The 56,811-nt window shown below is 74.4% G+C and carries 49 protein-coding genes and 5 pseudogenes (1 of these 54 only partly in view); 18 read left to right on the forward strand and 36 right to left on the reverse strand.

The genetic code is table 11. The features are described from left to right. Positions 1–177 precede the first annotated feature (177 nt). The 3 genes and pseudogenes from ACGFIZ_RS09910 to ACGFIZ_RS09920 form a co-directional block, all read left to right on the forward strand. Positions 178–414 (forward strand): annotated as a pseudogene (locus tag ACGFIZ_RS09910) (cation transporter); the annotation flags it as partial. A gap of 34 nt (positions 415–448) precedes the next feature. Then, positions 449–673, forward strand: a pseudogene (locus ACGFIZ_RS09915) (hypothetical protein); the annotation flags it as partial. A 45-nt stretch (positions 674–718) separates the two neighbouring features. Beyond that, positions 719–1,162, forward strand: coding sequence for a DUF6223 family protein (locus ACGFIZ_RS09920; RefSeq protein ID WP_393417655.1), 444 nt, complete (start codon positions 719–721; stop codon positions 1,160–1,162). Between the two features lie 55 nt (positions 1,163–1,217). On the opposite strand, the gene ACGFIZ_RS09925 is transcribed toward ACGFIZ_RS09920, so the two are convergent. Further along, positions 1,218–1,880, reverse strand: coding sequence for a response regulator (locus ACGFIZ_RS09925; protein WP_393417657.1), 663 nt, complete (start codon positions 1,878–1,880; stop codon positions 1,218–1,220). Continuing rightward, positions 1,877–3,022 (reverse strand): sensor histidine kinase, encoded by a 1,146-nt coding sequence (locus tag ACGFIZ_RS09930; RefSeq protein ID WP_393417659.1) that lies wholly within the window; start codon positions 3,020–3,022, stop codon positions 1,877–1,879. The genes ACGFIZ_RS09925 and ACGFIZ_RS09930 overlap by 4 nt, the downstream gene beginning before the upstream one ends. Positions 3,023–3,133: 111 nt before the next feature. Here ACGFIZ_RS09930 and ACGFIZ_RS09935 point away from each other — a divergent pair, with 111 nt between their 5' ends. Genes ACGFIZ_RS09935 through ACGFIZ_RS09945 form a run of 3 tightly spaced genes read left to right on the forward strand, consistent with a single transcriptional unit; the run spans position 3,134 to position 6,347 of the window. Further along, positions 3,134–4,096 carry a carbohydrate ABC transporter permease gene (locus ACGFIZ_RS09935; RefSeq protein ID WP_393417661.1) on the forward strand — a complete coding sequence of 321 codons (963 nt, stop codon included), beginning with the start codon at positions 3,134–3,136 and terminating at the stop codon, positions 4,094–4,096. After that, on the forward strand, positions 4,093–4,923 hold the full coding sequence (locus ACGFIZ_RS09940; RefSeq protein ID WP_393417663.1) for a carbohydrate ABC transporter permease: 831 nt from the start codon (positions 4,093–4,095) through the stop codon (positions 4,921–4,923). Before ACGFIZ_RS09935 ends, ACGFIZ_RS09940 begins: the two co-directional genes overlap by 4 nt. A 20-nt stretch (positions 4,924–4,943) precedes the next feature. Beyond that, on the forward strand, positions 4,944–6,347 hold the full coding sequence (locus ACGFIZ_RS09945; RefSeq protein ID WP_393417665.1) for an ABC transporter substrate-binding protein: 1,404 nt from the start codon (positions 4,944–4,946) through the stop codon (positions 6,345–6,347). Positions 6,348–6,529: 182 nt separating this feature from the next. Here the strand turns inward: ACGFIZ_RS09945 and ACGFIZ_RS09950 are convergent, their stop codons facing one another. From ACGFIZ_RS09950 to ACGFIZ_RS09985, 8 genes are read right to left on the reverse strand one after another with little or no spacing between them, the layout of a single operon-like run. Continuing rightward, a complete protein-coding gene (locus ACGFIZ_RS09950; protein WP_393417667.1) occupies positions 6,530–7,603 on the reverse strand; it encodes a pyridoxal-phosphate-dependent aminotransferase family protein in 1,074 nt (357 codons plus the stop codon). A 13-nt stretch (positions 7,604–7,616) separates the two neighbouring features. After that, complete coding sequence (locus ACGFIZ_RS09955; protein ID WP_393417669.1) at positions 7,617–8,651, reverse strand: DMT family transporter; 1,035 nt, start codon at positions 8,649–8,651, stop codon at positions 7,617–7,619. Beyond that, positions 8,648–9,457, reverse strand: a complete 810-nt coding sequence (locus ACGFIZ_RS09960; RefSeq protein ID WP_393417671.1) for an SDR family NAD(P)-dependent oxidoreductase — start codon at positions 9,455–9,457, stop codon at positions 8,648–8,650. The genes ACGFIZ_RS09955 and ACGFIZ_RS09960 overlap by 4 nt, the downstream gene beginning before the upstream one ends. Then, the gene (locus tag ACGFIZ_RS09965; RefSeq protein WP_393417673.1) at positions 9,454–9,792 is read right to left on the reverse strand and encodes a hypothetical protein; all 339 of its coding nucleotides are present in this window, start codon (positions 9,790–9,792) and stop codon (positions 9,454–9,456) included. The genes ACGFIZ_RS09960 and ACGFIZ_RS09965 overlap by 4 nt, the downstream gene beginning before the upstream one ends. After that, on the reverse strand, positions 9,789–10,364 hold the full coding sequence (locus ACGFIZ_RS09970) for a hypothetical protein (protein WP_393417675.1): 576 nt from the start codon (positions 10,362–10,364) through the stop codon (positions 9,789–9,791). Before ACGFIZ_RS09970 ends, ACGFIZ_RS09965 begins: the two co-directional genes overlap by 4 nt. After that, positions 10,361–10,816, reverse strand: a complete 456-nt coding sequence (locus ACGFIZ_RS09975; protein WP_393417677.1) for a hypothetical protein — start codon at positions 10,814–10,816, stop codon at positions 10,361–10,363. Before ACGFIZ_RS09975 ends, ACGFIZ_RS09970 begins: the two co-directional genes overlap by 4 nt. Before the next feature lie 20 nt (positions 10,817–10,836). Continuing rightward, positions 10,837–12,489 (reverse strand): phytoene desaturase family protein, encoded by a 1,653-nt coding sequence (locus ACGFIZ_RS09980; protein WP_393417679.1) that lies wholly within the window; start codon positions 12,487–12,489, stop codon positions 10,837–10,839. A 19-nt stretch (positions 12,490–12,508) separates the two neighbouring features. Continuing rightward, a complete protein-coding gene (locus ACGFIZ_RS09985; protein ID WP_393417978.1) occupies positions 12,509–13,456 on the reverse strand; it encodes a sulfotransferase family protein in 948 nt (315 codons plus the stop codon). 560 nt (positions 13,457–14,016) lie between these two features. On the opposite strand from ACGFIZ_RS09985, the gene ACGFIZ_RS09990 reads away from it, so the two are divergent. Then, positions 14,017–14,271 (forward strand): hypothetical protein, encoded by a 255-nt coding sequence (locus ACGFIZ_RS09990; protein ID WP_393417681.1) that lies wholly within the window; start codon positions 14,017–14,019, stop codon positions 14,269–14,271. Beyond that, entirely contained in the window at positions 14,246–14,512 is a 267-nt protein-coding gene (locus tag ACGFIZ_RS09995; protein WP_393417683.1) for a hypothetical protein, read from the forward strand. The genes ACGFIZ_RS09990 and ACGFIZ_RS09995 overlap by 26 nt, the downstream gene beginning before the upstream one ends. A gap of 132 nt (positions 14,513–14,644) precedes the next feature. Here the strand turns inward: ACGFIZ_RS09995 and ACGFIZ_RS10000 are convergent, their stop codons facing one another. Continuing rightward, the gene (locus ACGFIZ_RS10000) at positions 14,645–15,442 is read right to left on the reverse strand and encodes an HAD family hydrolase (protein ID WP_393417685.1); all 798 of its coding nucleotides are present in this window, start codon (positions 15,440–15,442) and stop codon (positions 14,645–14,647) included. 1,243 nt (positions 15,443–16,685) lie between these two features. Between ACGFIZ_RS10000 and ACGFIZ_RS10005 the strand changes: the two are divergent. From ACGFIZ_RS10005 to ACGFIZ_RS10020, 4 genes and pseudogenes are all read left to right on the forward strand, one after another. Beyond that, a pseudogene (locus tag ACGFIZ_RS10005) lies at positions 16,686–16,769 on the forward strand (hypothetical protein); the annotation flags it as partial. A 118-nt stretch (positions 16,770–16,887) separates the two neighbouring features. Then, positions 16,888–17,454: pseudogene (locus ACGFIZ_RS10010) on the forward strand (LuxR C-terminal-related transcriptional regulator); the annotation flags it as partial. An 83-nt stretch (positions 17,455–17,537) separates the two neighbouring features. Next, positions 17,538–17,780 (forward strand): annotated as a pseudogene (locus tag ACGFIZ_RS10015) (M23 family metallopeptidase); the annotation flags it as partial. Positions 17,781–17,902: 122 nt separating this feature from the next. After that, complete coding sequence (locus tag ACGFIZ_RS10020) at positions 17,903–19,162, forward strand: hypothetical protein (protein WP_393417687.1); 1,260 nt, start codon at positions 17,903–17,905, stop codon at positions 19,160–19,162. A 1-nt stretch (position 19,163) separates the two neighbouring features. On the opposite strand, the gene ACGFIZ_RS10025 is transcribed toward ACGFIZ_RS10020, so the two are convergent. The 3 genes from ACGFIZ_RS10025 to ACGFIZ_RS10035 are packed head-to-tail and all read right to left on the reverse strand — an operon-like array spanning position 19,164 to position 22,085. Beyond that, a complete protein-coding gene (locus ACGFIZ_RS10025) occupies positions 19,164–19,733 on the reverse strand; it encodes a DUF3105 domain-containing protein (RefSeq protein ID WP_393417689.1) in 570 nt (189 codons plus the stop codon). Between the two features lie 37 nt (positions 19,734–19,770). Continuing rightward, positions 19,771–20,985 carry a PqqD family protein gene (locus tag ACGFIZ_RS10030; RefSeq protein ID WP_393417691.1) on the reverse strand — a complete coding sequence of 405 codons (1,215 nt, stop codon included), beginning with the start codon at positions 20,983–20,985 and terminating at the stop codon, positions 19,771–19,773. Beyond that, positions 20,982–22,085: a HesA/MoeB/ThiF family protein gene (locus ACGFIZ_RS10035; RefSeq protein WP_393417693.1), complete on the reverse strand. Its 1,104-nt coding sequence runs from the start codon at positions 22,083–22,085 to the stop codon at positions 20,982–20,984. The genes ACGFIZ_RS10030 and ACGFIZ_RS10035 overlap by 4 nt, the downstream gene beginning before the upstream one ends. 704 nt (positions 22,086–22,789) lie before the next feature. On the opposite strand from ACGFIZ_RS10035, the gene ACGFIZ_RS10040 reads away from it, so the two are divergent. Next, positions 22,790–25,705 (forward strand): BTAD domain-containing putative transcriptional regulator, encoded by a 2,916-nt coding sequence (locus tag ACGFIZ_RS10040; RefSeq protein WP_393417695.1) that lies wholly within the window; start codon positions 22,790–22,792, stop codon positions 25,703–25,705. Here the strand turns inward: ACGFIZ_RS10040 and ACGFIZ_RS10045 are convergent. From ACGFIZ_RS10045 to ACGFIZ_RS10120, 16 genes are all read right to left on the reverse strand, one after another. Then, a complete protein-coding gene (locus ACGFIZ_RS10045; RefSeq protein ID WP_393417697.1) occupies positions 25,620–26,681 on the reverse strand; it encodes a discoidin domain-containing protein in 1,062 nt (353 codons plus the stop codon). The genes ACGFIZ_RS10040 and ACGFIZ_RS10045 overlap by 86 nt on opposite strands. Further along, complete coding sequence (locus ACGFIZ_RS10050) at positions 26,678–27,202, reverse strand: phage tail protein (RefSeq protein WP_393417699.1); 525 nt, start codon at positions 27,200–27,202, stop codon at positions 26,678–26,680. Before ACGFIZ_RS10050 ends, ACGFIZ_RS10045 begins: the two co-directional genes overlap by 4 nt. Before the next feature lie 31 nt (positions 27,203–27,233). Continuing rightward, a complete protein-coding gene (locus tag ACGFIZ_RS10055; RefSeq protein WP_393417701.1) occupies positions 27,234–29,189 on the reverse strand; it encodes a putative baseplate assembly protein in 1,956 nt (651 codons plus the stop codon). After that, positions 29,189–29,599 (reverse strand): GPW/gp25 family protein, encoded by a 411-nt coding sequence (locus tag ACGFIZ_RS10060; RefSeq protein WP_347671216.1) that lies wholly within the window; start codon positions 29,597–29,599, stop codon positions 29,189–29,191. The genes ACGFIZ_RS10055 and ACGFIZ_RS10060 overlap by 1 nt, the downstream gene beginning before the upstream one ends. A gap of 5 nt (positions 29,600–29,604) precedes the next feature. Then, positions 29,605–29,886, reverse strand: a complete 282-nt coding sequence (locus tag ACGFIZ_RS10065; RefSeq protein WP_347671217.1) for a PAAR domain-containing protein — start codon at positions 29,884–29,886, stop codon at positions 29,605–29,607. Positions 29,887–29,899: 13 nt separating this feature from the next. Beyond that, a complete protein-coding gene (locus tag ACGFIZ_RS10070) occupies positions 29,900–31,735 on the reverse strand; it encodes a VgrG-related protein (protein ID WP_393417703.1) in 1,836 nt (611 codons plus the stop codon). Continuing rightward, the gene (locus ACGFIZ_RS10075; RefSeq protein ID WP_393417705.1) at positions 31,725–32,501 is read right to left on the reverse strand and encodes a LysM peptidoglycan-binding domain-containing protein; all 777 of its coding nucleotides are present in this window, start codon (positions 32,499–32,501) and stop codon (positions 31,725–31,727) included. Before ACGFIZ_RS10075 ends, ACGFIZ_RS10070 begins: the two co-directional genes overlap by 11 nt. A gap of 4 nt (positions 32,502–32,505) precedes the next feature. Continuing rightward, positions 32,506–32,943, reverse strand: coding sequence for a phage tail protein (locus ACGFIZ_RS10080; RefSeq protein WP_393417707.1), 438 nt, complete (start codon positions 32,941–32,943; stop codon positions 32,506–32,508). Positions 32,944–32,980: 37 nt separating this feature from the next. Next, the gene (locus ACGFIZ_RS10085; RefSeq protein WP_393417708.1) at positions 32,981–35,470 is read right to left on the reverse strand and encodes a hypothetical protein; all 2,490 of its coding nucleotides are present in this window, start codon (positions 35,468–35,470) and stop codon (positions 32,981–32,983) included. Positions 35,471–35,474: 4 nt separating this feature from the next. Then, a complete protein-coding gene (locus tag ACGFIZ_RS10090; protein WP_089006791.1) occupies positions 35,475–35,633 on the reverse strand; it encodes a DUF6760 family protein in 159 nt (52 codons plus the stop codon). Continuing rightward, a complete protein-coding gene (locus tag ACGFIZ_RS10095; protein WP_393417711.1) occupies positions 35,630–36,079 on the reverse strand; it encodes a hypothetical protein in 450 nt (149 codons plus the stop codon). Before ACGFIZ_RS10095 ends, ACGFIZ_RS10090 begins: the two co-directional genes overlap by 4 nt. A 4-nt stretch (positions 36,080–36,083) precedes the next feature. Beyond that, complete coding sequence (locus tag ACGFIZ_RS10100) at positions 36,084–36,527, reverse strand: phage tail protein (protein WP_393417713.1); 444 nt, start codon at positions 36,525–36,527, stop codon at positions 36,084–36,086. Positions 36,528–36,551: 24 nt separating this feature from the next. Next, positions 36,552–38,087 carry a phage tail sheath family protein gene (locus tag ACGFIZ_RS10105; protein ID WP_393417715.1) on the reverse strand — a complete coding sequence of 512 codons (1,536 nt, stop codon included), beginning with the start codon at positions 38,085–38,087 and terminating at the stop codon, positions 36,552–36,554. A gap of 206 nt (positions 38,088–38,293) precedes the next feature. Beyond that, a complete protein-coding gene (locus ACGFIZ_RS10110; RefSeq protein WP_393417717.1) occupies positions 38,294–38,698 on the reverse strand; it encodes a hypothetical protein in 405 nt (134 codons plus the stop codon). Between the two features lie 2 nt (positions 38,699–38,700). Further along, on the reverse strand, positions 38,701–42,243 hold the full coding sequence (locus tag ACGFIZ_RS10115; protein ID WP_393417719.1) for a hypothetical protein: 3,543 nt from the start codon (positions 42,241–42,243) through the stop codon (positions 38,701–38,703). A gap of 28 nt (positions 42,244–42,271) precedes the next feature. Continuing rightward, positions 42,272–43,039: a DUF4157 domain-containing protein gene (locus ACGFIZ_RS10120; protein WP_393417721.1), complete on the reverse strand. Its 768-nt coding sequence runs from the start codon at positions 43,037–43,039 to the stop codon at positions 42,272–42,274. A 219-nt stretch (positions 43,040–43,258) separates the two neighbouring features. Between ACGFIZ_RS10120 and ACGFIZ_RS10125 the strand changes: the two genes are divergently transcribed. Next, on the forward strand, positions 43,259–44,059 hold the full coding sequence (locus ACGFIZ_RS10125) for a hypothetical protein (RefSeq protein WP_393417723.1): 801 nt from the start codon (positions 43,259–43,261) through the stop codon (positions 44,057–44,059). 9 nt (positions 44,060–44,068) lie between these two features. On the opposite strand, the gene ACGFIZ_RS10130 is transcribed toward ACGFIZ_RS10125, so the two are convergent. From ACGFIZ_RS10130 to ACGFIZ_RS10145, 4 genes are all read right to left on the reverse strand, one after another. Continuing rightward, positions 44,069–46,171, reverse strand: coding sequence for an ATP-binding protein (locus ACGFIZ_RS10130; RefSeq protein ID WP_393417725.1), 2,103 nt, complete (start codon positions 46,169–46,171; stop codon positions 44,069–44,071). Between the two features lie 3 nt (positions 46,172–46,174). Continuing rightward, entirely contained in the window at positions 46,175–46,801 is a 627-nt protein-coding gene (locus tag ACGFIZ_RS10135) for a DUF4255 domain-containing protein (protein ID WP_393417727.1), read from the reverse strand. Between the two features lie 4 nt (positions 46,802–46,805). Then, a complete protein-coding gene (locus ACGFIZ_RS10140; RefSeq protein ID WP_393417729.1) occupies positions 46,806–50,519 on the reverse strand; it encodes a VWA domain-containing protein in 3,714 nt (1,237 codons plus the stop codon). 95 nt (positions 50,520–50,614) lie between these two features. Beyond that, the gene (locus ACGFIZ_RS10145; RefSeq protein WP_393417731.1) at positions 50,615–51,238 is read right to left on the reverse strand and encodes a LuxR C-terminal-related transcriptional regulator; all 624 of its coding nucleotides are present in this window, start codon (positions 51,236–51,238) and stop codon (positions 50,615–50,617) included. 158 nt (positions 51,239–51,396) lie between these two features. Between ACGFIZ_RS10145 and ACGFIZ_RS10150 the strand changes: the two genes are divergently transcribed. The 3 genes from ACGFIZ_RS10150 to ACGFIZ_RS10160 all read left to right on the forward strand — a co-directional run bounded on the left by ACGFIZ_RS10150 (position 51,397) and on the right by ACGFIZ_RS10160 (position 53,760). After that, positions 51,397–52,707 (forward strand): hypothetical protein, encoded by a 1,311-nt coding sequence (locus ACGFIZ_RS10150; protein WP_393417733.1) that lies wholly within the window; start codon positions 51,397–51,399, stop codon positions 52,705–52,707. 441 nt (positions 52,708–53,148) lie between these two features. Beyond that, positions 53,149–53,487, forward strand: a complete 339-nt coding sequence (locus ACGFIZ_RS10155; protein ID WP_393417735.1) for a hypothetical protein — start codon at positions 53,149–53,151, stop codon at positions 53,485–53,487. Between the two features lie 72 nt (positions 53,488–53,559). Beyond that, the gene (locus ACGFIZ_RS10160; protein WP_393417993.1) at positions 53,560–53,760 is read left to right on the forward strand and encodes a hypothetical protein; all 201 of its coding nucleotides are present in this window, start codon (positions 53,560–53,562) and stop codon (positions 53,758–53,760) included. A 364-nt stretch (positions 53,761–54,124) separates the two neighbouring features. On the opposite strand, the gene ACGFIZ_RS10165 is transcribed toward ACGFIZ_RS10160, so the two are convergent. After that, entirely contained in the window at positions 54,125–54,583 is a 459-nt protein-coding gene (locus tag ACGFIZ_RS10165; protein WP_393417737.1) for a cold-shock protein, read from the reverse strand. Between the two features lie 171 nt (positions 54,584–54,754). Between ACGFIZ_RS10165 and ACGFIZ_RS10170 the strand changes: the two genes are divergently transcribed. Next, positions 54,755–55,417 (forward strand): 4'-phosphopantetheinyl transferase, encoded by a 663-nt coding sequence (locus ACGFIZ_RS10170; RefSeq protein WP_393417739.1) that lies wholly within the window; start codon positions 54,755–54,757, stop codon positions 55,415–55,417. Between the two features lie 14 nt (positions 55,418–55,431). Here the strand turns inward: ACGFIZ_RS10170 and ACGFIZ_RS10175 are convergent, their stop codons facing one another. Continuing rightward, on the reverse strand, positions 55,432–56,811 hold the 3' portion of the coding sequence (locus tag ACGFIZ_RS10175; protein WP_393417741.1) for an acyl-CoA synthetase. It continues 30 nt past the right edge of the window; only the last 1,380 of its 1,410 coding nucleotides appear in the window; the start codon falls outside the window, past its right edge; its stop codon occupies positions 55,432–55,434.

Here is a 56,811-nt window from a genome sequence, read left to right on the forward strand (position 1 = left end):
GTGCAGGCACCTCGACCACGCCGATACCAACGCGGCCCTGAACATTCTCAACGCGGCCGGGCTTGGTCGTGTACGGACGTGGAGCCCGGCACCTGCGGGCTGCGAAGCGTCAACCACCCGGCGCGCCGCATGAGCACCGCCAGGAACCTGCCCCCTTCAGAGGGCAGAGGAAGTCAACTGTCCGCCGTGCTGCTCATCGGACTCGGCCTCAACAGCCTGTTCGGCTGGTCCTGGGCCGACCCGGTGGCCGCGCTGGTGATCGCCGGGGTCGCGATCAAGGAAGGGCGAGAGGCCTGGCGGGGCGACGCGTGCTGCGCGGTCCCCGTCGACGCCGGCCGCCCACCGACCGTCCAGAGCGCCGACGCCTGCGCCTGCGGGCCCGGCTGCTCCTGCTGCCTGAACGAGGCGAAGTAATCTTCCAACCCATGCCCAACCGGTACGCGCCGCGTTCGACGCCGAGTTGCGCGTCGCCCGCACGGCGACGGATCCCGCCACCGCGTGGCGAGCGGCCGAACGGGCACACATCCTGTCGCAGCCCTGGCCGGGGCCGCGGCGAAATAGGAGCCCCACGGTCCGGCCGTCGCCGGTTGTCGAGCGGAGGGACAACCTTGGTGGTACGACGGGCCGAGCGCGCGCAACCCCGGTGGTAGGGCCATCGGCAACTCCGGCATGACGACCGGTGACCACCCGCGTACATACGCTGCCGCAGGTACTCGTCATGCGAGCGAAGGGGTCCTCGATGTACGTCCGTCACCTGCTTGCCGCCGCCGCGGCCGCCCCGCTCGGGGCGCTCGGATCTGCCGCACCGGCGGCCGCGCACGTCTCGGCCCAGCCGATCGCCGCCAGTGTCTACACCATGAGCGCCGGGCGGCTCGGGGCCATCGTCGCCGGCCTGCTGGGGCTGACCGGCGTGGTCGTCGGCGGGCTGGCTCTGGCCCGCCCCGCCGGTCGTGTCGGCACGGGCTCCGGGCGGCTCCGGGCCACCGTGGCCGTGGCGGCGGGGCTGGCCGGCATGGCCCTCGGTGGGCTGGTCGTGGCCACCTCCGACGGTGGCATCGGCACCGGCAACGGGCGAGGCGGAGGCTACGTGGCCCTCGTGGTGGGGCTGATCGCCGTCGTCCTCGGTGGGCTGGCCCGGGTTCGCTCCCGCCGCACCGCCTGACCGGCCGGCTGCCGGCACTGTCGAGCCCGCCTCTCCTGACGGCACACGGGGGCCGTCAGGAGCGGGCGAGCCAGCCGGGAACGGTCAGGCCCGACTCGTACGCGAGGATCACCAGCTGGGCCCGGTCCCGTACCCGGGTCTTCGTCATGATCCGGCTGACGTGCGTCTTCGCGGTGGCCGGGCTCAGCACCAGCCGCGCCGCGATCTCGTCGTTGGACAGGCCTGCGGCGACCAGCGCCATCACCTCCCGCTCCCGCTCGGTGAGCGCGTTCAGCCGCGGTCCCGGGTCCGGGTGCGTGACCCGGGCGGTGAACTCGGAGATCAGCCGGCGGGTGATCGACGGCGCGATCAGCGCGTCACCGCGGGCCACCACCCGTACCCCGTGGATCAGCTCCGCCGGCTCGGTGTCCTTGACCAGGAAGCCGCTCGCGCCCGCCCGCAGGGCGCCGTAGACGTAGTCGTCCAGGTCGAACGTGGTCAGGATGATCACGCGGACGTCGGAGCTCGCGGTGATCTCCCGGGTGGCGGCCAGGCCGTCCAGTCCGGGCATCCGGATGTCCATGAGGGCGACGTCCGGTCGCAGCTGCCGCGCGAGCCGCACCGCGTCGGCGCCGTCGGCGGCCTCGCCGACGACCTCGATGCCGTCCTCGCCGTGCAGGATGGACCGGAACCCGGCGCGTACCAGGGTCTGGTCGTCGGCCAGCAGCACCCGGATCACGCCGGTGCTCCCGCCGGCGCCGACGCGGGCCGCAACGGCAGGCGGGCGCACACCCGGAAGCCGCCGTCCGGGCCGGGGCCCGTGCTCAGGGAACCGCTCAGCGCCCGGACCCGCTCGCCCATGCCGAGGATCCCGTTGCCGGGCGGGCCCGGAGCACCGGCGCCGTCGTCCTCGACCTCCACCAGCACGTCGCCGTGGTCGGGCCGGATCCGGATCACCGCGCTGGTCGCGCCCGCGTGCCGGGTCACGTTGGTGAGCGCCTCCTGGACGATCCGGTACGCCGCCAGGTCGACCTCCGGCGGCAGCGGCCGGGTCTCGGTCAGCTCGGTGTGGATCTCCAAACCGGACCGCCCCGCCGTCGTGACCAGCTCGTAGAGGCGGTTCAGACCGGGCGTGGGGGCGGCCGGGGCCGCGCTCTCCTGCCGCAGCAGGCCCAGCGTGGTACGCAACTCCTGCAGTGTCTCCTTGCTCGTCTGCTTGATCGCGGTGAGCGCCTGCGTGGACCGGTCGGGGTCCGGGCGGTGCAGCGCGGCGCTGGCCTGCACGTTGATCAGCGACAGGTGGTGGCCGAGCGCGTCGTGCAGCTCGCGGGCGATGCGCAGCCGCTCCTCGGTGGCCCGGCGCCGGGCCTCCTCCTCCGCGCGCTGCTCCGCGGCGAGCACCCGGGCCTGCGCCTCGGCGAGGTAGGCCCGGCGGTTGCGGGTCACGCCGACGACGACGGCGACGAGCCAACCGGCGTGCAGCAGCGTCGCCCCGTTCCCGCCGTCGGCTGACCTGTGGTAGCTGTCCGCGACGGCGAAGGCGACCACCGAGGCGAGACCGAGCCCCATGGCGACGGCGAGGTGCCCCTCGTCGACGACGGTGTAGAGCGCCACGACGAACACCAGCATGATCGGCCCGGGCCGGTGCAGCAGCGCTCCGTAGGCGCCGACGGCGGCCAGCGCCACCACGCCCACCGCTGCCGGATAACGGCGGCGCAGGTACAGCGCACCGGAGGAGACCAGCACGGCCAGCAGCGCCGTCCATTCGGCGGCGGTGTCGACGCCACGCGCCTGCACCACGAGGCCGACGAGGGCGACCAGGCCGACCCCGAGCACCAGGGCCGTGTTCGCGGCCCGGCCGTGCCATCGTGACCTCGACATACGCCGAAGCGTAATCCACGACCGGGCGGAGAAGGTTCCGCGCGGGTGCCGGGCGAGGACGGCGTACGTTCGGGGATTTCTATCTTTCGATGCCATTGGTAGTGTGCTGCGGTGCCCCCTCGCACCGTCAGCGCGCCACCGGACGACCGCGTCCTGGCCACCGGATCCCCGCGCTCCACCGTCCGACGACGGCAGCCCGCACGCTTCGGCGAGACCGGTCTCGGGTGGCTGTTGCTGCTGCCCTCCGTGGCGGTGTTCGCCCTGTTCGTGTTCTGGCCGCTCGGGCGGACCCTCTACCTGTCCGTGCACGGGAACGACATCTTCGGCGCGTCGTCCGTGTACGTCGGCGCCGAGCACTACCGGGACATGCTGTCCGCGGAGTTCGGCAAGGTGCTCGCCACGACCGCCCTGTTCACGCTCTTCTCGGTGGTGCCGGCCATCCTGGGCGCGCTCTTCGTGGTGCTGCTGCTGGAGGCGCGCATCCGGGGCGTACGGGTGCTGCGCACCGCGTTCGCGCTGCCGTTCGCGTTCTCGGTGGCGACCGCGTCGGTCATCTTCGCCGTCATCTACAACCCGGCCATCGGGGTCGCGAACGGCCTGCTCGGCTCCCTCGGGTTCGACCGGGTCGACTGGCTCACCGACCCGTCGATCGCACTGCCCGCCATCAGCGTCGCGACGGTCTGGATGAACTTCGGTTACAACATCCTCGTGCTCTCCGCCGGAGTGGCCGCCATCTCGCCCGAGGTGGTCGAGGCCGCGCGGCTGGACGGCGCCACCGGGTGGCAGCTCGCGTCGCGGATCACGGTGCCGCTGCTCTCCCCGCAGCTGTTCTTCCTCGTCGTGGTCTCCACGATCCACGCGCTGCAGAGCTTCGGGCAGATCCACATCCTGACCAAGGGCGGGCCGGACCAGGCCACCACGACCCTGGTCTACTCGATCTACGAGAAGGCGTTCGCCTTCGGTTCCTCGGACTTCGGCGCGGCCAGCGCCCAGGCCGTCGTGCTGCTGGTCATCATGCTCGCCTGCACGGCCGTCCAATTCGGCATCCTCGAACGGCGGGTGCACTACCGGTGAAGAAGTTCCGCCTCGGCCAGGCCGCCGTCTACGTGGTACTGGGTCTGGCCGCGATCCCCGTCCTGTTCCCGGTCTACTACGGCTTCGTCGGCGCCGTCATGGGCCCCGGCGACCTGGCGACCTACCCGCCCGCGCTGGTGCCGGGCGAGCTGCACTGGCAGAACGTCACCGACGTGTTCCGCTCGGTGCCGCTCGACCGCTTCTACGCCAACTCCGCCGTCCAGGCCGGCGTCATCACCGTGGCCCAGATCGTCACCAGCATCCTCGCCGCGTACGCCTTCGCGTTCCTTCGCCTGCCCGCGAAGGCCGCGACGTTCGGGCTGTTCCTCGCCACCCTCATGGTGCCGTGGGAAGCGATCATCATCCCCAACTATCTGGCCATCTCCGGTTGGGGACTGGCGCGGGGCGGCCTGACGTACCTCGGCCTCGTCCTGCCGTTCCTCGCCTCGGCGTTCGGCACGTTCCTGCTGCGCCAGGCGTTCCTGCAGTTCCCGACGGAGCTGCGCGACGCCGCGGTGATCGACGGCTGCGGTCACTGGCGCCTGCTGTGGCGGGTGATCGTGCCGCTGTCCAAGCCCTCGATCGCCGCGGTCGGGGTCTACGTCTTCCTCTCCGCCTGGAACCAGTACTTCTGGCCCCTGATCCTGATCCGGGACACCGAGTACCAGACCCTCCAGATCGGCATCTCGCAGCTCAACGACGCCGAGGCGGCGCAGCCGGGTCTCGTCCTCGCCGGCGTCGCGCTCTCCCTGCTCCCCACGCTGGCCGTTGTGATCTTCGGTCAGCGGTACATCGTCCGCGGCCTGACCGCTGGCGCGCTCCGCTGAACCTCCCAGAAGGAGAACCAATGACACGACTTCGGCTGCGCCGGACCATCACGGCGTTCGTCGCCCTCGCCGCCGCCGCCGCCCTGACGGCGTGCGGCGACTCCGACTCCGGCACCGACAGCGGAAAGGATGCGCTGGAGGCGGCCGGCGCCGAGGTGCTGGACGGGGGCAAGACCACCATCGAGTTCTGGCACGCGATGAAGGGGGCGAACGCCACCGCGGTCGATGCGCTCGTCGCCGACTTCAACGCGCAGAGCGGCGGCAAGGTCGAGGTCAAGGCCGTCTTCCAGGGCAACTACGACGAGACGATCGCCAAGTACAAGGCCTCCGTCCAGCAGAAGAGCACCCCGGCGCTGATCCAGATCTACGACATCGGCAGCCGCTTCATGGTCGACTCGAAGCAGGTCGTGCCGATGCACAAGTTCATCGAGAAGGACGGCTTCAACGCGGCCGACATCGAGCCGAACATCGCCAGCTACTACTCGATCGACGGCAAGCTGTGGTCGATGCCGTTCAACACCTCGACGCCCCTGCTCTACCTCAACAAGGAGGCATTCGAGCGCGCGGGCCTCGACCCGACGAAGCCGCCGAAGGACCTCACCGAGATCGGCGAACTGGCGAAGAAGCTGACGGTCAAGGACGCCAGCGGCAAGACCGTCCAGTACGGCTTCGGCGCGGCGATCTACGGCTGGCTGCTGGAGCAGCTGCTCGCCACCGACGGCAAGGAGTACTGCGACAACGGCAACGGGCGCAAGGGCCTGGCGACGAAGGTGCAGTTCGACCAGGAGACCGCCGTGGGCGTCGCGCAGTGGTGGACGGACCTGATGAAGGGCGGCTACGCGACGAACACGGGCCGCAAGACCGACGACGCCCAGGCGGCCTTCAAGGCCGGTACGGTCGCGATGCACCTGGAGTCCACCAGCGTGCTGCGCGGGTACGTCGACGCCGCGAAGGGCAGGTTCACCGTCCTCACCGCCCCGTACCCGAAGGTGAGCAGCTCGTCCACGGGCGGCCCGATCATCGGTGGCGCGTCCCTGTGGATCAACGGTGTCGGCCACAGCGCCAAGGAGAAGCGGGCCGCCTGGGAGTTCGTGAAGTTCGCCTCCAGCCCGGTCGAGCAGGCCAAGTGGCACACCGGCACCGGGTACGTGCCGATCAACGCGAAGGCCCTCGACGAGCAGATCGACAAGGACTGGATGGCGCAGTTCCCCCAGTTCCGTACCGCCGTGGACCAGCTGCACGCGCTGCCGCCGTCGGTCGCGTCGGCCGGCTGCCTGCTGGGCGTGATGCCGCAGGCCCGCAAGGCGTCCGAGGACGGCCTGGAGGCGGCGATCGTCGGTAGCAAGCCGGCCGACCAGGCCATGAAGGACGCCGCCGCGAGCGTGCAGGGCGCCATCGACAGCTACAACAAGTCGGTCGGCTGATCACCGCGTCAGCGGCGAACGAGAAGGGCCGGCTCCGTCGGGGCTGGCCCTTCTCCGGCGGGGAAGTCGGCGATGATCGCAGCCACGCCGAGCGCCGTCGGAGCGCGACGCCGGCCGCCCAGGTGGTCCACCCGGCCAGGGGCGAACCGCGGTCGATGCGTTGCCCCTCGCGGTGCTGGCCCTCACTGACAGTCAGCGGCGGCGAGCAGCAGCCGGTCGACCATCCGCTCCGTCGCGTTCCGACCGACCAGGCCGACCCGTACGGCGCGGCCCTCGGTCGGCCCGAGACCGCGGGCGACCATGATCCCGGCGCGGTGCAGCACCCGGTCGGCGAGACCGTCGGGGTCCGCCGCCCACGCGACCACCACCAGGTTGGCCTCGTGCCCGTCGGCGGGCACCGGCCGGTGGCCCAGCCGGGCCAGGCCCTCCCGGCACCGGCGCGCCAGCGCCGCGCGGCGCCGCACCCGCTCGGGCAGGCCGGTCCGCAGGGCCTCCCGTACCCGGGTCAAAAGCGCGATCAGGGCCGTCGTCGGCATGGTGACCGGGTGTGGTTCCACGGGGTCGTGGACCCGGTGCTCCTCCCACCGCCGCAGGTCGAAGTACCACGAGCGGCAGGCGTCGGGCCGGGCGGCGATCCGGGCCCGGCCACGGGCGCTCGGGGCCAGGATGCCGATGCCGGGCGGCCCGTCCAGGCCCTTCTGCGAGGCGGTGACGACCAGGTCGGCGCCGAGGTCGTCCACGTTGAGGGCCTCCCCGCCGGCGGAGGCGATGCCGTCGACCACCACGGCCACGTCCGGCCCGGCCAGCGCGGCCAGCGCGGCCACCGGGTGCCGTACCCCGGTGGACGTCTCCACATGGACGCAGAGCAGTCCGTGCGCGCCGCGGGACAGCGCGTCGGCGACCGGGTCCAGCGGCACCGGATCCCCGACCGGGACCGGCACCCGCACGACGTCGAGCCGGTGCGCCCGGGCCATGTCCACCAGCCGCGCCCCGAAGTATCCGGTGTCCGGCACCACCACCCGCTGGCCCGGCTCGAAGAGGTTGAACAGCGCCGCGTCGAGCGCGGCGCTGCCGGTGCCGGGCAGCAGGTACGGGCCGGTGCAGCCCAGCAGCGCACCGACCGCGTCGACCAGGTCGGCGTGGATGCGCGGCCAGTCGCCCCCGTAGTGCGCGAGCAGGGGGGAGCCCAGGATCTCCAGCGCGTCGTCGTGCAGCGCGCCGGGGCCGGGGATCATCAGTTCCGGCGGGTCGGTCATTCCCGTTCCGCCGTCACCGGTCGGCGGCCGACCGGGGCGGGGGCGCGGTGGTCGAGCTGCGGGGCGGCCGGACCACGACGTAGCTGCCGGCGGCGACCGTGGCGGTGCCGAGCACGACCATCCAGGTCAGCGGCTCGTCCAGCACCAGCACGCCGAGCAGGACCGCGACGACCGGGCTGACCAGCGTGTTGTACGACACCTCCACCGGGCCGAGCCGCTCGATCAGGTAGAACAGCAGCCAGTACGCCAGCGCCGAGCCCAGCAGCGCCAGGTAGAGCAGGGCCAGGACGCTGCGGATGTTCAACTCGACCCGGGTGCCCCCGCCGGGGTCGAGCACCAGCGACAGCAGCAGCAGGTACAGGCCGGCCGTGCCCAGGTGGATCGCCGTGTTGACGTACTTGTCGCCGCGCATGTACCGGCGGCTGTACAGCAACGAGAACGCGTAGCAGAAGGCGGCGACCAGCACCGCCAACTGGGCGACCAGCCGGATGCCGGCGCTGCCCGTGAACCCGGACCCCTCGCGGGTGCCGGCCACCAGCGCCACCCCCAGCACGCCGAGCGCCACCGCGAGGTAGTGGTGCCGGCGCAGCGGCTCCTTCAGCCAGAACCGGGCCAGCGGCAGCGTGATGATCGGGTTCGCGGCGATCAGCACGGCGGTCTGCCCGGAGGTGATGTACTGCTCCGCCCAGAAGATCAACGCGAAGGCGGTGCCCTGGAACAGCGCGAAGACCGCCGGCGGCACCCAGCCCCGACGGCCGGGCAGCGCCCAGCCGCGCCGCAACACCAGCGCGACCGCGGTGAGCACGAGGGCCAGCGCCACGGTGGCCACGAGGTTGCGGACCGCGGCGAACAGCACCGGCGGCCAGTAGTCCACCCCGATCTTGATGAACAGGTACGTCGAGCCCCAGATCAGGCACAGCGCGGCGAAGGCGACCACGGTCGCCGGGGTGAGCCTGCGCCGGCCCGGCGGGGGGCCGCCCGCCGCCGGGGCGGCCCGCTGGGCCGGTACGGAGCGGTCGGCCTGGTTGTCCCGGCTCGAGGTCGTCATCGTTCACCATCCAGGAAGAGTCCGGTGACGTCTCCGTCGTGGTCGGTCGGCCGGTTGAACCAGTCCCAGCCGCCGGAGACGGTGAGGTTGGCGCCGGAGACGTACGACGCCCGGTCGGAGGCGAGGAAGGCGACCGCCTCGGCCACCTCGTCCGCCTCGCCCAGCCGCCCCATCGGCACCCGCTTGTGCATCCACCCGGCCTGCTCGGGCGGGAGGAAGCCGTTGTCGATCAGGCCGGGGGAGACGCAGTTGACCCGGATGCCGTACGGGGCCTCCTCGGCGGCGAGGCTCATCGTCAGCACCACGACCCCGGTCTTGGCCACCGCGTACGCGGCCACGTTCGGCGCGGCCCGAACCAGGTGCACCGGACCCAGCCCGATGTTCACGATCCGCCCGAACCGCCGCTGCCGCATCCCGGGCAGGACCAGCCGGCTCATCAGGAACGCGCTGCCGAGGTTCGAGTCGAGCACGCCGCGCCACTCGTCGTACGACATCGCGCCGAGCGGCGTGAAGTGGAACTCGCCGACGTTGTTCACCAGCGCCCCGAGCGGCCCGAGCCGCTCCTCCGCCCGCGCGACCACGCGGGCGGCGTCGTCCGGGTCCGTCACGTCGCCGGCCACCGCCACGCCCCGCCGTCCCTGCGCGGCCACCTGCCCGACGGTGACCTGCGCGGCGTCGGAGTCGGCGCGGTAGTTGACGGCCACGTCCCAGCCCGCCCGGGCCAGCGCCACCGCGATCGCCCGTCCGATTCCCCGGGAACCGCCGGTCACCAGGGCGGCACCCGGGCGCCCGCCGTCGCCGGTCATGTCGTCTCCTCAGCCTCGTCGTGGTGGCCGTCCACGTCGACGGCCAACTCGGCGTAGTAGGAGATGTCCCGGGGCCGGGCGCAGTACCGCCGGTAGAACTCGGCGAGCCTCGGCTCCTCGTCGTGGACCAGGTCCTCGTGCAGCTCCCGGGACCGCCACGGGTAGAGCATCACCCCGCGACGGGTGTCGTCGAGTGCCGAGAAGAACCGGGCGTGCCCGCACCAGCCGGGATGGGCGTGCGCGGCCGGCCCCAGCAGGTCGTCCATCTCCTGCATCGCCGCGGTGATGTCGCCGGCGTCCGACGTGAAGTGCCACCGCTCCAACACCCAGATCAAGGCGCACCTCCCAGCTCGTGGCCGTGTGCGTCGCGCCCGCCCCCGGCGCCGGCGGCGGGCTGCCGGCGGAAGTACCGCTGCAGCAGCGAGTCGCCGTCGTCGACGAAGCGGCGGCACACGTGCATGTGGTTGCGACGGTTCACCCGCTGCGTGTCCAGCAGTCGCCGCCACGCCGCGCGTACCGGCTCGGGCGCGTCGCCGCGGCGCGCCTCGAACCGTCGGCGCAGGGTACGCAGGCCGTCCAGCATCCGCGCGTGGTCGGTGTTGTACTGGCCGGAGAAGCCCTCGCCGGCGAACGGCGGCATCATCGACGGCCGGACCAGCCGCTGGTACTCGCCGCGCGGGAAGTCCGCGGCGTAGCGCATGGTCGCGGTCGACGCGTCGTACAGCCGGGCCAGTTCCCGCAGGTCCGCCTCGGCGGTGTCCCACCTTCCCGCGTCGAGCCGCCCGATCGTCTCGTCGAGCCGGGTGTTCAGGGCGACCAGCAGCAGGTGGAACACCTGGTGCCCCAGCTTCCACCGCAGCACCGCCTCCCGCTGGGCGGGGGTGAGCCGGTCGGCGGGGGCCGTCACGGCGCCACCCCCGGGCCCGGCGCGGGCCCGGACCGCTGGGCGTCGCCGGGCCCGGACCGCTGGGCGTCGCCGGGCCCGGACCGCTGGGCGTCGCCGGGCCCGGGTCCGGGCCGGGGGTCCCCGGGGGCCGTACCCCGCTCGGCGTCGTCGGCCGCGGCGGCCACCCAGCGTTCCAGGGTCACCCGCTGGATCGCGAGCAGCCCCTCCAGCACCCGGACCCGGTCCTCGGCCGGCAGGCTGCTCCGCTCCAGGTCCGCCACCAGCTCCGCCGCCACGCGTAGGCAGCCCCGGGTCCAGTCCGGCAGCCCCGGATGGTCGCGGACGATCCGGAAGTAGCGGTCGTACTCCGCCGGGCCCGACCCTTCCGTCAGCCCGTCGGGCACGCGCGAGTCGGCCGGGACGGCCAGCGGGGAGACCAGCCCGTAGTCGAGCGTGGCGTCGTCGGGATCCACCGCTGCCCCCTCTCGGGTGCCTAGCTCCGGTCCAGGTCGGACATGACGACATGCGCCCCGTTGCGCCCCGGCACGCCGAAGACGCCACCGCCGGGGTGCGCCCCCGAACCGCACAGGTACAGGCCGTCCACCGGCGTGTGGTGGCTGGACGGCCCGGTGCCGCCGCGCAGGAAGAAGAGCTGGTCGGCCGTCATCGCGCCGTGGTACAGGTCCCCGCCGGTCAGGCCCAGCCGGCGTTCCAGGTCCAGCGGGGTGAGCACGCACCGGTCCACCACCGAGTCGGTGATCCCCGGCAGGTACTCCTCCATGCACTCCAGCACCCGGTCGGCGTACGAGTCGCGGATGTCGTCCCACGACGCGCCCGCCAGCCGGTACGGCGCGTACTGGATGTAGAGCCCCATCAGGTGCCTGCCCTCCGGCGCCACCGTCGGGTCCAGCACGCTGGGAACCGTGGCCTCGATGTGCGGGTTGGCCGACGGGCGTCCGGCCCGGGCGTCCGCGTACGCCTCCTCCAGGTACTCCATCGTGGGCGCGATCAGCATTGTCGCGTTGTGCTGCGGGCCGAGCCCGGGCGGGAATCCCCGTACCTCCGGCAGCCGGTCCAGCGCGAGGTGCATCTTCATCGCCACGCCCTGGAACCGCCGGTTCTCCATGGACCGCCGGTAGCGGCCCGGCAGCGCGTCGGCCTCCATCAGCCGGACGAAGGTCGTGTACGGGTCGGCCGCCGACACGACCGCGTCCGCCGACAGTTCCTCGCCGGAGGCGAGCACCACCCCGGTGGCCCGGCCGTCGCGGGTGACGATCCGGGCCACGGGGGCGTCGGTGCGGATCACCGCGCTGTGCGACCGCGCGGCCGAGGCGAGCGCCGCCGTGATCCCGCCCATGCCGCCGCGTACCTGGCCCCACGCCGGCCGCCCGACCTCGGTGACGCCGGTCATGTGGTACAGCATCAGGTACGCCGACCCCGGCATCGACGGGCTGGCGTCCACCCCGGTGATCCCGTCGATGACCAGCGGCACCTTGATCGCGTCCGACTCGAACCACCGGTCGAGGAACCCGGCGGCGCTGCCCGTGAGCAGCTCCATGAGCATCGGCAGGTCGTCGCCGGGCAGCTCGGCCGCCCGCCGCAGCGCGTCCCGCAGCACCGCCGCCGCGTCGGCGCTGCCGTACCGCCCGGGCGCGTGTCCGTTGCGCGCACCGGGGTCGAGGGGCCGTGCCAGCCCCGGCAGCGGGTTCATCAGCAGCGGCTCGATGTGGTCGGCCAGCCGGCGCATCGTCCGGCCGTACGCGGGGTAGGCGTCCGCGTCGGCCTTGGAGAACTTGGCGACCTCCGCCACGCAGGCCCGTTCGTCGGAGCCGAGCGACAGGTGCCGCCCGTCGGGGAAGAGCGCGACCACCGACGGGTTGCGCGGGATGAACTCCAGGCCGTGCGCGGCGAGGTCCAGGTCGGCGGCGATCTCCGGCCGGAACAGCGACGTCACCAGCGACGCGGTGGAGCACCGGTACCCGGGCATGAGCTCCTCGGTGACGCACGCCCCGCCGAGGATGTCCCGGCGTTCCAGGACCGTGACGCGCAGCCCGGCCCGGGCGAGGTAGGCGGCGCAGGTCAGGCCGTTGTGCCCGCCGCCGATCACGATGACCGTCGGGGCGCTACCGCCGGACGGGTGGGTCATGACTGATCCCCCTCCACTCTCAGGCCGGGCTCGACGTGTGTGCCCGGTCCGACGAGACCAGGGGATAGCCCAGCCGCGTCAGCTCGTGCCCAGCCAGTTCCTCGAACCGGGCCACCTGCTCGCCCGACAGTTCCCTGCGGAAGCGACCCACCTTCGCGCCGTACAGCGCCTGTGCCGTCGCCTCGGCGCTCGGGTGGTTGTACGGGTTGTCGAAGAGCGAGTGCGGCAGCTCGGCGTGCCGCAGCAGCGCGTCGTGCCAGCGGACGCCGAGGAACGCCACTACCCGCTGCAACGTCCGCCGGGGGTCCCCGACGAGGTCCTCGTACCGCATCTCCAGGTACCGGTCCGGCGGCGCCACGGTGTGCGGGCGCTCGACGACCCCGAGCCAGCCGGCGGCGGCCTGCTCCACCGTCTTGTACGCCCACTCCTGCCCACCGGTGACGTTGGACGCCGCCACGTCCCGCCCGTCGCGGACCACGTGGACGAAGTGCGCCCCCGGGAACAGCCGGGCGAAGTCGTCGACCCGGTGGATCTGACGCTGGATCTTGATGCCCCAGCGTGGCAGGCCGGTCTGCCGCCGCCGGAACTCGCCGACCGCGTGCAGCACGTGGCACCGGTCGTCGAAGTCGACGATGTCCGATCCGAGGTCCGCGACGACTCCGCCGACGATGTCCCGCAGGTCCTGGAAGGACACGCCGAACCGGTGGCACTGCTTGGCGAACTGGACGCCGAAATACCAGTCCGGATCGGCCGTCTCGACGCCCGTGCCCCGTACTCGGGGATCGTCGCGCAGCAGCAACTCGCAGGACTCCACGATGTACGGGCCGAGGTCGCGGGGCTCGGTGAAATCGAGTTCCGGACCGACCACCAAATCGGGGTGGGAGTCCAGCACGACGCTGGTCAGCGTCGTGCCGGACCGGTTGTCACCGCCGATGAGCAGGGGATTGGAGGGCAGTGGGTCACGCATCGTCACGACGACCTCATCTCTCGGCCGAGCGGTGCAGCGGCTTCCCGTGTTGCCCGTCATTCTCCCAACAACCAGTGGCTACGCAAGTGATGACCGGCAATGTCCTTGCGTTCTTGCCCATTTGTTTCGGCCATGGCCGTACGGTCGGCCCAATCGGTTACCTGGTATCCGTCGTGAGCTCGTGTCCCGGCGGAAGCTGCATGTCGCCGACATGGCGGCATCGGGAGGGTTCGGACACCCCTATGTCGCCGACATCGAGTCGATCAAGACGGGGCGGCCCGGCGCTCGGGGAGCGTGGAGCGCCACCCGCGCGACCGGGCCCGGCCGGCTCCGGGAGCCCGTGGGTCAGTGCCTTTCGGGCGGCGCCGCCGGTCCTCGAACTCCCGTTCCAGTGTGGCACCACCTGGGAGGGCAACTCCGATCGCAGCAGCGCCCACCGGAACTACGAGATCGACTTCAACCTGCCGGGGGGCGCCGAGGACCGGGGGAAACCGGTACTGGCCGCGGCCGCGGGGACGATCAGGTGGGAAGGCGGCACCACCTCCGCCTACGGCAACTACGTGGACTACATTCGCCCCGCCTCGTTCCACGGCGACCCGTTCGACTACGCCACCGGCGTGGAGACGTACGTCAGCCAGAACTGCGCCTCGTCCAGCCCGTCGTCGATGCCGGGGTTGTCGGCGGTGTCGCGGGGTGTGGGTGGGTTGGATGTGTTCGCGGTGACGTCGGATGGTCGTTTGAAGCATCCGAATTTTTCGTCGGGTGTGTGGGGTTGTTGGTCGACGTTGTATGGGAATGCAACGATCAAGGGGTGAGCCGGCGGCGATTGCGGGTTCGGGTCGGATCGATGTGTTCGCGCAGGGGATCGACAATCGGTTGAAGAAGATCACGTGGACGTCGGCGCATGGTTGGTATCAGTGGGCTGACATGGGTGATTACACGATCACGTCGGCGCCGGCGGTGACGTCGCGGTCGGCGACGGGGATCGACGTGTTCGTGAAGAACAGCGTGAACAAGATTGTGTATCGGCATTTCGACACTGCGTTGCCGATCTGATCCAGAAGACCTGGGTGTCGGGCAGTGGCTGGTACGGGTGGAGCGGACTCGGCCCCGTCGGCGCACCAGCCTGCTGAACCGACAGTGACCGGCCCGGCCAGCGCGGCACGACCGCGGGGGGCCGGGCCGGCGCTATCGAGCGGCGGCGCCGCCACGTCCGGGCGATGACGGACCGCGGGCACCCCAGGCCCGACGCAGCAGGGCGAGCAGCCCGTGCCCGTCCTCGATCCGCGCGTCCGCTTCCAGGCCAGGCGGAGTGGCCTCCCGGTCGGTGCGGGGCGAGCGCATCAGGACCGCCGCCCCCGTTCCTGCCCGGCGGGCGCACGCGATGTCGCGGTTCAGGCTGTCGCCGACGAACCAGCAGTGCGCGATCGGCACGCCGACGGCGTCCGCCGCCAGGCGCGCCAGCCGCGGGTTGGGCTTACGGGGGCCGGCCTCGTCGCTGTAGAACTGGGCGGCGAACAGGCGGGCCAGCCCGACGGCGGCGAGGAAGTCCCGGTGCGCGGCGCCGCAGAGCGTGTTGCTGACCACCGCCAGGGGCAGACCCGCGTCGTCGGCGGCGGCGAGGGCTTCGGGGACGCCGGGACGCACAGCCCATTCCGCACGCCAGGTCCAGGCGTACGCGAGCGGCGTCGCCTCCCGCTCGACGGCGGCCCGCGCCCGCTGTGGCCAGTCGCGGGTCACGAAGTCCGCCCACACCCGGGCGTGGGGCAACTCGACGGGATCGCCCGACCTTCCCACCTCGTCCCGCCAGCGGGCATACGCCTCGGCGCCCTGCCGCAGGTCCGCGGCGATCCGATCCTCCGGCACCGACCCGCCGACGAGGCGGGACAGTCGCCGCACCAGTGCGGGCGGGTCCGGCGGTTGCGGCGGCGCGTCCACCAGGACCCCACCGAAGTCCAGCAGGAGCGCGCGAGGTGAGGGAAGCATGCCGCAATCCTCGCTCAAGGTGCCGGACCCGGCCGGGTTGCCCCGGCCGGCCCGGCAGTTCCGGGTTGACCGGCCGGCACGCCGGTCAGCTCGTCGCCTTCCGCGACGGGCGCAGGCCGGGCCCGGGTCCGACGATCGTTCCCGCCACACCGGCCGCGCTGATGAGTCCTGCCATCCGTCGCACAAGATGTCCTTTCTTCGAGCCCCCCTCGGGCTGCCACCACGATCTACTTCCCGCCGTCCCATCGACAATGGGCGGCTGTCCCGAGCGGACCGGGAAATGTCCCGGGGCGTCGGGCCGTGCCGCATCGGCCCGGCCCGAATCCGCGCCGCGCACCGGAGGCCGGCGTCACCGGGGCGGCGCCGCGCCCGTCGGCTGTCGGTCCGCCGGCCCGGTCGCGGCATCGGCGCGCGTCCGCCGGGCGTCGGCCCGTCCCGAGACGGCGCGCGACAGTCCGAACAGGCCGGCGGCCATGAGTACGCTCACCGCGAGCTTCGGTGCGACGCTGGCCGACAGCAGGTCCAGGACCTGGCCTGCGGTCAGCGCCAGGGGCACCCAGACCGGCACGAGGCGGGCCCGCCACGCCCCGAAGGCCAGCACCAGCAGGCCGACCAGCCAGCCCAGGATCCAGAGCGCGAACGACGTGATCACGAACGGATCCCGGTCGAGCGCCTCGACGACCGGCCGCGCCGTGGCCGGTTCCACACCCGCCGCGGCGAGCGCGCCGAAGAACGCGTTGTAGTGCCACAGGTGGACCGTCGCGAGGTAGAGCGCGGGCACGACCAGGAACCCGCCGATCGTGGCGACCACCGGCCGGCGGCGGCCGAGCGCGACGACCAGGCCGGCCATCGCCGGCAGGAGAAGCAGGTGGGCGAGCGTGAACAGCACGGTCTCGACCCGCCACGCCCCGAGGTTCCCGCCGGCCACCGTCACGTTCCCGGCGGTCTCCGCCACCTCGTCGGGGAACATGAGCCAGTAGAAGCCGTACAGGACGCCGCCGGCGACCATCGCCGCCGCGGCGAAGCGCCGACCGTACGGTCGGGGGGAAGCGCTGTCCATCGGGTGTTCATCGTCTTCGTCGGGCTGGCCGTGCTCGGGCCGGGCTACGCGGTGCGGATGCGCCGGGCGCAGGCGGCGCGCCTGGTCGCGCTGGCCGCCGAACGGGAGGCCGCGGCCCGCGTCGACGAGCGGCTGCGGGTGGCGCGCGAGCTGCACGACATCGTGTCGCACGGCGTTTCGGTGATGGTGTTGCAGGCGGGGGCGGCGCAGGCGGTGCTGGAGTCGGACGCGCGGCAGGCCCACGCGGCGCTCGACGCCGTGCAGGACGTGGGGCGGGACGTGGTCACCGAGCTGCGGCGGCTGCTCGTCGTCCTGCGGGGGCCCGAGGGCGCCCCGGACCGGCTGCCCTCGCTGCGCCAGCTGGAGCCGCTGCTCGCCCCCGTCCGCCGCCGACGGCGCCGAGGCCGTCCGGCTCAGCGCCCGGCTGGAGCCGGACGTCGTACTCATGGACATCCACATGCCGGTGCTCGACGGGGTCGCCGCCACCGAGCGGATCCTGGCCGACCGCCCCCGCCGGCGGGTCGTCATGCTGACCACGTTCGACCTCGACGAGTACGTCTACCGGGCGCTGCGCGCGGGGGCCTGCGGGTTCCTGCTCAAGACCACCCCGCCGAAGGCCCTCGCGGAGGCGTTGCACAGCGCCGCCCGGGGCGACGCGCTGCTCTCCCCGGCGATCACCCGCCGCCTCATCGACCACTACACCGCGACGGCGCGGGCGGTCCGCGCCCCCGGCCTGGCGGACCTGACCGCCCGGGAGACCGAGGTGCTGCGCCTGATGGCGCGCGGCCTGTCCAACCGGGAGATCGCGGCGCAGCTGTTCCTCGGCGAGGCGACCGTCAAGACGCACGTCAACCGGATCTTCGCCAAGCTGGGCGTGCGGGACCGGGTGCAGGCGGTGGTCCTGGCGTACGAGACCGGTGCGGCGCAGCCCGGCGGCCGGCCGGACCGGTGACCGCCGGGCCCGGCGGCCGGCCGGCGGCGGGTGACCTTGCCGGCGTCTGCCATGCTCGGGCGGTGACGACCGGCCGGCCGACCGGCGGCAGGTGGGAGACGCAGTACCTCCACCTGCTCGAACCGCCGCTGGTCCGGGTCGGCCAGCGGGTCGCCCAGGGCGAGCAGATCGGGCGGCTCGGCAGCACCGGCAACTCCGGTGCCCCGCACCTGCACTACGAGCAGCGCCGGGGCTGGGAGAAGGTGGAGACCTGGTTCGACGGCTCGCCGTCCGGGATCACCCACGACGACGCCGAGTGCACGGTCAGGCGGACGAGCAACAACTGCCGGACCGACCCGACCCGCTGATACGCGCGGCACCCGTGGCCGGGCGACACGCCATCCACAATGGACCTGTGTCACCGGCCTGGGTGTAGAGTCCGCCCGACAATCGGTCGAGGAGGGCTCTTTTGTACGTCGATGCGGCGTTTCTCGCGTACCACGACAAGCCGGAGCGGGCCAGGCTGCGCGGGCTCGCCCGCAACGCCGCCACGCCGGTCGACGTCCTGCTGCGGCTGCTGGACCATCCGGAGGGCGTCCGTCCGGACGTCACGCGCCGCCCCGCCTGGTCGGACGAGGCGGTCGACGCCGTCGCGGCGCACCCGCGTCCCGCGGTCCGGGCGGTGCTCGCCGAGGCGGTCGGGGCGTCTCCGGAGCAGCGCGCCCGGCTCGTCGACGACCCGGACCGCAGGGTGCGCTGGCGGCTCGCCGAGGGGCCGGACCGGTCCCGCTGGGCCGTGGCGGCGCCGTTGCCGCGGTGGGCGTACGAGCGGCTCGCCGGCGAGGGCGACGACCTGATGCGCGACCTGCTGGCGAACTGGTGCCGGTGGACGCCGGCGGACATCCGCGCGGCGTTGCGGACCGGGGCCGCCGCGGACCCCTCCGGGGAGGCGCGGAACGCCGACGGCGACGCGCCGCTGACCCGGGAACGGGCCGAGGAACTCGTCCGGGACGAGAGCGAGTGGGCGCGTACGCAGGCGGCGGCCGACCCCGCCCTGCCCGCCGACCTCGTCGCCGTGCTGGCCACGGACCCGTCGCCGGACGTGCGCCTGGCGGTGTCCATGCGCCCCGAACTCAGCGAGGAACAGCCGGCCGCCGTCGACTACCACGTCGCGCCCGCGGACCGGCTGACGCCCCTGGACTGGGTCACGGAGACCACCGACCCGGACGTGCTGCGCCGCTGCGTCCACTCGGCACACGTGGCCCTGCGCCGCAGCAGCGCGTACAACCCGCACCTGACCCCCGAGCTGGTGGCGGTGCTGGCCGCCGACGAGGACCACGCCGTACGGCTGCTGCTCTGCGAGAACCATCCCGACGTGCCGGGTGAGGTGGTTCTCCAGACGTACCTGGAGGCGGAGGTCGCCGGCCGGGGCGACCTGCTGGACCACCCGTGCTTCCCGCGGCAGGGGCTGGCCAGCCTGGCCGACTCACCGGACCCGAACGCGCGCGCCCTCGTCGTCCTGGACCCGCAGGCGCCCGCGGCGCTCATCGAACGCCTGAGCCACGACCCCGACCCCCGGGTACGGTGCCGGATGGCCGCCGACGAGCGGCTGCCGCTCGACAGGCTGCTCGCGCTGTTCGACGACCCGGAGACGACCGAGGCGGCGGCCAGCAACCCGAACCTGCCCGTCGATCTGATGGAGCGCATCCTCGCGGACGCCCTTCCTTAGTTCACGGGCCGGCGCAGTCCGTCGCGCCGTGCCGCCACGAGTGGTCGTAGCGGCCGGCCACCTTCGTGACGAACGCGGTTATCGCCCGCTCGTCGAGGGTGTCCAGCCGCTGGAGGCGCTGCCAGCCGCTGAGCCCGATGCCGTGCCCCAGCGCCGGGTACGGGGCCACCACCACGTCCCGCGGGTAGCGGCGGCCGATGCGTTCGAGGGCGGTGACGTCGGCCGCGGAGACGTCCGGGGCGTACTGCAGCATGATGTGGCCGTGCTCCAGCGCGTGCACCTGCAACTCCTCCAGCACCGGCTCCCGGTAGATGCCGGGGGTGATGACGCGGGGGGAGTGCGGGCCGGAGGTGGGCGGCATGGTCCGGTACGGCTCGTGCGGCGCGCCCTCGTACGCGATGTGCCGGTCGCCCTCGGACGGTACGGGCGTGCCGGGGACCTGGCCGCAGGGCAGCGCGGTCTCCCTGTCGGCCAGGCCGAGGACGACGCCGAAACCGAGGCTGGACATGGTGAGCACGCTGAGCGTGGTGACGACGACGCTGACGAGCGTTCCCAACCACCGCCGGCTCATGACGTCACCTCGCTGCTGATTCGCTCGCTGCGCTCGCTCATGGCATCACCCTCCTGCCCTGGATCCGGTTGCGGACGATCACGCCGAGCGGCAGCAGCACGTTCAGCGAGGCGAACAGCAGCAGGGCGATCCCCTCCCACCAGTAGGAACTGGTGATCGGCGAGCCCACCATGACCCCCAGCGACCAGCCGATGGTCACCTTGGCGCTCGGCCACAGGAAGTGCAGGACGAACCACGCCATCCAGACCAGGCCGGCCAGGTACAGCAGCCGGTACCAGCGGGACACCCGCAGGTCCCGGGCGTGCGCGTCGCGCAGGATCGTCGCCTCCTGCGGGGTGAGCCGGCGGACGAGGCGCTTGAGGGACAGCCGAGTGATCTGGTGGAGGTTCCGGCAGCCGGTCGCGGTCGCCATCACCAGGTACATGTCGGTCCGCAGGTACGCCAGGGTCTGGAAGGCCAGCTTGACCGCCTGGCTGAACACCACCATGGCGAGGAGCCGGACGAGGCCCGGCGGCAGGTCGATCCACCCGCGGGACCAGGCGAAGCGGGGCGCGACGGCGGCGAACAGCAGCACGCAGTCGACGGCCACGCCGGCGAGGAAGGGGCCGTAGCGGCGCTCGGGCGGCAGCGCCCACAGCCCGGACAGGTCGGTCTCCAGCACCGGGAAGATGCCGCGGCGCTCGATCCGCAGCCGGGACGGGATCCCGACGGCGGCGCCGGCGAGCGCGTGCCAGATCTCGTGCACGACCGTCAGGACGACGACCACGACGTTGGTGAGCAGGAGGCTGAGCACGATGTCGGGGAAGATGAACGTGTCCTCGTACGTGGGCAGCAGCGACGGCTCGGCGGCGAACATGGCCAGCGTCGCGACGAGACAGCCGGTGTAGACGGTCCAGGCGGCCGGGCCGAACAGCGGCCGTACGAACCGGGCCGGGATCCGCGAGACCGACCAGTGTCGGGCCGCCGTCGGCGCGGCCTCGCCGGCGGTACGCCCGTCGATGACGCCCGCCTCGACGAGCACCTCGACGAAGTCGAGGGCGTCCACGGGCTCCCCGGTCTCGCGTTCCACCTCGTCGGCGGCCTCGGCGACCGTGCGGCCGTCGGCGAGGAGCCGGACCAGGCGGGCGCCGACCTCGGGGACGACGACGAAGGTCCCGGTGGCGGGGTCGCCGACGACGTACTCGTCCTCGTCCTCCCGCCGGACGACGAGGTGGGCGACGCGAGGGCGGCTGTCCGCGTCGAGGACGCTCACCTCTCCTCCTCGACCCAGCCGCAGGTCTCGCACCGCTGACCGGGGCGCGGGTTCACCACGTAGTGGTAGGTCAGGTCGGTGAGGCTGAGGTGGTACATCCGGCCGAGCGTGGTCGGGGGGATGCCGGCGAGGTGGTACACCGCGTCGAGCGCGGCCAGGTGCCCGGTGAGGTTGGCGGTGGGCGCGATGACGGCGTGGCCGGTGAACGGGAACAGCTCCTCGGGGGCGGCGCCGTACCGGTCGCGGAGCCGGTCGTTGACGCTGGGCAGGCACGCCTGGCAGCACGTACGGCCGGGCACGAACAGGCCGACCACGGCCATCGGGCCCGCGTACTGGGCGATCATCCACGGCGTACCGGTCTTCAGGGCGGCCCGGTTGGCCCAGTCGCGGATCGCGTGCAGCGGCTGGTCGGCGCAGAGCACGAGCAGGTCGCGGTCGCGCATCAGCTCGGCGAGGCACTCGGCCGAGTCGACCCGGGTCTCCTCGCCGGTCACCGTCACGTACGAGTTCATCCGGCGCAGGCGGTCGACGGCGACGGCCAGCTTCGGCGCGCCGATGTCGTCCTCGGTGTAGAGCAGTTGCCGGGTCAGGTTGCCGGGCTCGACCACGTCGAAGTCGACGCAGTGCACGGCGCCGACCCCGGCGGCGACGAGGGAGGAGGCGATGGCGGAGCCGGTGCCGCCGAGCCCCACCACGACCACGCTGCTGCCCTTGAGCCGGGCCTGGATCTCGAAGCGGGACGTGCGGGGGGTCAGGTCGACCCAGGCGTGGTAGGTCAGCGCCCGCTCGTACCGCTCGATCTCGGCGGAGCTCAGGGTGGGCGGGGGCGGCGCGGCGGCGTCCTCGACGTAGCCGGCGTCGACGATCGCCTGCATCGCGTCGGTCGCCTCGTCCGCGGTCATGTCGGGCCGTTCGGTCAGCAGGGCCGAGACGATCTCCGCGCGGGTGCGGGTGCCGTCCATCAGGCGCAGCAGCGACCACAGGGATCCGTCCTCGTCGTCGATCTCCGCGCCGATGCCCATCTGCCGGCCGCCGATGTTGATCAGCGTGGGGTTCAGCCGTACGGGCTTGTGGATGCCCTTGATCCGTGGTCGCAGCATGCGCAACTCCTTGACGAATGGCGGCCGGGACGCGGTGCTCCGCGCCCCGGCCGGATCTCCGATCAGCTGCAGAGGTCGTTGCGGCAGCCCGGGTCGAGGATGGCGACGGTGGTCTCCAGCTTCTCGAGCTTGCGCACCACGACCTTGGCCGGCTTGCGCTTCGTCTCGATCTTCTTGTCCATGGCAACCTCCAACGAATTGAGAGGGATCGACGCGATCGCGTCGTCACCATTAGAGCACCCGGTAATACCGATGACAATGATTGGAAGCGTCGAATCAATGACTCGGAATGCGCATAGCCTGGCGCTGCGGACGGTGGCGGAAAATAGCCGCCCAACGGGTTCGGATCGCAGGTGTTGGCTGGAAAGCAGTGCTTTCGGGCGGGTCGTCCACACGCGACAGATGGCCCTATGGGGGGTTGGCGCGGGCTCCTGCGTCAATAGCTGGTAATGGCCCCGCTGGGGGTGTTTTGCGGGGGTCCGATCCGGGCGTACCGAAACAATTCCGCCGCGTCTTGATCGACTCAACGTCGGGGACATGGGGGTGTCCGAGGGCTCCGGATGCCCCCATGTCGGCGACCGGGGGTGCATCGACGGTGTGTGTCCGATCACGGGCAGCTACACGGCCGCCTCGATGACTACTATCGGTGTGTCGCTGGTCACGGGGCCGGTCCAACGGCCGTCGACCTCGGGAGGTGGTGGACGATGCCGACGGAGTGGGCTGGCCACCCGGCGCCGGGCCTCGTCCGGTCGAGGCTCATCACCTCGTTGAACGCGCGGCCGCGGTCGCTCGGCCTGGTCGTCGCCCCCGCCGGATCCGGCAAGACCACCCTCCTCGCCCAGTACGCGGCGACCGTTCCCGGCCCGGTGGGCTGGCTGCGTACCGTGCCGTCGGACGCCGGCCCGGCGCAGGCGCTGGCCCGGCTGGACGCGGCGCTGCCCGACGGCGAGCGCGGCCTGCTGATCCTCGACGACCTGCACCTCGTCGAGGGCTCGACGGGGGAGTCCGTCCTGCTGGATCGGGCCCTCGCCCTGACCCGGGACGGACTGCGGGTGCTCGTCGGCACCCGGCGCACCCCGTCGGTCATCCTGGCCCGGCACGAGTTCTCCGACAGCATCGTCGTCGACGCCGACCAGTTGCGGTTCCGCACCTGGGAGGTCGAGCGACTGCTGCGCGACGTCTACCGGGAGCCGCTGCCCGCCGACGACGTCGCGGCCCTGGCCCGCCGGCTCGGCGGCTGGGCGGCCGGCCTCAAGCTGTACCACCTGTCGACCCGGGGCCAGCCGCTGCCCGACCGCCGCCGGGCCGTCGCCGCGCTGGGCGCGCGCTCGGCGCTGTCGCGGGACTACCTCACCCGCACCGTGCTGGCGGAGCTGGTCCCGTCCCTGCGCCGGTTCCTCGTGCGGACCTGCGTGTTCGAGACCCTGACCGCCGAGCGGTGCGACCGGCTGCTGGGCGGCGGCGACGGGCAGGCCGCACTCGAGGAGCTGGAACGCCGTCAGGCGTTCACCGTCTCCCACGACGGCGGCCGCTCCTTCACGTACCACGAGGTGCTGCGCGCCCACCTGATCGCGGCGCTGACGGAGGACCTGGGGGAGGCCGGGGCCCGGGCCTGGCACGCCCGCGCCGGGCGGGTGCTCGCCGAGGAGGGCGCGGCGCTGGAGGCAGCCCGCTGCTTCGCCCGCGCACAGCGGTGGCCGGACGTGCACCGGCTGCTCGACGCCGCCGGCACCGCCGTCGCCGCGCGGGGCCTCGACCCCTGGTCCGACCTGCTGCCCGCCTGGTTCATCGCCGAGGACCCGTGGCTGGTGCTGGCCGACGCACAGCACCGGATCAACGAGGGTCAGCTGGCGGCGGCGGTGCCGCTGCTGCGCCGGGCCGAGGCGATGTTCGGCGCCGCCGGGCCGGGCGCCGACCGCTGCCGTCAGCTACGCGCCGCCGTGACGGCGTGGCTGCCGGACGGGCCGAACTGGCGCGGCCACTGGTCCGGCTGGCTGCGTACCGCCACCCGCCGGCACCCGGTCGTCGTGGTCGGCGAGGCGGAGCGGCTGACCGGCGCCGAGGACACCCTGGTCCGCGCGGCGGCGTTGCTGCTGGCCGGGCACGCCACCGAGGCGCTACGCGTGCTGGACCGCCCGGTCCCCGCCGACGCCGGCCCGGTCGGCCTCGCGTGCCGGTTGCTGCGCGCCGCCGCCGCGCTCACCGGCGGCGACCCGCACGCGTCCGCCGCGGCCGCCGCCGTCGGCCTGGACGCCGACCAGGCGGGCCTGCCGTGGCTGGCCCGGCTCGCCCGGGCGGTGCCCGCGCTCGGCGGGGCGGAAGCCGACCTCAAGGAGGCGGCCGCCGTCGTGGAGGAGTGCGACCGGCTGGGCGACCGGTGGGGGGCGCTGCTCACGGCCGGGTGTGCCGCGCTGGCCCGCTCGCTGCGCGGCGGGCCCGAGGTCGACGAGGCGGGCCGGTTGCTCGACCGGGCCCGCGCGGTGGACAGCGGCGCGCTCGTCGCCTGGGCGCAGGCCCTGCTCGCCCTGGCCGCCGTGCGCGCCCGGCTGCCCGACGCCGAGGTCGAGGTCCGCCGGGCGGAGGGCACCGCGCGCGCCGCCGGGGTGCCGGGGGCGCGGGTGCTCGCCCTCGCCGCGGGCGTGCCCGCCGCGCCCGACAGGAGATCGGCGCTGTCGGCCGTGCGCGCCGTCGCCGAGCAGGCCGGACTGCCCCGGGCGGCGGTGGCCGCCTGGCTCACCCCGGAGCCCCGCCCGGCCCGGTCCGCGCCGGACAGCGCCCCGCTGACCGTACGCTGCCTGGGCGGCTTCCGGGTCTGCCTGCACGGGGAGCCGCTGAACTGGTCGCCGCTGCGTCCCCGGGCCCGGGCGGTGGCCCGCATCCTCGCCATGTACGCCGGGCGGCCCGTGCACCGGGACCGGCTGCTCGGCGCGCTCTGGCCGGACACCGACCCGGCGGCGGCCACCCGCACCCTGCACGTCGCCCTGTCCAGCCTGCGCCGCTTCCTGGACACCCGGTTGCCGGCCGGCGAGCGGGAGACGCTGCTGCACCGCGACGGGGACGCGTACCTGCTGGCCCTGCCGTCGGACGCGTGGTGCGACGTCACCGAGTTCCGGCGGGCGCTGGAGCGGGCGTCCCGGCGCGGGTCCAGCCGCGACCCGCGGGCGCTGGACGACCTACGTACGGCGGTGGCCGCGTACGGCGGTGAGCTCCTGCCGGAGGACGGCCCGGCGGAGTGGGTGGTGGCCGAGCGGGAGACCCTGCGCCGGCAGGCGGCGGACGCCGCGGCCCGGCTCGCCGAGGCCGCGCTGCGCGGGGTGGACGGCGCCACCGGCGCCGAGCCGGCGGCGGCGATGGCCGCCCGCTGCGTCGAGATCGACCCCTGCCACGACGCGGGCTGGCGGCTGCTGATCGCCGCCCACGACCGGGCGGGCAACGCCGCCGCGGCCGAGCACGCCCGCCGCCGGTACGCCGACGTGCTCGTCTCCCTAGGGCTCGACCCGTCCCCGATCGCCGGCACCCCGCCGGCCGCCACGGTCAGCGCCGACCGAAGAATTCCGCTTCCCCGATCGCCACGGACGGCGTCAGTCCGGGGCCGTACGTCGAACGGACCACCAGCCTGACCCGCACCACGTCCGACGCCTCGACGTCGAACTGCTGCGGCCCGGGTTCGTCGCGCAGCTCGACGTCCGCCCGGTGCTGCCTGCCGCCGGCGTCGACGGCGACCACGGTCAGCCCGCGCGGCCGACCGGCGGACAGGAACGCCTGCCGCCGCGGGCCGACCCCCGGGGTGATCACCACGGTGAGCAGCCGCACGGGCTCGGCGAATCGGCCCTCCACCCACGCGTCGACGGCCTCCCCGCTCGGCGCCCAGTACCGGTTGTTCGCCCCGTCGGTCAGCCGGGGCGCGCCGGCACCGGACGCCTCCGACGACGCCGTCACCGAGGCGGGGACGAGCGACGCCGGGTCCTCGGTGCGGTCCCGTACCTCGTCCACGGCCCGCCGGGCCAGGGGCGGCCCGACGACGGCCAGCACCCCGACGACGCAGAGGGCGAGCACGATCAGCAGCATCCGGCGGGTCGCCCGGGCGGCCCGCCGGTCGTCCCGCAGCGAGCGGCGGCGGGGCGCCCGGCGGCGCAGCCGGTCCCACCACCGCCGCCACCAGGTCCGCCGCGGCGCCGGTCCCGCCGGCGCGACCAGTTCGCCGCCGCACGAGCGGCAGAACCGCCGGCTCGGAGCGTTGTCGACGCCGCAGGCCGGGCAGGCCAGCTTCGGGTCCGGCGGGCGGGGCGGCGGGTCGACCGGGTCCTCCACCGGCGAAGGGACCGGGTCGGCCTGCTGCCCGTGGCGGTTCGGCGGCCCCGGCTGCACGGGCTGCACCGGCTGCACGGGCTGCACCGGCTGCACGGGCTGCACCGGCTGCACGGGCTGCACCGGCTGGACGGGCTGCACCGGCTGCACCGGCTGCACGGGCTGCGCGGGCTTCGGCCGCGGGGGATCGGGCCGGCTGCCGTCGTCCCAGTGCAGGAACTCGCCGCAGGTGCCGCAGAACTGGTCGTCGTGGCCGTTGGTCGCGCCGCACTCCGTACAGGTGATCATGATCCCGTCTCCAGCGTCCAGCGGACGTGGGCCGGCACGGCGGACGCCAGGACCTGACGCACCAGCGCCTCGTCGACATTCCCCTCGACCCGGACCCGGACCTCCGGCGCCTCCTCGGGCGGCGGCGCGCCGGTCGGCGTCGCCGAGCAGGTCACCCCGCCGTTGTCGGTCACCTCCACCCGCGCCCCCGTGGCGACCTCCAGCGCCAGCGCCACGCCCCGGGCCGTCCCGCGCCAGCGGTGCACCTCGACGGCGTGCCGGACGAGGTCCCGCCGCGACTGCGGGGGCCGGTCGGCGTCCGCCGGCGCGGCCACCCAGCCGGCCAGCCAGTCGAGGAAGTCCGGCGGCGCCAGCTCCAGGTCGAAGTACGCGTCCAGGCAGTCGAGCGTCAGCAGGATCGGGGCCAGTACGTCGTCCAGCCCGGCGGTGAACCGCTGCGCGAAGTCGTCCTCCTGGTACACCGCGGGCAGTTGCTGCCCGATCGGGTGCGGGCTGGCCAGCCCCGGTACGGAACCCCGCATGATCCCCTCCTGACCTCGGCGACCCGGCCGCTCACCCGGCGACCCGCACCTGGTGCCCGTACGAGAAGGCGAGCGCGTTGACGCCGAGCTCGACGCGCTGCACGGCCTCGCCGCGCTCCCCGGTCCTCGGGTCGGCCCCGAACAGCCGGACGTCCTCCACCAGGTCCACCCCGTCGACGCGCTGGAGCACGGCGTGCACCTCGCCCGACTGGACCGGCCGGCCGAACGGCCACCCCGCGCCGTCGGGGCCGCCGTGGACCGGATCCAGGTAGTCGTAGAGCGCGCGCACCGCCCGTCGGCGCAGGTCGGCGTTCGACCCGCCGCCCCGGGGCCGGGCCCGGACCTGGGCGACCACCGTCACCCCCTGGTAGAAGGGCGGCTCCACCAGCACCCGGGCGCCCACGCAGCGGCGCTCGTCGAGGAACGCCCGGATCCGCTCCAGCGTCTCCTCCCGGGGCAGCAGCGCGGCGAACCGGGCCGCGTCGTCGTCGGCGTCCCCGTGCTCGCCCAGCGCCGGCACGACCAGCACCCGCACCGCCGTCGAGCCGTCGCCCGCCGGCACGCACCGCACCCGCAGCACCTCCGGCGCGGCCTGCCGGGCCAGCTGCTCGTAGTCCGCGGCGGTGACCGCCCGCTCCCGGGTCCGCAGCGTCAGCGGCCCCCGCACCGACGTCTCGTCCAGCGACTCGCCGTCGACCCCGCCGGTCGCCGCCGCCCGGTTGGTCACCGTCGACACGAACGGCACCGGGTCGCGCAGCACGGTCAGCGTGCGGGCGGCCACGTTGCCCTGCCGCCCACCGCCCGTCCGGTACGCCGGAATCCTGATCACCGCCCCCTTCGGCGGCACCGCCCCGTACCGGCGTACCGTGCCGTCGGGCTGCCGGACGGCCGGCCCGAAGCTGACCTCCCCGCTGGCCCGGTCCACGCGGACGTGCCGGTCCTGCGGCCCGGAGTCGGCGAAGCTCGTCACCTCCCGCCAGGTCTGCCACCCGTCGGCGGTGCCCACCTCGATCTCGACCGCGCGGTCGGCGGCCACGATCGGCGCCCGCTGCACCGTGAACCGCTGGCCCGGCACCCCCTCGGCCGCGCCGAGGGTCTCCCCGGCGATCAGCTCCGCGTGGCACGCCGCCACGGTGCCGCCGACGGTGTCCGCGGCGGCCCGCCCCAGCCGCGGCGGGGCGTGGAAGAACGGCTGCCCGGGGGCAGGCTCCCGCAGCCGGCAGCGCAGCCAGCCCGCCCGGTGCCGCGCCACCACCGACGCGACGTGCCCGGCCGGCACGTGCAGCACCACCTCGCCGGCCCGGTTGAGCGCGCCCGTGGTGTCCCGCTCCACCGGGCACTCCGCCCAGCCGCCGTCCGTCCACGCCTCCCACACCAGCGGCGCGTTCGTCGGGTCCACCCCGCGCCCGGCCACCGCCCAGTCCATGGTGAGCAGCACCGCGCAGCCCGGCACCGCCCCGTCGAGGCCGAACAGCACGGCGTCGCCGGGCGCCGGCGGGTCGGCGAACGCGGGCACCCGGTCGGCGCCGCCCAGGTCGCCCGTCCGGTCCGCCGGCTGGCCCCCGGCCGGCACGGTCAGCACCCGGACCAGTCGGCACGGCGGCACGGTCAGCTCGCGCAGCGTCTCGAAGGTCACCGGCTCGACGTTCTCGCCGCGGACGGTCGCCACGTGCGTGCCGGCGGGCACGACGACCGGCGTGTCGCGCGGCGCGGACAGCCAGAACGTCACGTCCGTCGAGGCCACCGCCGGCGGGAACGGGGTGACGCCGAGCAGGTCGAGAAACTTCACGTAGTGCCGGTCCGGCACCCGGTTGAGCCGGTAGAGCAGCTGGTCGACCATGTACGCGAACGTCTCGATCAGGGTCACCCCCGGGTCGGAGACGTTGTGGTCCGTCCACTCCGGGCAGCGCCGCTGCACCAGGCGCTTCGCGTCGTCCACCAGGTCCTGGAAGCGGCGGTCGTCGAGGTGGGGCGCGGGCAGGGCCATCACGGGGCTCCCGGGTCGTGCGCGGGGATGACGTAGAACGGGAAGACCAGGTTGCGCGGGTCGTTGTCCTGGCGCAGCCGGTAGCGGATGTCGATGTGTAGCTCCCCGTTGGCGGGGTCGACGAAGTCGACCAGCACGTCGTCCAGCTCGATGCGCGGCTCCCACCGCTCCAGCGCCAGGCGCACCTGGTAGGCGATCTGACCGGCGGTGGACGGGTCCGCCGGGGCGAACACCAGCTCGTGGATCGCGCACCCGAACTCGGGCCGGCCCGGCCGCTCGCCGGGGGCCGTACCGAGGATCAGGCGGATGCTCTCCACCACCTCGCGGTCCCCGCGGACCAGGGCGATCCCGCCGGTCGGGTCGGTACGCAGCGGGAACGCCCAGCCGGCGCCGACGAAGTCCGCAGCCATCCGCCTCACCCGCCGATCAGCACGGTCGGGCAGCCGGCGACGATCGGCGCCCCGCAGGCGGCGAGGTCGCCGAGCCGGGCGGCGGGCCGGCCGCCGATGAGCACCGTGGGGCACCCGGGCGGCAGCAGCGGCGACGGCGGATGCGGTGGCGTGCCCGGGAACGCGCAGGCGTGCATGGTGCCCACGGTGGCGGCGGGCTGCCCGCCGATGAGGACGGTGGGCACGCCCGGCCCCCCGACCGTGCCGGGGTGCGCGGTCGGGTCGCCGACGCGAGCGGCTGGTGGCACGGCACCTCCTCCCTCAGTTGATCCGGACCACGGCGCCGCGAACCGTGACCGGCCCGCCGGCGGTCAGCTCCGCGTTGCCCTGCCCGGTGACCTTGACCGTCGCGCCCTCCACCGACGCGCCGGCGGAGCCGCGTACGCTCACCCGGCCCTGGCCCTCGATCCCCACGTCGCCCTTCGCCGTGACGGTGACCTGCTGCCCGGCCAGCTCCAGCGGCCCGGAGCCGGCGTCCAGGCTGATCCCGTTGCGGGCCCGGACGCTCACCTTCCCGTCGCTGACGATCTCGATCTGGCGGCCGGTCCGGTCCAGGCGCAGGGTGAACTTCCGGTCCCCGGTGGCGAGCAGCACCCCGTCCGGGCCGCTGCCGGCCTCCAGCAGTTCCAGGCGGTGGCCGGTGCGGGACACCAGCGCCCGGGCGGCGATCCGGCCGCTGCTGCCGTCCACCGTCTCGGTGTCCAGCCGCGGGGGCGCGTCGGTGCCGTTGTGCAGCCCACCGAGGACGTACGCGGCGTCCAGGCTGCCGCCGGTGAATCCGACCAGCACCTCGTCGCCCACCTCCGGCAGCAGCACCGCCCCCCGGCCGGCGCCCGCCCCGGGCTGCACCACGCGCGCCCAGCCGGTGGTGTACGCCCCGTCCAGCCACGGCAGGGTGAGCCGGACCCGGCCGAGCTTCTTCGGGTCCTTCACGTCGCTGACCACCGCCGGGACCAGCCCGTCGCCGGCCCGGTCCGCGCGCGCCGCCCCGGCCGTCAGCCCGTAGAGGGAGCGGTCGGAGCGGCCGGAGACGGTGAACGCCGTGGTGTAGCCGGCCTGCTCGCTGAACACGTGCCGGGTGCTGGTCAGCACGTACCGGCCCTGGAACGGCTCGCCGACGTTGGCCAGCGCCACCGCCGCGCCCGCGCGCAGCCGGGCGTTGCCCTTCGCCACCCCCTCGATCTCGGCGCAGCCGCCGCCGAGGTCGCCGGCCAGCGCGCCGGCCACCGCCCGCACCGCGGCGTCCGAGCCCAGGGTCGGGTCCGCCACCAGGTACGGCGGGCTGCCCACCTGCCTGCCCAGCGCGGCCGGGTCCACGCCGATGCCCTCCGCGCCGGGCACCTTCGGCACGGCGGTCGCGCTGACCGCCCGCTTCGTGGCCGGGTCCCAGCCGCGCGCGGCCACCTCGGGCACCTGGGCGGTGGCGGTGACCCCGGCGCGCAGCGCGATCAGGTTCCGGTTGACCTCCAGCACCAGCGGGTCCTGGGTGGCCCGCGCGGACGGGTCCGGGGCGCCGGCCGGCGGCTCGGGCATCCGCAGGTGCAGCTCCCCGTCCAGCACCAGCACCTGCGCGCCGACCAGCCCGGCGAGCCGGTTGAGGAACGTCCAGTCGCTGACGTTGTCCTGGCTGAGCTGCGCCTCCGGCTCGCCGCCGACGCCGGTCACGGGGTCGATCCGGCCCGCCTTCAGCCCGGCCCGCCGGGCCACCTTCCGCACCACGTCGGGCACGCTCATTCCCGGGTACGCGGCCACCCGCCGGCCCCGCAGCAGCCGGTGCGCCAGGTCCAGGCCGCGTACCTCGGTGAACGAGCCGGAGGCGTCCAGCTCGTACTCCAGGGCGGTGACCTCGCCGGTGAGCAGCGGCGCCGGCCCGCCCGGGTCGGACGTCTGCACGCTCAGCCGCACCGGGGCGCCGATGGCGAACCCGCCCTTGGCCAGCACCGTCCGGTCCGGGTCCCGGTAGCGCAGCACGAACCGGTCGGGCAGGTTGCGGCTGTCGTCGACCGCCGCGTACGTCAGCAGCGCCGCGACCTCCGCGGGCAGCGGGCTGCCGCCCACCTCGACGAGGAGGGCGTTGGCGAACTGCTCATTGGCCACGGGCGCCGTCCGAAGGGGTCAGTTCCTCCGGGGCGGGCACCAGCAGCGCGGTGCCGGGACGCAGCCGCATCGGGTCGTCGATGTCGTTCGCCTCGGCGATGCGGCGCCACAGCCCGGACCGCCCGTACGCCTGGTAGGCCACCGAGTGCAGGGTGTCCCCGGCGACGACGACGTGGATGTCCCGGGCCTCCCGGGCCCCGGAGGTCGGGTTCTGCCCCGGCTGCTCGCCGGAGATCTCCTCCAGGGCGACCGTGCACAGCGCCCGCACCGGCGTGCCGCCCGGGGTGAACAGGGTGTACTTGGCGCTGACGCTGGCCACGAAGGACGGGAAGCCGACCATGCCGCCCCAGTGGAACACCACCCACGGCGGCGAGCCCTTCTTCTGCTGCCGGCTCGCGTCGGTCGGCACGCAGCAGGCGAACAGCTCCTCGACCCGCCGCACCACCGAACTGTCCATCGTGTCGGTGGCGTCGAAGAACATCTCCAGCGTCAGCTTGCACGGGTCCGAGCCGGTGAACTCCGGCACGCCGCTCTTCTTCGCGTTGCGCTGCGCGTCCCGCTTCCACTTGGCGGTCTTCGTCAGCGCCAACTCCTTCGGGTTGAACTGGAACGGGATCCGGCCCAACTGCGGCCCGGGGGAGGCGGTGCCGCCGTTGCGGGGCGGCTCGTGCAGTTGCAGGTACGCGTGCGTCAGCTGCGGCGGCGCGCCGCCGCCCCGGCCACCGGGGCTCCCGGCGGCGGTGAACGTGACAGGCGAAGTGCTCACGGGCTCACCCCCCGGTCCCGGGGCCGAAGAAGCCGTGGTGGGCCAGCTCCAGCGTCTCCACCGCGACCTTCGGGTTGTCCGGGCTGAGCTGCGGCCCGCTCCACCGCACCGGGATGACGTCGAGCAGGCCCCAGCGGGCGATCACCGTGCCCTCCAGGGTGCGCGCCTCGATCGTGGCGGTCTTGCGGGTGATCCCGCTGGCCATGCCGGAGAACCAGCGCATCAGCTTGGCGCTGTCCGCCGTGATCGGCCGGGAGAGCTTGACGTTGGAGAACTTCATCCGGGTGGGCAGCTGCCACACGTGCCCGTTGTTGCCGCCCTCCTCCCGCTGCTCGACGACCACCTCGCAGCCCAGCCCGTCGCAGGTGTTGAACGCGCCGAGATCCTGGTCGTCGATCCGCACGACGAACGCGATCGCGACGGCGACGTCGTCCTTGGCCATCCATCCCTCCCTGGTCGGCGCGGCTGGCGGCTGTTCGTCAGCCTGGGCCGCCGAGCACCCCGTGCCGCTCCCGGTCGAGGCGCAGTTCGGTCTTCAACCGGCGCAGCAGCGGGTCGTACAGCTTCTTCAACAGTTCCTCCGGCTCCGTCCCGCCGCCCGGCGGGGCACCAGGCGCCGCCGGGCGGCCGGCCGCCGCGGGCTCCGCGCCGGGCGGCGGGGCCGCGCTCGCGGGTGGGCCGGCCGCGTCGGCGGGCGGCGGCGGGTCGGCCGGTTCGGCCCGCTGCACGACCGGGCCGGGCGGGTCCCGGCCCGGCCCGGCCGCCGCCGGTTCCGGCCCGCCACCGGGGTACGCCCACAGCAGGCCGTCGCCTACCGGGTTTGGCCGGTCGGGCGGCGAGCCGGGCAGTGCGCCCACCCACCGCTGCACTGGTGCGGGCCCGGCGTCCCCGGCCGGTGCGGCCCGGACGGTCGCGGGGACGCCGGGCAGATCGGGTACGACCGCGAGCGGGCCCGGCTGTGGCCGCTGCGGTTCGGGCACGGCTGCGGGTACGGGTGCGCCGTCGCGCTGCCAGGTGATCCGCTGCACGCTCGGGCCGGCCGGCGCGGGCGCGGCCGGCGCGTCCCCGGTCAGCAGCCGCAGCGGGCGGTCGCCGACCAGCCGCGCGACGACCAGGGGCGGGGGATCGGGTGCGCCGTCCGGCTGCCCGCCCCTGGTCAGCTCGGCCGCCGATCCCACGGGCGTCTGGTGCGCGGCCGTTGGCGTCTCCACCCGGGACACCACCGGCAGGTCGACGTCTCCTGTTCCGGGGCTCGCTGCCGGGCCGTCCCGGCCCGGCAGCGCGGTCGGCTCCCCGTCGGCCCCGGACTGTGTGGGGCCGGGCGGCGGGGCGAGCAACGGCGCCACGCGCGCCTCGGTGGACGCCCCGCCGTCCGGCGGCACGAACGTCTGCACGGGCTGCGGCTGCCCGGGAGGCGTGCCGCCCGTGCCCAGTACGGCTGGTGTCGCGGCGGTGCCCGGCAGCGCGGTGTCCCGCTGAGGTGTCGGGCCGGTGAGCGGCAGGTCGCCGACCGCCGGGGGAGGACCACCGGCGGCCTCGGCGTCGCCGTGGTGTCGTGCGGGGTCGACGGGCGTGATGGGGCCGTCGGCGGCGAGGCGGGAGACGGCGACCTCGCCGAGCAGCCCGGCCTGGTCGACCGTCGCGGGCATCGCGTCCTCCGCCAGGCCGGCGTCCTGGTCGTCCTGTCGGCCGGGGTTGCCGCCGTCGTCCGACTGGCCGGTGTCGCCCACCGGGACGGGGGTGGCCTCGTCCGCCTCGGCGGGCGGCCGGTGGACCAGCGCCGGGGCGGCGTCCCCGGTCGGCACGCGCTGGACCGGCGCGTCGTCCCCGGGCGAAACGCGTTGGACCGGCGGACCGGTGATGTCGCGAGGGGTCGGTGCCGGGGCCTCGCGCGGCGGGAGCAGCGGGGAGACGATCGGCTCGCCCAGGCCGAGCCGGCGGGGCGGCCTCGGGCCGTCGGCCGGCACCCGCTGCACGGGCAGGTCGGGTGCGGACCGTCCGGCGCCGGACGCCGGCGGCCCGGCGGCCTCCGACGGCGGCGACGGCTCGGGCAGCGCGCCGGCCGCCTCCACAGTGACGGGGGCGTCCCGCCCCAGGGTCGGCGCCTCCGGTGGGTCGACGGGCTCGGGAGGGTCGGCGTCGACGGCCGGGGTGTCGGTCGGCCGGTCGGTGGGCCCGGACAGGCCGGCGTCGCCGGCCCGCTGGACGGTGCGGGTGGGCTCGGACGCGCTGGCGTCGCCGGGCCGCCCGCCCGCGCCGGGCGGTGGGTCGACGGCCGGCAGGTGCAGCTCCACCGCCGGCGGGGGCGCGGCCAGCAGCCGGCTGACCGACACCGGCTCCAGCGGCACCGGCCGGCCGGCCTGCGCCACGTCGGCCGCCACCGGTCGGCTCACCTGTGCCGCGTCCGCCGCTACCGATCGGCTGACCGGCATCGGCTCGCCGCCTGGCGGCACGGCCGGCGGGTTCGGCACCGGCCGATGCCCGTATGCCTGGGCGACCTGCCGCTGCACGGTGGGCGCCGCGCGGCGGGCGCCCGACTCCGGAACGGCGAGGGGCAGCGGCGCGGGGTCATCGGCGGGCGGGCGGGCGGCGGGCTCCGGGGCCGCCGGCCCGTCCACCGGTACGGCCGCGCCGTGCAGCACGCCGGCCGGCTCGGCGTCCCCGACGAGGTGCCCGAGCGGCGCCAGGTACGACGGGTCGCGCCAGGCGGCCAGCGAGCCGGTGAACGCCTCGGGCAGGTTCAGCCGTGGCTCGTCGGGGGTGACCCGCTGGATCGGCGGGAGCTGTTGCCAGGCGGGGGGCTCGCCCCGACGGATCTCCTTCGGCTCGCCCCGGCGGATCTCCTTCGGCTCGTCCGGGCGGCCTTCCTTCGGGCCGGCGTCGGGCGGCGCGGTGGCGGCCGGAGCGGGCGCGTCGGCGGTGGACCGCTGCGCGGTCCGCTGCGAACGCCGGCGCCACGGCCACAGCATCGGGTCACCGTCCCTGACTGATCCGGGTGTTGATGCTCGCGATCTCGGCCACGTACCGCAGCCGCTCGCCGTGTTCGAGGTCGAGGATCTCGTCCAGCGACCAGTGGAAGTGGTAGGCGACGTACGCGACCTCGGAGTAGATGCGGTCGGCCGCGTACGTCACGATTCCCCCAGGCGCCCGCCGGCGAGGTCGACCGCGAAGCGGTGCCGGCACTCCGGACACACCACGCTCGCGCGGGTGTGCCCCTCGCTGTTGATCCGCCGGTACATGTCCTGCAGGAACGCCAGGTCGGAGGCGAACAGGTCCTCCACCACGCCGGGGTGCACGTCCACCACCGTGCCGATCCGGGTGATCACCCGGCTGAGCAGCACCACCGTGAGGTACGCGGGGTTCTCCCGTACCCGGTCGTCGCGCAGCGGCACCAGCTCGTCCCGCGCGGTCGCCAGCCGCATCACCCCGTCCCGGTGCACCGTGCCGGAGCCGTCGACGTACCCGCGGGGCAGCTCGAACGGGAACTCCGTGCGCAGCGTCTCGCGCCGCGGGGCGACGGCGGGCGGCTCGGCCGGCTCGGGGCCGGGCGGCGGGACCAGCGACGACGTACGGCGCATGGGGCTACTCGACCTCCATCGCCTCGTACGTCACCACGAGCTTCTCGGTGAGCACGCTGGTGTCGCCGGCCTTGAGCGAGCTGATCTCCAGGCTCTTCGGCCACGCGTTGGTGAGCTTGTACCGCTTGATCGGGAAGCCCTCGTAGTCGAAGACGATGATGGCGCCGCCCTTGCGGGCGTCGCCCATCTTGCCGAAGCGGCAGTCCTTGATCCACCGCTCGAAGCTGTTGTCGGCGGTCAGGCCCCGGGTCAGCGTGACCTCGCCGGCCTTCGGCGCGCCGGGCGCCTTGCGTACGACGAACTTGCCGTCGGCGGTGTTCGACTTGTACTCGATGACGTCCTGCTCCATCTTGAGGCCGGAGACCTCGGTGATCTGGCGGATGACGACGCTGTCCACCTCCAGCCCGAACGAGTGGCCGACGGCGGAGTCGAAATCGGGAAGCGGCACGACGGCCTCCTGACGCTACGGGGACTACTCGTTGACGAGGCTGGTGCCGCCGGACAGCTGCGCCAGCTGGAAGATGACGAACTCGGCGGGCTTCACCGGCGCGACGCCGATCTGGCAGACGACCTGGCCGGCGTCGATGCTCTCGGCCGGGTTGGTCTCCCGGTCGCACTTGACGTAGAACGCCTCGTCGGGGGTGAGCCCGAACAGCGCGCCCCGCCGCCACTCGTTGACCAGGAACGCGCTGATGGTGCGGCGGACCCGAGCCCAGAGCATGTCGTCGTTGGGCTCGAAGACGACCCACTGGGTGCCGTTGAGGATCGACTCCTCCAGGTAGTTGAACAGCCGCCGGACGTTCAGGTACCGCCACGCCGGGTCGGACGACAGGGTGCGGGCGCCCCAGACGAGGATGCCCCGGCCGGGGAAGGCGCGGATGCAGTTGATGCCGAGCGGATTCAACAGCTCCTGCTCCGTACGGGTCAGCTGGGTCTCCAGCGCCACCGCGCCGCGGATCGGCTCGTTCGCGGGGGCCTTGTGTACGCCCCGGTTGGCGTCGTTGCGGGCCCACACCCCGGCCAGGTGGCCCGACGGCGGCATGAACCGGTTGGTGCCGGTCAGCGGGTCGAACACCTTGATCCACGGGTAGTAGAGCGTGGCGTACTTCGAGTCGTAGCCCGCCTGGTCGGTGCGCCACTCCCTGACCTGCTGCGGGGACAGGCCGGGCGGCGGGTCCAGGATGGCCATCCGGTCGCCCATCAGCTCGCAGTGGGCGATCATCGCCGACTGCACGGCCTGCACCGACTCCAGGTCGATCGCGCCGCGCTGGTACGCCCCCATCAGGTCGGGCACCGCGACCATGGTCACCTCGTCGACGGCCTCCAGGCCGCCGAAGCCGGTACGCTCCGCCGCGTCTCCCACGTACTCGTCGGCCGAGACGGTCTCCGGCGCCGAGGTCGGCCCGGGGCCGACGCCGGTCAGCGACACCTCGCCGCCACTGGGCCGGGCCAGTTGGCCGGTCGGCGCAGCCTCCTCGATCGTGATCAGCTTGGACCGCTCGCGGACCACGGTCACCACGTTGTCCTTGCCGCGCTTCGTGGTCACCGACTCGAACGTCTCGACCACCTGGCCGCCGCGCTTGACCACCAGGTTGAACCGGTCCTCGCCGGCGCCCTCCGGCGGGTCGGCGACCTCCACCGAGATATCGTCGGGGGCGCCCTCGGGCAGGGCGCGGGCGACCACCCGGTACGTGCCGAGGATCGCGGCCGGCGGGGGCGCGGCCGGCAGGGCCTCCTCGGCCCGGTCGCCACCGACCCGCACGATGTACGCGGCGCCGCCGCCCTGCATGAAGTACCCGTAGACGGCGTGGCCCAGGTAGCAGTCGGGGGCGAACTCGCCGAAGATCTGCGAGTACTGGCTCCAGTTGGTCACCAGGGTCGGCGTGTTGAACGGCCCCTGCGCGGCGAAGCCGACGAACGCGGCGACGGCGGTGCCGACGCCCTCGATGGGGCGGGAGCCGGACTCCACTTCCTCGACGTACACGCCCGGCGCCAGGTAGTTGGGCATCACGCCTCCTCGTCCCTCAGTCAGGGTCGAGTCGAGCATCGCGCGCCGGTTACGCCGGTCAAACGTCCGCCGGGCCGCTTGATCGGGAAAAGGCCGGTTCCCATATGGGCAACCATGATCGCTGACGAGGGCTCGACGGCTGGCCTCAGCGCCAAGGCGGCATGGGCGACCCGATCGGACTCGGGTCGCCCGACCAACTGGCCTCGTTAGTCGGCCGTCAGGAGGCGGGGCTCGTCGTCCTCTTCCGTCTGGAAGTAAACCTCCGGGCAGGCTGCGACCAACTCTCGGAGCATGTCCTGGAAGTTGTCCGGGCTGATTCGGTCTTGAAAGCCGATGATCGCCTCAAGCGTGGCGTCCAGCCTTTCGCCGTACGCGGGAAAGACGGTGAGCTCGCCGCCGTCGGCACTGACCAGGGTTAACAACAACTCCCGATACTGGTCGTCTTGGGTCACCTCGAGGCTTAGTTGCTCACTCTCGTAGACCAGCGAAGCTCGGTTGAGGATCGTGGCCCCCTCGGCCATCTTCCACCCAGCTGACGTGAGCCTTTCAATGATTCGCCTCTTGTCCCGCTCGTGTAGATCGAGCTGGTCGCTCTGGCCCGCATTCGACACTGTTAGCTGCCCTTCTTGACCTCTGCCTTGTCCAAGGCTGCCTTGACCTCCTGCAGGCACGACTCTAGGCGCTCCTTGTCCTGTTCGGACAGGCCGGCCGCCGGATCGCCGAGCAGGTTCTCAGCGATGATCTTCTGCAGGGACAGTGCCTCGAGCGCAAACCCCTTCTCCCGCAAGGCCTTGAGGACACTGATCATGATGTCCTCGCCCTCGCCGGAGTATGCGCTCACCATCCGGATTGAGAAACTTACATCAAAGCCCTTTGGTTTGAGTTCGTCTTTGAAATCCTGCAGCGCTGGACCGCATGCCTGGCAGGGCCTCCGCGTGAGTGACAGTTGAAGGCTGTATCTGCCCGCAGGGCGGTCGCCTGAAAAATAGCTGCTACGTAGGATGCGGATCATTACCTGTTCCGCGTGATTGCTGCTGTCATCCTTTGATACGCCAGGCCGCCGTCGGGCCGCGAGGAACTTGCCGAGGTTTTCTTCTTTGCCGTCCGGGGTGGTGACGTGGACGATGCAGGCGGTGCGTGGGAAATTAAGTTGTAGGTCGGAAATGCGGAAGACCTGTACCCGACGGAGCGGTGACGCCTTCATTAGGACGTCGAACTCGCCGGGCCGTTTCGGATTTTGCGTGAAGTGAAGCGCCTTGAGCCCTCGGGGCCGGTGCCGGGCATACGCGGCGTCGGCGACCGATCCAACCTTGTCCGGTGATGGGGCCGGGCCTAGGCTCTCTCTAACTTCGCGCGCGAGTTCTTCAGAGGTAACCTTCCCCGTCTTGTCTGCAGGTTCCGGCTTCTTCTTGGCCTTGCTGCCTGCCCTCAGCTTCGCCCATAGCTTCTTGCCCAGCCCGACGATCTTGCCGACCACCCAGTCGACGGCCTTCATGACCGGTTTGCTGAGGGCCTTGAAGAACTTTTGGACCTTCTGCGCGATCCCGCCGATGCCCAGCACCGCGGCGAGCACCCCGATCAGCACCGGCACCGACCGCGCCAGCGCCTTCTCGATCAGCGCCGGCACCCCGCCTGTCCCGCCGCCCGCGATCGCGATGATGGCGTCGAGCACCGAGTTGACGAACTCGATGATCTGTGCGCCCTGGGTCACGATGAACGTGACGAAGTCGATGATCATCTTGACGGCGCGGACGAACGCCGACGCGGGGTTGAGCAGCGAGATGATCCAGGTGATGCCGGCCATCAGCACGGTCGGGATCAGGTACTCGCTGATCTTCGAGAACAGGTTGGCCTTGAGGTCGCCGACCTTGTCCTGGATCTCCTCCCACATGCCGCCGAGGCCCTGGGCCTGGACCTTCTGCACCAGCGGCACGGAACTCTCGACCGCGCTCATCGCCTGCTCGGGCACGCCGCGCTGGACGATCCGGCCGCGGATGGACGCCCAGGTCAGGCCGAGCAGGGAGCCGATCATCAGGACGATGCCGCGCAGGTCGAACTTCGCCGGCAGTTCCAGCCCGGCCCCGGCCATCGCCCCGGTGAGCCAGCCGACGAGGCCCTTCTTCAGGTGCTCGGGCAGGTTGCCCATGAACTGCCGCAGGCCCGCCCCGACCGCGCTCGCCAGGTTGCCCAGGAAGCCGATCGGGTCCTTGATGATCGCCATGACCGCCTGGGCGGCCTTGGCCAGGACACCCATCAGCATGTCCTTGAGCTGCATGATCGTCTTGATGACCCCGGCGACCGCGTCGACAGCCTTGGCGACGAGGCCCTTGTTCTTCTCCTTCTCGGCGGCGATCTCCTCGTCAACCGATTTGAGCGCCTCGTTGTACTTCGACGCGAGGGTCTGCACCAGCTCGGTGCCCTTGCTGTTGACCGACTCGGTCAGCTCGTCGAACTTCCCGGCGAACTCGCCGGCCGCCTCCTTGCCGATCGCCTGGAGGTCGGCGGGGAGCTTGCGCACCTCGGCCTGCAACTCGTTGCGGCCGGCGGCGATGCGCTGCTTGGCCCGGGTCAGCTCCGCGCCGATGACGTCGGCGACGCCGGAGATGACCTGTTGCATCCGGTCGACGTAGCCCTTGCGGGCGACGACGAAGATCTGGTTGGCCTCCTCGGGCAGCCCGGCGAACTTGTCCTTGATCCATCGGCCCTTGCCGATGATTCCCGAGTACCGCTTGTCCTTGTACTCGTCCATCCGCCGCTTGTGCTCGGCGGTGAACGCGTCCCGCGCCGCCTTCTCGCCCGCGCTGAACTTGTCGTCGACCTTCTTGTCCAGCCCGGACAGGATCTCCTCGACGTCCTTCTTCGTGGCGTCGAAGACCTTCTGCAGAACGGCCGTGACCTTCGCCCGCTTGGCCTCGTCTGCGGACTTCGCCTCCTCCTTGCCCGCCCCGACCTGCGCCCCGGCCTGCTTGCGGTCGGTGGCGAGGGCGGCCATCGCCGCCGCGCCCTCCTGGCCGGCGGCCGCCTTCGCCCCGGCCAGGGTCTGCGCCTCGGCCGCGCGCACCTGGCCGGGGGCGGTGGCCGCGTGCTGCTCGGCGGCGTCCTTCTCCTTCAGCGCACCGGTGAACTCCGGCTCGTTGGACTTGGCCAGTTGCTCCTCGGTGACCTGCGCGTCGGCCATCTGCTGGTCGACCTGCTTCGGCCCGTCCGAGAAGTCGGTCGCCGCGGGCGGCGCCTTGTCCGGTACGGCCTTCGCCGGGTCGGGCGTGCCCGGGGTGCCCGGCGGCCGGTCCGCCACCAGGGGCGTGACCTGCTTGTCGACCGCCTTCGAGGTGTCCGGCGGGGCCTTGGTGGTCGTCTCGATGGCGTTCGCAGAGGCTTTCTTGCCGTCGGTGACCTGGCCCTGCACCTGCCCCTTGACCGCGTCGGCCTTGCCGGAGTCGCCGAACTTGTCGGCCTCGTCGAGGTTCTTCGGAGCCTGCGCGGCGATGGCCTCGTTGACCGCGCGGACGAACGCGGCCTTGTCGAACTCGCCCGGCTTGGCGGCGTTCATCTTCTCCGCGTTGGCTGCCTTGCCCTGGGCCTCCTTGTCGTCCTGCGGGGGCTTCGCCGCGCCCTGCGCCCTCGCCGCCTCCGCCTGCGCCGGCGGGTGCGCCGACAGCGACTGCTGCTTGCCGCGTACGTCGGCCTTCAACGCGGCGAACTTCGGATCGGCCTGCGGCCCCGGCCGGTGCACGGGGCCGGCGTCGGTCGCCAGCCGCTGCACCGGCGCGGCCTCCGCCGGCCCGGCGATCCCAGGGGCGGCGGCGGAGGCGGACGTCGGGACGGCACCGGAGGAGGCGGGTCCGGCGGCGCGCTGCGCGGGGACGGCCGGACCGCGCGCCGCGCCGCCCGAACCGGGCCGTCTCGCGGCGGTGCCGGCACCGGACCGGGCGGCGGGCGTACGGGGCGCGGCGGCGCGCCGCTGGGCGACCAGCGCCGCCACCGCCCGGTTGCCTGCCACCGACTGCAACCGCTGGGCGACCGCCGGACTCAACGGGCGCGGGCAGGTTCCGCGTACCTCGGTGGTGGAGGGCTCCGGGTCGACGGCCGTACGCGGGGGTGGGGCCGGCGCGGCGCGGCGCGCGGATTCGCCTCGCTCCTCGGCCGGTGCCTTCACCTCACACCTCCCGGCTCGGTGCACGCGCCTACTCCGCCGCCTCTTCCTCTTCCTCGCCGGACTCCTGGCGCTGGACGTACGTCTGCGCCGACTCGTCCTCCTCGGACATCTCCTCGGCGCGCTGCACCGCCGGGTGGTCGTACCCGTCGTGCCCGTCGTGGTCGACGGACCGCTGCACCGCCGCCGGTGCCGGGGCGGGCGACGCCGGGGCCGACATCAGCCGGTCGGCGTTGGTGACGGCCTCCCGCTCGAACCGGTCCGACGGGTCGCTGACCTTCACCCCGCCGCCGGTGTCGGTGCCGTCCACCGGGCCGCTGCGCTGCTGCACCACGTGCGTCAGCTCGTGGGCGAGCATGTGCTGCCCAGCGGGCGAGGCCGGGTCGTAGCTGTCGCGCTGGAAGACGATGTTCGACCCGACGGTGTACGCCTGCGCGTTGACCGACTTCGCGGAGTCGTGCGCGGCGCCGTCGGTGTGCAGCCGGACGTCGGAGAAGTCCTGCCCGCCGAAGCGCGTCTCCATGTCCGCCCGCACGTCGGCCGGCAGCGGCGACCCGCCGCCGGAGTTGACCACGTCATGCACGGGGGACCGCTCCTCGGCCGGCTCGACCAGCTCGCCGACGGCCCGGTTGCCGACCGCCCGTTGTAGCCCGAGCAGCCCGGACGCGCCGAGGACGTCGGGGCGGCCGGCGGTGGCGGCCTGGTACATCAGCGCGTCGCTCTCCCGGTCGGCGGGGCTGATCCGGTCGCCGGAGGGGCGCACCGCCGCCTCGGAGTCGAACTCACGATGCCCGCGCATGATTACCCCCTGTCGCCGGGTGCATCTCGACCGTGCACCCTGCGGCGGTTCCCCCGCCCGGTCCACCCGGTCCGCAGGAAGGGCAGGCCCGCTGCCCGAAAGGGCGGCGCCACCGCGTCGGGCGCCGCGCTCACCTGCCGGTTCGACCCGGTGGCGGGCTTGCCGGGCGCGCATACCATCGGCGCCAGCGGGGACCGTCCATGTTGTACGGGAGAACCCATGCGCCTTCGTCGCTCGGCACGCCGTACCCCGTCCCAGCGGCGGCGTCCCCGGCCCGGTGAGCCCGCCCGCAAGAGGTGGTGGCAGGGCCTGGGACTCAAGACCGCCCTCATCGGAGCGCTCGTCCCGCTCCTCGTCACCGCCGCGTGGGCGCGGGGCCTCGTCCTGGTGCAGGACCTGATCGACCCGCGCCCGAGCGCCTCCACGTCGCCGACGCCCTCGGCGGCCGCCGGCGGCCTGAGCCCGGAGCCGTCGACCAGCCCGTCACCGCCGAACCAGGAGCCGAAGCCGACCGGCGAGCCGACGGGCGACCCGACCGACGACCCGACCGAGGAGCCCGACCCGAAGCCGTCCCCGACGGTGAAGCCACCGCCACCGCCGTCGCCGACCGGCCCGGTGATCGTCACCGATCCGGTGCGCCGGAGCGGGACGCTGGTCATGGCCGACTACACGGCGTACGACCTGGACTCGAAGGCCGCCGACTGGAACCCGACCAAGGACGACTGGGGGCCCAACCGCGACGTCGGCTACGCCTCCTGGTGGCCCGACGCCAGCAACGACGCCGTGGTCAGCCGCGAGGACCCGAGGTACGCGGCGTCGCTGCCCAGGGACAGCGACCCGTGGCGGCGCGCCGACTGCGTCCGCGCCCGGTACGGGGAGCCGTCCGCCCGCCCGATCGGCGACCGGCTCCTCGTGGGGCGGGGGATCTGCGTCGTCACCTCGGACGGCCGGTACGCGCTGCTGGTGGTTACCAGGTCCGTCAACCACCAGCTCACCGTCCGGGTCACCGTGTGGGAGTGAGCGGCCCGGTCAGACGGCCAGCCCCAGGTACGGGCCGAACTCGCTCTCCAGCGTGAGCCGGCCGAGCTTGCGGTACTCCCGGCCGACCGCGCCGATCAGCTCCGCCATCCCCACCGGGCGGCCCGCCCCGGCGGCCAGGTAGCCGGCGGTGACCGCGGCGGAGCGGATGTGCCCGCCGGCCAACTCGAACGCCCCGGCCAGGAAGTCCAGGTCCACGTCGGCGGCGCGGGGCACCCGGTCGCCGAGGCAGCGGTCCCACAGCGCCCGCCGGGCCGCCTCGTCGGGCACCGGGAAGTCCACCACCACGTCCAGCCGGCGGGTGAACGCCTCGTCCAGGTTGGCCCGCAGGTTCGTGGCCAGCACCGCCAGCCCGTCGAACGTCTCCATCCGTTGCAGCAGGTACGCGCTCTCGATGTTGGCGTACCGGTCGTGCGCGTCGCGGACCTCGGAGCGCTTGCCGAAGATCGCGTCCGCCTCGTCGAACAGCAGCACCCCGTTCACCCCGGCCGCCTCGCCGAAGATCCGTTCCAGGTTCTTCTCGGTCTCGCCGACGTACTTGTCCACCACCGTGGCCAGGTTGACCGTGTACAGGTCCAGTCCCAGGCTGCCGGCCACCACCTCGGCCGACATCGTCTTGCCGGTGCCCGAGTCGCCGGCGAACAGGGCGGTCACCCCGTGCCCGCGCCCGCCGCCGGGCCGCATGCGCCACTCGCGCAGCACCCGGTCCCGGTGCCGGGCCCGCCCGGCGAGCTCGCGCAGCAGCGACAGCGTCGGGGCGGGCAGCACCAGGTCGTCCCAGCCGACCTCCGGCACGATCCGCCGGGCCAGCCGCTCCAGGCCGGCCGCGTTCTGGGTACGCGCGCCCGCGCGCAGGTGCGCCTCGCCGACCGGCTCGCCCGACGCGGCGGCGAGCTGGACGGCCACCGAGGCGGCCCGCCTGATCGCCGGCGCGCCCAGCACGAACTGCGCGGTCGCGGCGGCCGGGTCCAGTCCGTCGGCGAGCCCCCCGGGCAGGGCGGCGCGCCACACGGCCGCCCGCTCGTCGGCGGTCAGCGGCGCCACGTCCACCTGCACCGGGGCGAGCGCCGTCCACGCCGGGTCCCACGGCTGCGTCCCGTACGCCAGCACGGGCACGGCGCCGGCGGTCAGCCGGGACCAGACCGCCCACGGCTCGCCGCCCTGCACCGGCCCGACGACCAGCCCCGCGCCGGTGAGCAGGGCCTCCCGCACCAGCACGGTGGCCAGCTCCGCCGGCTGCGGGTCCGCCGCCAGCCGGGGCAGGTCGACCGCGAGCGCGCCGCGGCCGGCCCGGGCGAGCGCGGCCACCGCGAGGGCCAGGGCGCTGCCGCCGGGCCGCTCCCGCAGGTACGCCAGCCGCGTCCCGGCCCGCCCGAGCCGCGCCGCCCCGGGCGGCTCCGGTCCGGCCGCCTCGACCGGCTCGGCGAGCCCGACCAGCGCCGGCTCGGGGGCGTCGGCGCCGAGCAGCCAGCCGCCCACCCGGTCGGGCACCCACAGCCCCCGGGACAGCAGCGACCGGTCGGGGGAGTCGACGCGCAGCAGGGCCAGGTCGACCAGCGGGGCGCTGGCGGCGAGCCGCAGCCGGCCGGCGGGGGCCGCCTCGGGCAGCCCGCACAGCCGCAGCGCCAGCCCGACCGAGGGGCGGCGGCGGGTCACGTCGTCGTTGAGGTAGCCGTAGAACTGCTCGAACCGGCTGTCCACGTCGGGGGCGAGGGCCACCAGCAGCAGCGCCTCGTCCAGCGGGGTCAGGCCCGCCGCCCGGGCCAGCGCCGCCAACGGGTCCGGCCCGTCGGGCGGCCGGTCCGCCGGGACGTCCGGCTGCCTGTCGGCCGGCCGGTCCTCCGGGCCGTCGGGAAACCCGGCGGCCGGTCCGTCCGGCGCGTCGGGCCACGGGTCGTACGGGGCCTCGGGCCACGGGTCGTAGGGCTCCCGGCCGGCGGCCAGCGCGGCGTCGACCGCCTCGTCCGACAGGTACAGCCCGCGGAACGGGTCGTCCGGCTGCGGGTCGGTCTCCCGGCGGCGGGCCACCGCGGCGCGTACCGCGAGTTCCACCCGCTGGAGGCGGCGCAGCAGCGCCGGCGACGGGCCGGCCACCGCTCAGCCCCCGGCCCGGGAGGGGCGGTGCCGGACCCGGTCGCCCGCGCCGCCGCGGGTGGTGTCGGCGACCTCGGCGGCCAGGCCGTCGCGGGCCGGCGGGCCGGCCTCCACCACCCGGCCGCTGTCCACCGGCGCGCTGATCACCACGTCGAGCGAGGGCTTCAGCTCCCCGCCCAGCGCCGTCCACACGTCGGCGAACGCGCGGTCCTCGGGCGGCGGCAGCGCCACGGTCATCGGCACCGGCATGCCGAGCGCGGCGACCGAGCCGGTCAGCACGGGCGGCGGCAGCGCGTCGAGGCGCAGGAAGCACAGCAGCAGCGAGGAGAGCAGCCGGTGCTCGTCCTCGGGCCGCTGCGTCCACGCGGTGACCAGGTAGGACAGCTTCACGTAGCGGGGCGGGGCCACCCGGCGGGTGACCTGGCCGCGCTCGTCGTACTCGTTGACCAGGCCCCGGGACCGGCGGCGCAGGTCCTCACGGATGTCGTAGAGGTAGACGTTGACGGTAGGTGCGTTGCGCCGGGCCGCCCACTCCTTCGTCGGCGCCTCCAACACGATGTCCACGCTGGCGCCGGCGAGGGCCTCGTCGCGGACCAGCCGACGCAGCGCGTCGTCGATCTCGTGGATCACCCGCTCACCCCCGCCCGCGCAGCAGCGGCGGGGCCAACCCGCGCGGCACCACCAGGAACGGCTCGTCGGCGCGTACCGGCCCGAAGGCCCGGCCGGTGACCCGGGTGGCGGTCAGGTCCCGCGGGCCGAGCTGGTCCTTGCGCAGGATCAGCACCTGCGCGCGGAACGTGCCGTCCGCGCCGGCCGTCACGGTGTCCGGGGTAGCCGTGATGCCCGGGCTCCAGCGCAGCCGCACCCGCGCCCCCGGCGGGAAGCCGGCGCCCACGGCGGCGGTGACGAACCCGGGCGGGCCGATCGCCGGGTCGAGGCGTACCCGGGGCGCCAGCACCTGCACCGGCGCCCGCGCGGTACGGGTCGCCGACACCTCCCGTACGGTCGCGGTGAGCCGCCCGGTGACCACGGCGGCGACCGCCGCCCGGGCGGGCAGCGTGACGGTGACGACCTGCTGCCCGCCGGGGCCGAGCGTGCCGAGCAGGCAGAGCCGGCGGCTGGCGCCGCAGCGTGGGTCGGCGCCGGACGCGGGGAGCAGCGGGTCCGGCGCGGTGACCTCCAGCCAGACGTTGTCGGCGGGCAGCCGACCGCCGTTGCGCACCGTGAACGTGACCGGGACGGCGTCGCCGCCCAGGTAGGCCGGTTGGTTGCCGACCGAGACGGTGAGGCTGAGGTCGGGCACCGGCAGGCGCTGGAAGGCCGGCTCCGCGCCGACCTGGCGGATGACCGTGGTGGGCCGGCCGCCGCCGCTGGGCAGCACGGCGATGTCCGGTGGCTCCTCGGAGCCCTGGAGGGTCACCGCGATGCGCCGCCCGTCGGGGGACCAGGCGGGGTCGGCCACCGACCGGCCGGCCCGGTCCTCGGGGGCGAGCGGGTGCCGGGCGGCGGAGCCGTCGGGGGCCACCACGCACAGGTCGGACGGGGCGCTGCTGTCGGCGAACGCGATCGCGGAGCCGTCCGGCGACCAGGCCGGCGACGTGTCCGTGGCGCGACTCGGGCAGCCGGCGCCCACCCGGGCGCTGAGGTCGGTCTGGTCGCCGACGGTCAGCGTGCCGCCGGCGCCCGCGTCGAGCCGGGCGAGCCAGATCCGGGCGCCGGTGGCCCGCGGGTCGGCCACCACGATCAGGGCGGTGTCGGAGCCGGTGCGGCCGGCGTCGTCGGTGGCCGTGCAGGTCACTACGGTCTGCCCGATCGGGAACAGCGAGCCGGACGGGGGCTCGCACCGGACGGGCAACGGCCGGCCGGTCCTGTCCACCGCCGTGGCCTGGTAGGTCACCCGGGTCCCGGCCGGCCCCGTCGGCGCCACCTCGACGTCGTCCACCTGCACGAACGGCAGCGCGGGATCGGCGACCCGGACGACCAGCTCCTGCGTGGCGTCCGCCTCGGGATCCGGCGGCTCCAGATCGAAGCGGATCGTGCAGCGCAGCACCGAGCCGGGCGCCGCCGCGGGCGCGACCGACACGATCTCCTCGAACTCGGCCGGGGTGCCAGCTTTCACCTCGTCGGCGTCGGGGTCGAACGCGACGGAGAGTCCCTCGTCGCAGCTCGGGCGCGGTTGGACGGTGATCATGAGATCCCGGATGGCTTTCTTGATCGCGCCAACCATCTCCGTCGCGGTGCTGTCTTCCGTGAATTTTCCGCCCGTCTCCTTGGCCAGCCGTTCGGCCACCCCGTCGAACTTCATTCCGTTCTCACCCGCGGTGCTCTCGATCGACACTGCGATGAGGGCGATCCCGGTGTCCCGCAGGCTGGCCAGCAGGGTGCTCTCCTCGATCACGGTGCCGTCGGGCGCGGTCTTGTCCCGGCTGTTGGTGTCGCTGATCAGCACGACGATCCGGCTGCTGTCCGGTCGGAAGCCGACCCGGTCCTGCGCGGCGATCTGCCGCAGCGCGTAGAACCAGTTCTCCTCGCCGAAATCGCTTCCCGCGTCCAGCGCCCGGACGGCCCGGAGCATGGCGGCGTCGTCGGCGGTGATCTGCTGCCGGGGCCGGTACATGTTCGGGTCGTAGGCGCCGGTCTCACCGTCGCGGCCGCTGAAGGTGGCCAGGCCGAACTGCGCTTGCGACTGGCTCTTGCGGACGTCTGCGATGACGTCCGGCAGTCGCGCCTTGAGCTGGCTGATGACGGTTTCCCCGCCGGGCTCCGCGGGCTTGCCCATCGAGGAGGTGTCGTCGACCAGGAAGAAGATGTCCGGGCGAGGCGGGATCGGGGGCGTCTCGACCGACTGCTCCACCTCGAACGTGCCGCCCGGCAGCGCCGGCCGGTCCACGATCGGGACCGCCAGGTCGCTGTCGCGGGGACTGGCCCGCCGGGAGAAGGCGATCCGCGTACCGTCCGGCGACCAGGACGGCTCGGCGTCCTGCCCGTCCAGGTGGGCGGGCATCGGGATCTCGGCGAGCAGCCGCCCGTCGGCGACCGCGACCGCCAGGATCCGGGACGGGTCCTCGCCGTTCGCCGGGCGGCGGGTGAAGGCGATCGCGTCGCCGGTCGGGGACCAGGCGGGGTCGGTGTCCCGGTCTTCGTCGACCGTGCCGGGCGGGGCGAGCGTGCGCGGGTCGGCGCCGGAGGCGTCGGCGACGACGATCCGGGCGCCCCCGCCCGGCTGGCCGGCGCTGTAGGCCAGCCGGGTGCCGTCGCGGCTGAACGCCGGCCCGGTCTCCTCCAGCCCGGGGCGGGCCGTGTGGTCGCGGCGGTCCCCGCCGGTGGCGTCCGCGGTCCACACGTCGGTCGCGGCGGCCCGCTCGGTGGCCGTCCAGAGCAGGTCGCCGCCCCGCCAGGCCGGGCCGTGCTCGGGCAGCGGGCCCACGGCCACCGGGGTCAGCCGGCCCGCCCGGGCGACGTAGACGTCCCCGGCCGGGTCGTCCCGCGTGGAGGTGAAGGCGATGGCGGTCCCGTCCGGGGACCAGGCGGGCTCGGCCGCGTCGCGGGTCCCGGGCACCGCGCGGATCACCGGGCCGCCCGCCACGGCAACCGTCGCCACCGTACGGGCGGTCGGGTCGGTCGGCGGCGCGAACCGGGTGGTGGTGAAGGCCAGCCGCCGCCCGTCCGGGGACCAGGCCGGCTGCCCCTCGGCGGCCGGGCCGTCGGTGACCCGTACGGGCGCGCCGCCCGCCGCGGGCACCGTCCAGACGTCCCCGGCCGGGTCGGCGCGGGTGCTGCCGAAGGCGATCCGCCTGCCATCGGGGGACCAGGTCGGCCAACTGTCCTCGGCCGGGTGGTCGGTGAGCCGGCGCAGCCCGGAGCCGTCGACCGCCACGATCCAGACGTCGGCGTTGCCGGCCCGGTCGCTGGTGAACGCCACCTGCCGGCCGTCGGGGGACAGGGCCGGATGCCGGACCGTACCGGGGCCGCCGACCAGCCGACGCGGGGCCGCGTCCGGCCGGCGCAGGTACAGCCCGCCGCCCCGGTCGGCCCCGCCCACGGCGGCCCGGCGCCCCACCCACACCAGCCGACCGGCGCGCGCGTCGACGTCGGCCTCCGCGTCGACGCGCTCGGCCGTCGTCAGCAGCGGCCGCGGGTCGCCCCCGGCGGCGGGACGCAGCATCAGGGTGGGGCGTTCCTCGCCGCGGTAGCCCAGCCGGTAGCCCACCTCGGCCGCCGGCGGCGCGGCGGCCGGCGGCGGCGGACCGGGCGGCTCGGGCGCGGCCAGGGCCGGCCCGACCAGCACCCCGAGCGCCATGACTGCCCAGCGACGGTTGCCCCAGCGCACGACACCTCCCGTGGTCACCCCTGCCACCACGGTGGCGAGCACCGGCGGGTCGGGTAGCGCCGGTCCGTGCCGGCCTGCGGGCAGCGCGGTCTGCCCGAACGGGCAGCGCCACCTCAGATCAGGCCGTTGCGCAGCGCGTACGCCACGGCGTGGCAGCGGTTGCGCAGGTGCAGCCGGTTCGTCACGTCGTGCAGGATGTTCTTGATCGTCCGTTGGGAGTAGGAGAGCTTCGTGGCGATCTCCGCGGTGCCGAAGCCGTCGGCGACCAGGCGCAGCACCTCCACCTCGCGGTCGGCCAGTCCCGAGAACGTCAGGCCGCGCGGCCCCAGCACCTCCCGTTGCAGCGTCCCGACCTGCTGGAGCAGCCGGCCGAGCAGGTCCGGCGGGACGGCACCCTCCCCGGCCGCGGCGGCCCGGATCACCGCGACGAGCCGGTCGGCGCTCGCCTCCGACCGGCGGACGATCCCCGCGACGCCGTGCTCCACGGCGGCGACCAGCCCGGCGTCGTCCACCTGGGTCACCACCAGCACCAGCGCGGACGTTCCCCGGCTGCGCAGCGCGCGCAGGGTCCGCAGGGTCGGCTCGTCGATCCCGTCGGTGACGACCACCGCCACGTCGGCCTGGTCCGCCTCGGCGTCGTCGAGCAGCAGCACCTCCGGGCGGGGCCGCAGCTGACTTACCACGCCGGCGCGGGAGATGACGTCGGTGGAGGACAGGTGGACAGGCACACGTCGCATGAGTTCCCCCAAACGCACTCGGTGAGGCGATCGATGCGCCGAGTATCGCGGCCGGCGCCAATCGTGCAGTCAACGTGGACTCAACGGACCCCGGTTCGTGCCCCAAGGTCTTCCTCCGCGGCGGATTGAACCGGCGTCGGCGTCCCTACAGTCACGTCATGACCACGGACGCGAACCTGGACGCCGACTTCGTCGAGGTCAGCCCGGGCGGCGAGGCGACCTGCCGCCTGGAGGTGCGCAACGACGGCCCGATCGTCGAGTCGTACACCATCGAGGTGCTCGGGGACGCGGCCGGCTGGGCCCGGGTCGAGCCGGCCGCCGTGACGGTCTATCCCGGCTCGACCGAGTCGGTCACCGTCCACTTCGGCCCGCCCCGCTCGCCCCGGGTGCCGGCCGGCGAACGCCCCTTCGCGGTGCGGGTCACCCCGGCCGAGAACCCGGACGCCCGGGTCGTGCCGGAGGCCGTCGTACGGGTGCTGCCGTACGCCGAGATCGCCCCCGAGATCCTGCCGCGCACCTCGCGCGGGCGCTGGGGCGGCCGGCACGAGGTGTCGGTGGCCAACCTGGGCAACGCCCCGATCGGGGTGGCCCTGGCCGCCGGCGACCCGGACAACCGGCTGCGCCTCGCGGTCCGCCCGGCGCAGCTCGCCGTCGCCCCCGGCGAGGCGGCCTTCGTCCAGGTGCGCGCCCGTTCTCGCCGGCTGCTGTGGCGCGGCCACCCGGTGACGCTGCCCTTCCAGGTCGCGATCACCTCGGACGACGCGCCTCCGGCCACCATGGACGCGGCCACCGTGCAGGAGCCGGTGCTGCCGCAGGGGCTGGGGCGGGTCGTCGCGGCGTTGGTGGTCCTGGCGCTGCTGGGCGCCGGCCTGTGGTACGCGCTGCTGCGCCCCACCGTGAAGTCCCTGGCCGAGGAGGCCGCGCAGGATCAGGTGGCTCCCGTCGCACGCCAGGCGAGCGCGGCCGACACCAAGGCCCAGCAGGCGGTCGACGCGATCTCGCCGCGCCCGTCGGGGCCGACCCCGGGCAACCCGGTGCTGCCACCCTCGCCGACGCCCACCACGCGCCCGGGCCTGCCCGCGGTCCCGCCCGGCGGCACGTCCTTCAGCCGCCGCCTGGCGGTCACCGCCGGCGGCGGCAGCACCCGCACCGACCAGTACACGGTGGCCTCCGGTCGGGTCTTCGTCCTGACCGACATCTTCCTGCAGAACCCGCAGGGCGACGAGGGCCGGCTGGACCTGGTGGTGGACGGCACGACGGTGCTGACGGTGGCACTGAACAACTTCCGGGACCTCGACTACCACATGGTCTCGCCGATCGAGGTGCCCGCCGGCCGGGTGATCAGCCTGCGGGCCACCTGCCGTCGGGCGGGCACCGCCCTGGACGGCGCGGGCGGCGGCGGGGGCCAGTGCCGGGACTACGCCCTGCTCAACGGCTACACCCGCCGGTCGACCACGGCGGCACCCTAGGCGCCGGGCGCTCGGCCGCGGCCGGCTGACCCGGCAGGCGGGGCTCCTCGGCGGGACGGCGGCGGTGAGCATGTCGGGCCCTGTGGAGCTGCCCCGTCGGTGCTATCGGCGTGGCGGCGGTGCCCGGGCCTCCCGCATCTGCCCGAGTTTCCGACTGCGCCCGCGCCTCCAGGCGGGCTGACCCCGCCGAACGGGGATGGCCGGCCCACCCGTGCGGCCAGGCCGGCCGGGCCCTGCGCCGGCAGTGCGAGCGGTGGCGTAGGCGGGGCAGCTCCACAGCGTCCGCCGGCAGGTCCCCGACTGCCGCGCGGGTCGCGTACCCGGGCTCGCCCGCGCGTCCGGCTCGCCGCATGGGTCGCGTACCCGTCGGGGCGCTTGAACCGGGCGGGCCCGGCGCGGATGCTGTAAGGCATCCATCTATGCCGATGTTCGGAGGCCCGGATGCGTCGCCTTCCCCTGCTCGCCCTCCTGCTCGCCCTTCCCCTGCTCGCGCCGCCGACCGGCGCCCACGCCGCCGCCCCGGCGCCCGCCACGTCCGCCGTGCCCGCCACGTCCGCGCCGTCCGCCGCCGCGCTGGCGGCCACCGGCCCGGCCGGCACCACCTGGACCGTGGAACCGGCGACCGGCCGGACCACCGTCACCGTCGACGACACCGTGAGCGGCAGCCAACTGGCCGCCCTGCGCGCCAAGCTGGCCGGCACCGACGCCGTGATCCGGCCTGGTGGCTGGTCCTGGCGGTGGCGGTGGCGCTGCTGGCCCTGCTGGCGCCCGGCCGGCTGAGCACCCTGATCGCCGCCGGCCAGGCGATCTACGCCGGCGGCGGGGGCCGCTGCTCGCGGCAGCCCGGAGGGCATGGCCGGCTGGATCTGGGTACGCGGCCACAACCTGGAGTGCCGGTGGCCGTCGGTCGCCTGCGCCCGGGACTGGTGCGCGGCCGGTGTGGTGCTGGCGGAAGTGGCGCTGCTGGTGCCGTACCCGTGCTGGCAGGTGGAGTGGGCGACCAGCCGGCAGGCGCGGACGACCATGGCGCGGTTCCTGGGGGTGCGGGTGTGACCGCGCACGGCGCCACGGAGAACACGCCGTCCGGTCCGGATTCCACCAGGCCGCAGGCCAGCAGGCGGGAGAGTGCGTCTCCGGCGGCGCGGGTCGGTCGTCCAGGCGGCCCTGGTGGGCGCGGATCATCACCACGGTCGCCTGCGGCCGCCCGGGGTGTGCGATGTCGCAGGTGTCGCGGTGCTCCGAGGGGGGAGGGGCGTGGGCTTGGCGCGGCCACTGTGGAGCTGCCCCGCCAGTGCTACCAAGCCTCCGCGGCGGCGGTGGCACGAACGGGGCAGCTCCACAGCGCCGCAACCCGACGGTGCTCCGGTGACGCCCGGTCCGGCCGCGCCGTTTCCCGTGCGTCAGGACGCCGCGGCCGTCAGCCCTCCACCCAGCCGTGTCGCCGGGCCAGCGCCAGCACCCGGGCGCGCACCGCCACGATCTGTGCCCCGGTCAGGTCCGGTACGCCGGTCAGCAGCGCCTCCGTGGTCTCGGCGCTGAGGGCGCGCTCGGTGAGCACGTCGCAGAGGCCCTCCTCGTCGTCGGCCCCGCCCGCCTGCCCGGGCTCCCGGCCGCGTCCGGCCACCGCCGTGCCGGGCCGGACCGACCCCGCCCGCTCGCCGGCCGCCGGGGCCGCGCCGAGCACCCGTACCGTCAGGGCCTTCGGCCCGCGGTCGCTCTCCACCGCCTCGTACTCCACCGGGACGCCGGGCGCCATCGCCCACTTGTCACCGTCCACCGTGTTCGCGTGTACGAACACGTCGTCCCCGCCCGTGTCCGGGGTGATGAAGCCGTAGCCCCGCATCTCATCGAACCGCACTACCCTGCCAGTCAGCATTCCGTTCCCACATCCGTCGGCCCACTCCGCGCGCCCCGACCGCCGGGTCGGTGCACGTCAAAGTGTGACAGCCGACCCCGCCGCCCGGCACCCGTACGTTACCCCCACCGGCACCGCCCCGTCGTACGGCGGGGCGGCGCGCGCCCGTACGGCGCTTTAGCATCGGCGGATGTGATCGAGCAGATCCTGCCTCCCGCCGTGGCGGTGGCCGAGTCCTTCACCGACCCCGCCGGCCTGACGCCGCATCCCCAGGAGGAGCCGCTGGTCGCGGCGGCGGTGGAGAAGCGACGCCGGGAGTTCACGACCGTGCGGCACTGCGCCCGCCGGGCGCTGTCCGAGCTGGGCGTCGCCCCGGTGCCGATCCTCACCGGTACGCGCGGCGCGCCGGTCTGGCCGGCCGGGATCGTGGGCAGCATGACGCACTGCGACGGCTACCGGGGTGCCGTCCTCGGCCGTGTGTCGGCGTTCGCCACCCTGGGCGTGGACGCCGAGCCGCACGCGCCGCTGCCGGAGGGGGTGCTCGAGGCGATCGCGCTGCCGTCCGAGCAGGCCCGCGGCGCCGCGCTGGCCTCGACCCACCCCGGCGTGTGCTGGGACCGCCTGCTGTTCAGCGCGAAGGAATCCGTCTACAAGGCGTGGTTCCCGCTGACCCGGCGGTGGCTGGACTTCTCCGAGGCGGACATCACGGTCGACCCGGCCGGGACGTTCGTCGCCCGCCTGCTGGTGCCGGGCCCGGTCCTCGGCGGCGTGCCGGTCGCCGCCTTCACGGGCCGCTTCCTGGTCGACGGCGGCCTGGTCCTGACCGCCATCGCCGTTCCCGCGGTCGCCGGCTGAGCCGGGCACACCGGTCAGTCGGCGGCCAGCCGTGACTTCTGCACCTTGCCCATCGCGTTGCGCGGCAGCGCGTCGACCAGCCGTACCTCGCGGGGCCGCTTGTGCGCCGACAACTGCCGGGCCACGAAGTCGATCAGCTCCGGCCCGTCCACCCCGTCGGCCACCACGTACGCGGTGACCTGCTGGCCGAGGTCGGCGTGCGGGGTGCCGACCACGGCCGCCTCGCGTACGCCGGGGTGCGCCAGCAGGGCGTCCTCCACCTCGCCGGCCCCGATCCGGTAGCCGCCGCTCTTGATCAGGTCGGTGGCGGCCCGGCCGACGATCCGGTGCCAGCCGTCCGGCTCGACCGTGGCGACGTCCCCCGTGCGGAACCAGCCGTCGGCGGTGCGGGTCGCCGCGTCGGCGTCCGGGCGGTTCAGGTACCCGTCGAAGAGGGTCGGCCCGCACACCTGGAGTTCGCCCATCGCCGTCCCGTCGGCGGGCACCCGCGTGCCGTGCTCGTCGACCAGCCGGGTCCGTACGCCGGGCAGCGGCACCCCGACGGTGCCCGGCCGGCGCGGCGAGTCCGCCCGGGCGCTCACCGTGATCAGGGTCTCCGTCATCCCGTACCGCTCCACGACCCGGTGACCGGTCAGCGCGGCGAGGTCGGCGAAGACCGCCGCCGGCAGGGCGGCGCTGCCCGAGACGAGCAGCCGCGCCGAGCGCAGGGCGCGGGCCGAGCCGGGGTCGGCGGCGATCCGCGACCAGACCGTGGGGACGCCGAAGTGGACCGAGCCTCCGGCGGCGGCGTACCGCTCGGGACGCGGCCGTCCGACGTGGTGCAGCCGGCTGCCCAGGCGCAGCGGCCCGAGGACGCCGAGCACCAGGCCGTGTACGTGGAACAGCGGCAGGCCGTGCACCAGCAGGTCGTCGGGCGTCCAGGCCCAGGCGTCGGCGAGCCCGTCCAGGCAGGCGGCCACCGCCCGCCGCGAGAGCATCGCGCCCTTCGGTGCCCCGGTGGTGCCGCTGGTGTACAGGATCAGGGCCGTACGCTCCGGATCCGGCTCGGGGTGGACGGTGTCCGAGCGGCGATTCAGGGCGACGGGAACCCGCGGCGGGCCGGCGGCGTCGGCGCCGCGGTCCCGGCCCGCCGCGACGAGCAGCGCGGCGGCGGCGGAGTCGCGCAGGATGTGGTCCCGCTCCATCGGCCCGGCGTCCGGCGGCACCGGCACCACCGCCGCACCGGCCAGCAGCGCGCCGACGACGCCGACCACCGTTTCCAGGCTCGCCGTGGCCTCGACCGCCACCCGGTCCACGCCGCGCAGGTCGTCGGCCACGGCCGCGGCGAGTCGCCGCAGCTCCACCCAGGACACCGCGCGGTCGTCCACCCGGATCGCCTCGGGGCGCTCGTCGGC

Source organism: Micromonospora sp. NPDC048830, from assembly GCF_043198215.1.
Taxonomy (GTDB): domain Bacteria; phylum Actinomycetota; class Actinomycetes; order Mycobacteriales; family Micromonosporaceae; genus Micromonospora.

Coding starts and splice junctions, on each gene's coding strand:
- ACGFIZ_RS09920 (WP_393417655.1), top strand. CDS start 719: ATGCGAGCGAAGGGGTCCTCGATGTACGTCCGTCACCTGCTTGCCGCC.
- ACGFIZ_RS09930 (WP_393417659.1), bottom strand. CDS start 3,022: ATGTCGAGGTCACGATGGCACGGCCGGGCCGCGAACACGGCCCTGGTG.
- ACGFIZ_RS09945 (WP_393417665.1), top strand. CDS start 4,944: ATGACACGACTTCGGCTGCGCCGGACCATCACGGCGTTCGTCGCCCTC.
- ACGFIZ_RS09950 (WP_393417667.1), bottom strand. CDS start 7,603: ATGACCGACCCGCCGGAACTGATGATCCCCGGCCCCGGCGCGCTGCAC.
- ACGFIZ_RS09955 (WP_393417669.1), bottom strand. CDS start 8,651: ATGACGACCTCGAGCCGGGACAACCAGGCCGACCGCTCCGTACCGGCC.
- ACGFIZ_RS09960 (WP_393417671.1), bottom strand. CDS start 9,457: ATGACCGGCGACGGCGGGCGCCCGGGTGCCGCCCTGGTGACCGGCGGT.
- ACGFIZ_RS09980 (WP_393417679.1), bottom strand. CDS start 12,489: ATGACCCACCCGTCCGGCGGTAGCGCCCCGACGGTCATCGTGATCGGC.
- ACGFIZ_RS09985 (WP_393417978.1), bottom strand. CDS start 13,456: ATGCGTGACCCACTGCCCTCCAATCCCCTGCTCATCGGCGGTGACAAC.
- ACGFIZ_RS09995 (WP_393417683.1), top strand. CDS start 14,246: ATGGGAATGCAACGATCAAGGGGTGAGCCGGCGGCGATTGCGGGTTCG.
- ACGFIZ_RS10000 (WP_393417685.1), bottom strand. CDS start 15,442: ATGCTTCCCTCACCTCGCGCGCTCCTGCTGGACTTCGGTGGGGTCCTG.
- ACGFIZ_RS10025 (WP_393417689.1), bottom strand. CDS start 19,733: ATGAGCCGGCGGTGGTTGGGAACGCTCGTCAGCGTCGTCGTCACCACG.
- ACGFIZ_RS10035 (WP_393417693.1), bottom strand. CDS start 22,085: ATGCTGCGACCACGGATCAAGGGCATCCACAAGCCCGTACGGCTGAAC.
- ACGFIZ_RS10040 (WP_393417695.1), top strand. CDS start 22,790: ATGCCGACGGAGTGGGCTGGCCACCCGGCGCCGGGCCTCGTCCGGTCG.
- ACGFIZ_RS10045 (WP_393417697.1), bottom strand. CDS start 26,681: ATGATCACCTGTACGGAGTGCGGCGCGACCAACGGCCACGACGACCAG.
- ACGFIZ_RS10050 (WP_393417699.1), bottom strand. CDS start 27,202: ATGCGGGGTTCCGTACCGGGGCTGGCCAGCCCGCACCCGATCGGGCAG.
- ACGFIZ_RS10055 (WP_393417701.1), bottom strand. CDS start 29,189: ATGGCCCTGCCCGCGCCCCACCTCGACGACCGCCGCTTCCAGGACCTG.
- ACGFIZ_RS10060 (WP_347671216.1), bottom strand. CDS start 29,599: ATGGCTGCGGACTTCGTCGGCGCCGGCTGGGCGTTCCCGCTGCGTACC.
- ACGFIZ_RS10080 (WP_393417707.1), bottom strand. CDS start 32,943: ATGGCCAAGGACGACGTCGCCGTCGCGATCGCGTTCGTCGTGCGGATC.
- ACGFIZ_RS10085 (WP_393417708.1), bottom strand. CDS start 35,470: ATGCTGTGGCCGTGGCGCCGGCGTTCGCAGCGGACCGCGCAGCGGTCC.
- ACGFIZ_RS10095 (WP_393417711.1), bottom strand. CDS start 36,079: ATGCGCCGTACGTCGTCGCTGGTCCCGCCGCCCGGCCCCGAGCCGGCC.
- ACGFIZ_RS10105 (WP_393417715.1), bottom strand. CDS start 38,087: ATGCCCAACTACCTGGCGCCGGGCGTGTACGTCGAGGAAGTGGAGTCC.
- ACGFIZ_RS10120 (WP_393417721.1), bottom strand. CDS start 43,039: ATGCGCGGGCATCGTGAGTTCGACTCCGAGGCGGCGGTGCGCCCCTCC.
- ACGFIZ_RS10125 (WP_393417723.1), top strand. CDS start 43,259: ATGCGCCTTCGTCGCTCGGCACGCCGTACCCCGTCCCAGCGGCGGCGT.
- ACGFIZ_RS10145 (WP_393417731.1), bottom strand. CDS start 51,238: ATGCGACGTGTGCCTGTCCACCTGTCCTCCACCGACGTCATCTCCCGC.
- ACGFIZ_RS10150 (WP_393417733.1), top strand. CDS start 51,397: ATGACCACGGACGCGAACCTGGACGCCGACTTCGTCGAGGTCAGCCCG.
- ACGFIZ_RS10155 (WP_393417735.1), top strand. CDS start 53,149: ATGCGTCGCCTTCCCCTGCTCGCCCTCCTGCTCGCCCTTCCCCTGCTC.
- ACGFIZ_RS10160 (WP_393417993.1), top strand. CDS start 53,560: ATGGCCGGCTGGATCTGGGTACGCGGCCACAACCTGGAGTGCCGGTGG.
- ACGFIZ_RS10165 (WP_393417737.1), bottom strand. CDS start 54,583: ATGCTGACTGGCAGGGTAGTGCGGTTCGATGAGATGCGGGGCTACGGC.